Source organism: Variovorax sp. TLI9-5A (genome assembly GCF_056867935.1).
The window spans coordinates 1,668,077-1,722,527 of the sequence record NZ_CP200310.1; the positions used below are offsets into that span (position 1 = coordinate 1,668,077).

Sequence of the window (54,451 nt, forward strand, 5' to 3'; positions counted from 1 at the left end):
GTTGAGCAGGTGGTTCCAGTCGATGCCGATCTTGCCCAGCGCGTAGGCGACCACGCCCAGCGAGGGGGAGAACATGAAGACCCACAGCACGGCGGCCACGGCGGGCGCCACGGCGTACGGCAGGATCAGCATGGTCTTGTAGAACATACCGCCGCGCACGATGCGGTCGGCGAACACGGCCAGCGTCAGCGACAGGGTGAGGCCGATGCTGGCGACCAGCACCGAGAAAACGGCGGTGGTCTTGAACGACTCGGCGTAGGCCGGGTCTTCGAAGAGTTCCCTGAAGTTCTGCAGCCCGACGAAATCGACGGAGGTGCCGAAGGCGTCCTGCTGCTGCAGCGACTGCAGCAGGGCCTGCGCCGCCGGCCAGAAGAAAAACACGAAGATCACCGCCATCTGCGGCGCCAGCAGCAGCCAGGGCAGCCAGCCCGAGCGAAAGAAGACGCGTTTTTCCATGAACCCTCTAAGTAAAAAATCCCGCCGCGCCCGCTCTTGCGCAAGAGCGGACGGGGGCGGGCGATATTAGCCGGACACGAAAGCTGCCCGGCGGCCGGGCGTCAGCTCTTGTTGGCCTTCTGGAAGCGTTCCAGCTGCTCGTTGCCACGGGTCACGATGGCGTCGAGGGCTTCCTTGGCGGTTTTCTTGCCGTTCCAGACCTGTTCGAGCTCTTCGTCCTCGATGGCGCGGATCTGCACGTAGTTGCCCAGGCGGATGCCGCGGCTCTTGTCGGTGACCTTGCGGATCATCTGCGTGACGGCCACGTCGGTGCCGGGGTTCTGCTTGTAGAAGCCGGAGTCCTCGGTGAGCTTGTACGAGGCCATGGTCACCGGCAGGTAGCCGGTGCGCTTGTGGCTGGCGGACTGCACTTCAGGCGTCGAGATGAAGCTGAAGAACTTGGCCACGCCCTTGTACTCGGCCGGCTTCTTGCCCGACATGACCCACAGGCTGGCGCCGCCGATCACGGTGTTCTGCGGCGCGCCGGGCACGTCCGGGTAGTAGGGCAGGGGGGCCAGGCCGTAGGCGAACTTGGCGTTCTTGGCCACGTTGCCGTAGAAGCCCGAGGAGGTGTTGATCATGGCGCACTCGCCCGACACGAACGAGGCCTCGGGCACGTTGCCGCGGCCCTTGTAGATGAAGAGGCCCTGCTTGGCCATGCTGGCCAGGTTCTCGATGTGGCGCTGGTGCAGCGGCGAATTGACCTTCAGGCGGGCGTCCAGGCCCTGCAGGCCGTTGGCCTTGGTCGCGAACTCGACGTTGTGCCAGGCCGAGAAGCTCTCCACCTGCGTCCAGTTCTGCCAGGCCGTGGTGAACGGGCACTTGTGGCCGCTGGCCTTGAGCTTGGCGGCGGCGGCGACCACCTCCGGCCAGGTCGACGGGGCCTTGTCGGTGGGCAGGCCGGCGGCCTTGAAGGCGTCCTTGTTGAAATAGAAGATGGTGGTCGAGCTGTTGAAGGGGAAGCTCAGCATCTGGCCGTTGGGCGCCGTGTAGTAGCCGGCCACGGCGGGGATGTAGGCGGCCGGGTCGAACTTCTCGCCCGCGTCCTTCATGACCTGGCCCACCGGCACGATCGCGCCCTTGCTGGCCATCATGGTGGCGGTGCCCACTTCGAACACCTGCAGGATGTGCGGCGCGTTGCCGGCGCGGAAGGCCGCGATGGAGGCCGTCATCGATTCGTCGTAGGTGCCCTTGAAGGTCGGGACGACCTTGTATTCCTTCTGGCTCTCGTTGAACTGCTTGGCCAGGTCGTTGACCCACTCGTTGTTGACGGCGGTCATGGAATGCCACCACTGGATCTCGGTCTGGGCCTGCGCCACGTTGAACAGCGTGGTGGCGGCCAACGCCGATGCCAGCGCGAGCGTCTTGAATCGCATGAAGACTCCTGAAGGGAAAAATGGAAAGCGCGGATGCTAGGGCATGTGGATGACACAGCCGCGTCACATTGGCGCACGGAGCACGGGTTTCCTCCAATCGGGGAAACCCCTTTGGACCCTTCGGGCTTGCCTTGCTTTTCCGGTCCGATTTGGCCCTGTTCGCAGCAGGCCCGGCGCGGGGCGCGGCCCCTCATGCTGCGCCGCACCATGCTAGCATCGCCCTCCCTTTTTTTGGCCTAGCCTGTCGCCATGGCCGGGGCTTCCAAGAGACCTCCATGAGCAGCAAAACCTCCCTCGACAAAAGCAGGATCAAGTTCCTCTTGCTCGAAGGCATCCACCCCTCGGCCGTGGAGGTGCTGCGCGCCGCCGGCTACACCAACATCGAGTCGCTGCCGGGCGCTCTGCCCGATGCCGAACTGAAGGAAAAGATCGCCGACGTGCACTTCCTGGGCATCCGCTCGCGCACCCAGCTCACGGCCGACGTGTTCGCCGCGGCGCACAAGCTGGTGGCGGCGGGCTGCTTCTGCATCGGCACCAACCAGGTCGACCTGGAAGCTGCCCGCGAGCATGGCGTGGCGGTGTTCAACGCACCGTACTCCAACACCCGCTCGGTGGCCGAGCTGGTGCTGGCCGAAGCCATCCTGCTGCTGCGCGGCGTGCCCGAGAAGAGCGCGGTGGCGCACCGCGGCGGCTGGCTCAAGTCGGCCGAGAACGCGTTCGAAATCCGCGGCAAGACGCTGGGCATCGTGGGCTACGGCTCGATCGGCGCGCAGCTGTCGGTGCTGGCCGAGGCGCTGGGCATGCACGTGGCTTTCTTCGACGTGGTCACCAAGCTGCCGCTGGGCAATGCGCGCCAGGTGCGCGAGCTGCACCAGCTGCTGGCCCAGAGCGACATCGTGACGCTGCACGTGCCCGAGACGCAGGCCACCCAGTGGATGATCGGCGCGGCCGAGATCGCGGCGATGAAGCCCGGCTCCATTCTCATCAACGCCTCGCGCGGCACGGTGGTCGAGATCGATCCGCTGGCCGAGGCCCTGAAGGCCCGCAAGCTGCTGGGCGCCGCCATCGACGTGTTCCCCGTGGAGCCGCGCAGCAACAAGGACGAGTTCCTGTCGCCTCTGCGCGGCCTCGACAACGTGATCCTCACGCCCCACATCGGGGGCTCGACCATGGAGGCGCAGGCCAACATCGGGCTGGAAGTGGCGGAAAAGCTGGTCAAGTACAGCGACAACGGCACCTCGACCTCGTCGGTCAACTTCCCCGAAGTGGCGCTGCCGGCGCACCCGGGCAAGCACCGGCTGCTGCACGTGCACCGCAACGTGCCGGGCGTGCTGTCGGAGATCAACAAGATCTTCTCGGACAACCACATCAACATCTCCTCGCAGTTCCTGCAGACCAACGAGAAGATCGGCTACGTGGTGATGGACATCGACGCGGCCTCTTCCGACCTGGCGCTGGAGAAGCTGGCGAAGGTGGGCGGGACGATCCGCAGCCGCGTGCTGTTCTGATCCGGCCTCCCGGGGGGAGGGGATTCCCCCGGAAGCAGTGCTTGCCGCAAGGCCGCAACCACGGTCACGAGGCAAGACCCCAGGCACTGCAATAAAATCCCCAGCCCGGCTATGGGCGCGCAGCGCCCGGCCGAGGCGCCCCACCCGATGAATGCTCCGACCGCGTTGAACACGCTGTTGGCACAGGCCGCAGAGCCTGTCCGACTGCGCGAGATCCCGTACAACTACACCAGCTTCTCCGATCGCGAGATCGTGATTCGCCTGCTGGGCGAACGCGGCTGGGAACTGCTGCAGACCCTGCGCGCCGAGCGCCGCACCGGCCGATCGGCGCGCATGCTCTACGAGGTGCTCGGCGACATCTGGGTGGTCCAGCGCAACCCGTACCTCGTCGACGACCTGCTCGACAACCCGCGCCGCCGCGGCCAGCTGGTCGATGCCCTCAGGCACCGCCTGGCCGAGGTGCAGAAGCGCCGCACCCCCGACAGCGACCTGCCGCGCGACCAGCTCGTGGGCGAGCTCACCGGCCTCGTCGGCGATGCGGTGGCTGCCTTCGACACCAAGTTCCGCGACGTCGCCGCCCTGCGCCGCAAGGCCACGCGCGTGCTGGGCCGGCTCACCGCCAAGGACAACATCAAGTTCGACGGCCTTTCGCGCGTCGCCCACGTCACCGACGCCACCGACTGGCGCGTGGAGTACCCCTTCGTCGTGCTGTGCCCCGACACCGAGGCCGAGATGGCGCTGCTGGTGAAGGGCTGCATCGAACTGGGCCTGACCATCATTCCGCGCGGAGGCGGCACCGGCTACACCGGCGGAGCCATTCCGCTGACCTGGAACAGCGTCGTCATCAACACCGAGAAGCTCGAGGCGATGACCGAGGTCGAGCACGTCGCGCTGCCCGGCCTGGCCGACCCGGTGCCCACCATCTGGACCGAGGCCGGCGTGGTCACCCAGCGCGTGGCCGACGCGGCCGAGCGCGCGGGCTTCGTCTTCGCGGTCGACCCGACCTCCGCCGAGGCCTCGTGCGTGGGCGGCAACGTCGCCATGAACGCCGGCGGCAAGAAGGCCGTGCTGTGGGGCACGGCGCTCGACAACCTGGCTTCGTGGCGCATGGTCACGCCCCAGGCCGAGTGGCTCGAAGTCACGCGCATCGGCCACAACCTCGGCAAGATCCACGACGCCGAGAGCGCCGTGTTCGAGCTGCAGTACTACGCGGCTGATGGCAAGACCAAGGTGCGCAGCGAGCGCCTGGAGATCCCGGGCCGCACCTTCCGCAAGGAAGGCCTGGGCAAGGACGTGACCGACAAGTTCCTCTCGGGCCTGCCGGGCATCCAGAAGGAAGGCTGCGACGGCCTCATCACCAGCTGCCGCTGGGTGGTGCACCGCATGCCGGCGCACACCCGCACCGTCTGCCTCGAATTCTTCGGCAACGCGAAGGACGCGGTGCCCAGCATCGTCGAGATCAAGGACTTCATGTTCGCCGAGCAGAAGCGCTCGGGCGTGCTGCTGGCCGGCCTGGAGCACCTGGACGACCGCTACCTCAAGGCGGTGGGTTACGCCACCAAGTCGAAGAAGCACGGCGGCCTGCCGAAGATGGTGCTGTTCGGCGACATCGCGGGCGACGACGCCGACGCGGTGGCGCGCGTCACCTCCGAGGTGGTGCGCATCGCCAACTCGCGCAGCGGCGAAGGCTTCATCGCCATCAGCCCCGAGGCGCGCAAGAAGTTCTGGCTGGACCGCAAGCGCACGGCCGCCATCAGCCGCCACACCAACGCCTTCAAGATCAACGAAGACGTGGTGATCCCGCTGCCGCGCATGGCCGAGTACAGCGACGGCATCGAGCGCATCAACATCGAGCTGTCGCTGCAGAACAAGCTCGCGCTCACCGACGAGCTCGAAGCCTTCCTCACGCGCGGTAACCTGCCGCTGGGCAAGACCGACGACGCGCACGAGATTCCCGCTGCCGAGCTGCTGGAAGACCGCGTTGCGCAGGCCGTGGCGCTGGTGCAGGAAACGCGCGCGCTGTGGGCCGGCTGGCTGCAGAACGTCGACACGCTGTTCCCGCAGCTGCAGGACCACTCCCTGCGCGCGAGCTGGAAGACCCAGCTGCGCCAGCCGCTGCAGGCCATCTTCACGGGCGCCGAGTTCGCGCCGATCCTGGCGGAGTGCACTGCCATCCACAAGCGCGTGCTCAAGGGCCGCGTGTGGGTCGCGCTGCACATGCACGCGGGCGATGGCAACGTGCACACCAACATTCCCGTCAACAGCGACAACTACGACATGCTGCAGACCGCGCATGCTGCGGTGGTGCGCATCATGGCGCTGGCGCGCAGCCTCGACGGCGTGATCTCCGGCGAGCACGGCATCGGCATCACCAAGCTCGAATTCCTGAGCGACGAGGAACTGCGCCCCTTCACCGAATACAAGGCCAAGGTCGACCCCGAGGGCCGCTTCAACAAGGGCAAGCTGCTGCGCGCGCCCGCCGGCAAGCCCGAGACGCTGCATGCCGACCTGACCAACGCCTACACGCCGAGCTTCGGCCTCATGGGGCACGAGTCGCTGATCATGCAGCAGAGCGACATCGGCGACATCGCCAACAGCGTGAAGGACTGCCTGCGCTGCGGCAAGTGCAAGCCGGTGTGCGCCACGCACGTGCCGCGCGCGAACCTGCTGTACAGCCCGCGCAACAAGATCCTCGCGACCTCGCTGCTGGTGGAGGCCTTCCTCTACGAGGAGCAGACCCGGCGCGGCGTGAGCATCAAGCACTGGGAGGAGTTCGAGGACGTGGCCGACCACTGCACCGTGTGCCACAAGTGCCTCACGCCCTGCCCGGTGAAGATCGACTTCGGCGACGTGTCGATGAACATGCGCAACCTGCTGCGCAAGATGGGCCAGAAGAGCTTCCGTCCCGGCAACGCGGCCGCGATGTTCTTCCTGAACGCGACCAATCCGCAGACCATCAAGGCGGTGCGCGCGGGCATGGTGGGCATCGGCTTCAAGGCGCAGCGCATGGCCAACGACCTGCTGCGCGGCCTTGCGAAGAAGCAGACCTCCGCGCCGCCGGCCTCGCTGGGGCCGGCTCCGGTGAAGGAGCAGGTGATCCACTTCATCAACAAGAAGATGCCGGGCAACCTGCCGAAGAAGACGGCGCGCGCGCTGCTCGACATCGAGGACGCGGACTACGTGCCGATCATCCGCAACCCGAAGGCGACCACCTCCGAGACCGAGGCGGTCTTCTACTTCCCGGGCTGCGGCTCGGAGCGGCTGTTCTCGCAGGTGGGGCTGGCCACGCAGGCGATGCTCTGGCATGCGGGCGTGCAGACCGTTCTGCCGCCGGGCTACCTGTGCTGCGGCTACCCGCAGCGCGGCAGCGGCCAGTTCGACAAGGCCGAGAAGATGATCACCGACAACCGCGTGCTCTTCCACCGCGTGGCCAACACGCTCAACTACCTCGACATCAAGACGGTTGTGGTGAGCTGCGGCACCTGCTACGACCAGCTGCAGGGCTACCAGTTCGACAAGATCTTCCCGGGCTGCCGGATCATCGACATCCACGAGTACCTGCTCGAAAAGGGCATCACGCTCGCCGGTGCGGCAGGCGGCGGCTACCTGTACCACGACCCCTGCCACTCGCCGATGAAGCAGCAGGACCCGATGAAGACCGTGAAGGCGCTGGTCGGCGACAACGTGCTCAAGAACGACCGCTGCTGCGGCGAGTCGGGCACGCTGGGCGTGTCGCGGCCCGACATCTCGACGCAGATCCGCTTCCGCAAGGAAGAGGAGCTGAAGAAGGGCGAAGCCGCGCTGCGCGATGCCGGCAAGGTCGGCGAGAAGGACAACGTGAAGATCCTCACCAGCTGCCCGAGCTGCCTGCAGGGCCTTTCGCGCTACGGCAACGACCTCAACAACGGCCTGCTCGAAGCCGACTACATCGTGGTCGAAATGGCCAACAAGATCCTCGGCGAAGACTGGATGCCGAACTACGTGGAAGCCGCCAACCAGGGCGGCATCGAACGGGTGCTGGTGTGACGAAGAGCGTGCAAGGCTGCGTGCTGTGCGAGGGCCCTGGCGGGCGCCTCGTGTTCGAGGGCGCGAAGCTGCGCGTGATCCATGTCGAGGAGGCCGGCTTCCCGGCCTTCTATCGCGTGGTGTGGCGCGAGCACGTGGCCGAGTTCTCCGATCTCGACGCGGCAGACCGCGCGCTGTGCATGGAGGCCGTGACGGTGGTCGAGCAGTGCCTGCGCGAGCACCTGAAGCCGGCGAAGATCAATCTCGCCGCGCTCGGCAACATGGTGGCGCACCTGCACTGGCATGTGATCGCGCGCTTCTCGAACGACAGCCATTTCCCGGGTTCGGTGTGGGCGCCGGTGCAGCGCGAGCGCAATGCCGCGCTCGAAGCGGACATCTCCGCGCGCCTGCCCGCGATCGAGGCTGCGATGATCAAACGCTTGGGCAACAGGAGCTTCTGATGGCAGGCTTGAAACCGGGCGCACCGACGCCGCAATCGATCACCGTGCACGGCCAGTCGCGCGTGCTCGAAGTGGGCTTCTCGGATGGCGCGACCTTCCGCATTCCCTTCGAGCTGATGCGCATCTATTCGCCATCGGCCGAGGTGCAGGGCCACGGACCGGGTCAGGAAGTGCTGCAGACGGGCAAGCGCGAGGTCGAACTCGTCGAGCTCGAACCCGTGGGCAACTACGCGGTGCAGCCGACCTTCAGCGATGGGCACAACACGGGCATCTACTCGTGGGACCTGCTCTACGAACTGGGCGAGAAGCAGGCCGACCTGTGGGCCGCCTACGAGCGCCGGCTGGCCGAGGCCGGTGTCGATCGCGACGCACCGATGATCGAGAAGGGCGGCCACGCCTGCGGCAGTCACTGAGCCTTGCGCGGAATCGCCCGAAAATCCGCGCGGTGCTATTGAAAAGATAGCCCTATGCCCAGAAAGGGCGGGGCTGAAAAAGCAACAAATGTCCGCCGTGCGCGCGGGGTCGTCGGCTTGATGTGAAGGCTTCCGGCCTAACATCGGTCGCATGAGTACCACACACTTCGGCTTCGAGACAGTCGACGAAAGCGAGAAGGCCCGCCGCGTTCGCGGTGTCTTCGATTCGGTCGCATCGCGCTACGACATCATGAACGACCTGATGTCGGCCGGCCTGCACCGCGCCTGGAAGGCGTACACCGTCATGGTCGCGAACGTGGGCGAAGGCTCGCGCGTTCTCGACATCGCAGGCGGCACCGGCGACCTCGCACTGGCCTTCGCCAAGAAGGTCGGCGCCAGCGGCCAGGTGGTCCACACCGACATCAACGAGGCCATGCTGCGCACCGGCCGCGACCGCCTGATCGACGCCGGCGTGTCGCTGCCCACCATGGTCTGCGACGCGGAGAAACTGCCTTTCCCCGACAACCACTTCGACGTGGTCACGGTGGCCTTCGGCCTGCGCAACATGACGCACAAGGACGCCGCGCTCAAGGAGATGAACCGCGTGCTCAAGCCGCGCGGCAAGCTGCTGGTGCTCGAGTTCTCCAAGGTCGCGAAGCCGCTCGCAAAGGCCTACGACTGGTACTCCTTCAACGTGCTGCCCCGCCTGGGCAAGCTCGTGGCCGGCGACGACGCGAGCTATCGCTACCTCGCCGAATCGATCCGGATGCATCCCTCGCAAGAGGAACTCAAGACCCTCATGAAAGAGGGCGGTTTCGGACATGTGGACTATCACAACATGACTGGGGGAATCGCTGCCCTCCATGTTGGAATCAAGTGTTGATGAAGCGATCTTTCGCTCGAGAGGAGACGACGATATGAAGAGTTTGAGTTCTTTGTTCCTGGCAGCCGCACTGGTCCTGGTCAGCGTCCAGGCAGAGGCTGCACGCATGGGCGGCGGCAAGTCGGTGGGGCGCCAGTCGTCCAACGTGACGCAGCGCGAGGCTGCATCGCCATCGCCATCGGCACCTGCGCAGAACGCGACCAACGCGGCCGCGGCCAAGCCCGCAACGCCAGCGCCTGCCGCAGCCGCAGCACCAAAGCGTCCGTGGGGGGCGATGCTCGGCGGCCTCGCCGCCGGCCTGGGCCTCGCATGGCTCGCAAGTTCGCTCGGCCTCGGCGCCGGCTTCGCCAACATCCTGCTGATCGGTCTGCTGGTGCTGGCCGGCGTGGTGGTGTGGCGCATGATCAAGTCGCGCTCGCAGCCTGCAGGCAACCGCCAGGGCGGCTTCGCCTTCCAGGGCGCGGGTGCAAGCCCGAGCAACGCGAGTTCTCCCGCGCAGTACAGCCCGGCCAACGTTGGCAACGACGCATCGGCGCGCCCCTGGGAGCGCAGCAACGCGGCCTTCGATTCCACGCCGCACGGCAGCAGCCTTTCGGCAGCTGGTGCAGCGGCCGGCGGCAGCATGATCGGCTCGGCGCTCGGCGGTTCGCAGTCGTGGGGCATTCCCTCCGGCTTCGACGTCGATGGTTTCCTCGGTGCGGCAAAGCGCAACTTCGTGACGCTGCAGGACGCATGGGACCGCGCCGACGTGTCGACGCTGCGTTCGATGATGACCGACGGCATGGTCGATGAAATCCGCGCACAGCTGGCCGACCGCGCCAGCCACACCGGCGGTGCCTCGAACAAGACCGAAGTCGTGATGCTCGATGCCAAGCTGCTCGGCATCGAGGAACTGCCCGATGCCTACATGGCCAGCGTGGAGTTCTCCGGCATGATCCGCGAAGACGCCTCGGCCGGCCCGGGCCCGTTCCGCGAAGTCTGGAACATGACCAAGCCCGTCAGCGGCAACAGCGGCTGGCTGGTGGCCGGCGTGCAAGCACTGCAGTAAGCAAAGGCTCGTCCCCAGGCTTCGCGCACTTCGTGTCGCTTCTCCTGTCCCCTGCCTGGGGCAACACCAGCAGCCCGGCAAAGCCGGTTCTGCGGTGTTTCTGGAAAAGGGCTTGAGGTTCATGAGTCGCGGGGCGCTACAGTGACGGGATAATGGGGACATGGCCACACCATCGTCCCCATTTTCTTTTCTAGGCGACCTCTTCAACACCATTGGCGAGCGCCTGCAGCCCCCGGACTGGGCGGTCCACGAGATCCAGAACCGCGCGGTCCTGTTCCTCAACCACGTGCTCCAGCAGGAGCCCGAGGCCCAGCAGCGGCTGCTGCGCCAGCAGGGGCGGGTGGTGCGCTTCCAGTGGCGCTTCGTGACCATGGAGCTGGTGGCCACGCCGGCCGGCCTGCTCGACCTGGCCCCGGCCGGCTCGGTGCCCGAGCTGACGCTCACCGTCACCGACGGCTCCCCCTTCGACATCGCCCGCGCAGCGCTGCGTGGCGACAAGCCCGCCGTGCAGATCATCGGCGACGTGCAACTGGCGGCCGAGGTCAACTGGCTGGTCGACCATGTGCGCTGGGACATCGAGGACGATCTCGCCCGCGTGATCGGCGACGTGCCCGCGCACACGCTGGGCAATGCCGTGCGGCGCGTGGTCGCTGCGCTGCGCCAGTTCGTCGGCGGCGGCAAGGCCGGCGGCTCGGCTGCCGGTCCGGCGGGCAACGCCGAATGAGGCGCTTCTACCGCGGCCTTTTCATCGTCTGGGTCGCGCTGCGCTACGGCCTCGACGAGCTGGTGCTCTCGAGCTTCCAGAAGCCCTGGGTGCGCGGTGTCACGCGCGTTCTCTCCTTCGGGCGCAATCTCGACGCGCCGCGCGGCCAGCGGCTGCGCGAGGCGCTCGAGCGCCTCGGTCCCATCTTCGTGAAGTTCGGCCAGGTGCTGTCGACCCGGCGCGACCTGCTGCCGCCCGACATCGCCGACGAGCTGGCCTTCCTGCAGGACCGGGTGCCGCCCTTTCCCTCGTCCGTGGCCATCGCCACCATCGAGCGCGCGTTCCGCCGGCCGGTGAGCGACGTGTTCGTGCAGTTCGACGAGACGCCCATCGCCAGCGCGTCGATCGCGCAGGTGCACTTCGCGACCATCCGCACCAACGAGGGCGAAGAGCGCGAGGTGGCGGTGAAGGTGCTGCGCCCCAGCATGCGCGGCGTGATCGAGAAAGACCTGGCGCTGATGGCCATGATGGCCGGCTGGCTCGAGAACCTCTCGGCCGACGGCAAGCGCCTGAAGCCGCGCGAGGTGGTGGCCGAGTTCGACAAGTACCTGCACGACGAGCTCGACCTGGTGCGCGAGGCCGCCAACGCGGCCCAGTTGCGCCGCAACATGGCCGAGCTCGACCTGGTGCTGATTCCCGAGATGTTCTGGGACTTCTGCCACCCCGAGGTCATCGTGATGGAGCGCATGAAGGGCGTGCCCATCGCGCAGATGGAACGCCTGCGCGCCGCCGGCGTCGACATTCCCAAGCTGGCGCGCGACGGCGTGACCATCTTCTTCACGCAGGTGTTCCGCGACGGCTTCTTCCATGCCGACATGCACCCCGGCAACATCCAGGTGAGCCTGGAGCCCGAGACCTTCGGGCGCTACATCTCGCTGGACTTCGGGATCATCGGCACGCTGACCGAGTCGGACAAGGAATACCTCGCGCAGAACTTCGTGGCCTTCTTCCGGCGCGACTACAAGCGCGTGGCTGAACTGCACCTGGAAAGCGGCTGGGTGCCGGTGGGCACCCGCATCGACGAGCTGGAGGCGGCCATCCGTACGGTGTGCGAGCCGTACTTCGACCGGCCGCTGAAGGAGATCTCGCTGGGCATGGTGCTGATGCGGCTGTTCCAGACCTCGCGGCGCTTCCACGTCGAGATCCAGCCGCAGCTGGTGCTGCTGCAGAAGACGCTGCTCAACATCGAGGGCCTGGGGCGCAACATCGACCCCGAACTCGACCTCTGGGCCACGGCCAAGCCTTTCCTCGAGAAGTGGATGGTCGACCAGATCGGCCCCAAGAAGCTGCTGCAGCAGCTCAAGGCCGAGGCGCCGCGGTACGCCAAATTGCTACCTCAACTACCTCGATTACTGCACGATTTCCTGGAGAATCGCCCGGCCGACAACCGCCGCGAGCTGCTCGAACTGCTGGCCGAACAGAAGCGAACCAACCGGTTGCTGCAGACCGTCGTCTACGGTGGCATAGGTTTTGTATTGGGGTTGCTCGCCATGCAATTGCTGGTGCGCGTGCGTCTGTTCTAGAGGAGTCTCCACCGTGTTGTTGACGCTGGTCATCGTCTATCTGCTGGTCACCATCGCGATCGGCCTCTATGCCGCCAAGCGGGTGAAGAACACCACCGACTTCGCCATCGCCGGGCGGCACCTGCCGCTCTACATGATCGTCACGACCACCTTCGCGACCTGGTTCGGCTCCGAAACGGTGCTCGGCATCCCGGCCAAGTTCATCGAGGGCGGGCTCAACGGCGTGGTGGAAGACCCGTTCGGCGCCGGCACCTGCCTGATCCTGGTGGGCCTGTTCTTCGCGGGCAAGCTCTACCGCATGACGCTCCTGACCATCAGCGACTATTACCGCGAGCGCTACGGCCGCGGCGTCGAGGTGGCCTGCTCGCTCATCATCATGCTGAGCTACCTGGGCTGGGTCTCGGCGCAGGTCACGGCGCTGGGGCTGGTGTTCAACCTCCTGTCGGGCGGCGTGGTCAGCATTCCAGTGGGCATGGTGATCGGGGTGGTCTCGATCCTGGCCTACACGCTCTTCGGCGGCATGTGGTCGGTGGCCATCACCGACTTCATCCAGATGATCATCCTGGTGGTCGGCCTGGCCGTGATCGCGATGTTCGCGGGCAACATGGCCGGCGGCGCCGACAAGGTGGTGGCCTTCGCGGTCAGCAAGGATCTCTTCAAGTTCTGGCCCGAGCCGAGCTGGCACGACATGGTGTTCTTCTTCGCTGCCGCCATCACCATGATGCTGGGCTCCATTCCGCAGCAGGACGTGTTCCAGCGCGTGATGTCGGCCAACAGCGTCAAGGCGGCCCGCCGCGGCCCGGTGATCGGCGGCCTGGCGTACATCCTGTTCGCCTTCGTGCCGATGTTCCTGGTGGCCAGCGCGCTGCTCATCATGCCGGAGCAGACCGGCACGCTGCTGAAGGAAGATCCGCAGAAGGTGCTGCCCACGCTGGTGCTCGAGAAGATGCCCTTCGTGATGCAGGTGCTGTTCTTCGGTGCGCTGCTGTCGGCCATCAAGTCGACCGCCTCGGCCACGCTGCTGGCGCCCAGCGTCACCTTCACCGAGAACATCTGGCGCCAGTTCCGCCCGGCCGGCACCGACCGCCAGAACCTCATGACGATGCGCATCACGGTGCTGCTGTTCAGCGCCGCCGTGCTGGCCTACGCGATCCGCATGCAGGGCACTTCGATCTACGAACAGGTGTCCAGCGCCTACCAGGTGCCGCTGGTGGGCGCCTTCGTGCCGCTGGTGTGCGGCCTGTACTGGCGCCGGGCCACCACGCAGGGTGCCGTCGCCTCGATCGTCCTGGGCATCGGCGTGTGGCTGCTGTTCCTGCAGGTGCCGTCCTGGGGAGCCGTGTTCCCCGCCCAGCTGGCGGGCGTGCTGTGCTCGTTCGCGGGCATGGTGGCCGGCTCGCTGCTGCCGCAATGGTTGGCGAACACTCACACGCCGCACCGCCCGCTGGCCACGGAGCCGGCCTGAAGCCGGGGGGCGCCGGCCGGGCCGGGCGTCCTTTCACGGGGGCGCCCCTATAATCGAGGGCTTTGCGAGCGGCCGCTGCGCCGCTTTTTTGACCTCATTTCCCATGCCCATCTACGCCTACAAGTGCAGCGCCTGCGGCTTCGCCAAGGACGCTTTGCAGAAGATGTCCGACGCACCCCTCACGGTGTGTCCGGCGTGCGGCGCGAGTGCGTTCGAAAAACAGGTCACGGCCGCCGGCTTCCAGCTCAAGGGCTCGGGCTGGTACGTGACCGATTTCCGCGACGGCGGCGGCAAGAAGTCCGAGCCGGCCACGGCGCCCGCCTCCAGCGAGTCTTCTGCCTCCTCCGCCCCTTCTCCCACCACGACCGCTGCGCCGAGCCCTGCTCCGGCGCCTGCCGCACCGGCTCCCGCGCCGACCGCGGCGAGCGGCGACTGAAACACTCCTGACCGCCATGCTCGCCCTGCGCAAATGGTTGCTGTCCGGCCTGCTGGTCATCGTGCCGCTGGTCATCACGCTCGGCGTGTTGAACTGGATCATCGGCACGCTCGACCAGACGCTGTGGCTGCTGCCCGAGCAGTGGCAGGTCTGGCTGAGCGACCACAAGGTGCGCGGCCTGGGCGTGCTGCTCACGCTGGCCATCCTGCTGGCGGTGGGTGCCACGGCCAGCAACTTCGTCGGCAAGCGCCTGCTCGGCTGGGGCGACGCCGTGGTGCGGCGCATCCCGGTGGTGCGTTCGATCTACTCCAGCGTCAAGCAGGTGTCGGACACGCTGTTCTCCGAGAACGGCAATGCCTTCCGCACCGCGGTGCTGGTGCAATGGCCGCGCGAAGGCGTGTGGACCATCGCCTTCGTGACCGGCGCGCCCGGCAACGAGGTCGCCGCGCATCTCGGCGAGGGCGAGTTCCTCAGCGTCTACGTGCCGACCACGCCCAATCCCACGGGCGGCTACTTCGTGATGCTCAAGCGCAGCGACTGCATCGAACTGAAGATGAGCGTGGACGAAGCGCTCAAGTACATCGTCTCGATGGGGGTGGTCGTTCCAGGCGGCCCCACCACGGTGGCGGTGAAGTCTTCCAACTCATAAAAGAACGAACGCGCCCCCGAGGCGCCGGAATGGATTCCTATGGCCATGCGTACTCACTATTGCGGTCTCGTGACCGAAGCCCTGCTGGGCCAGACCGTAACCCTTTGCGGCTGGGTCAACCGTCGCCGCGACCACGGCGGCGTGATCTTCATCGACGTGCGTGACCGCGAAGGCTACGTGCAGGTGGTGTGCGATCCCGATCGTGCCTCGACCTTCGCCGTGGCCGAGAACCTGCGCAACGAATACTGCGTGCAGATCACCGGCCTGGTGCGCGCGCGTCCCGAGGGCACGACCAACGACCAGCTCAAGAGCGGCAAGATCGAAGTGCTGTGCCACGAGCTGAAGGTGCTGAACCCCTCGGTCACGCCCCCGTTCCTGCTGGACGACGACAACCTGTCGGAAACCACCCGCCTCACGCACCGCGTGCTCGACCTGCGCCGCCCGGCCATGCAGCGCAACATGATGCTGCGCTACAAGGTGACGATGGAAACGCGCAAGTTCCTCGACGCCAACGGCTTCATCGACATCGAGACGCCGATGCTCGGCAAGTCCACGCCCGAAGGCGCGCGCGACTACCTCGTGCCCAGCCGCGTGCATGACGGCAGCTTCTTCGCGCTGCCGCAGTCGCCCCAGCTCTTCAAGCAGCTGCTGATGGTTGCCGGCTACGACCGCTACTACCAGATCGTGAAGTGCTTCCGCGACGAAGACCTGCGCGCCGACCGCCAGCCCGAATTCACGCAGATCGACATCGAGACCTCGTTCCTCGCCGAAGAGGAAATCCGCGAGATGTTCGAAGGCATGATCCGCAACGTGTTCCGCAACGCCGCGGGCATCGACCTGCCGGTGTTCCCGACCATGACGTATGCGGACGCGATGTTCAAGTACGGTTCGGACAAGCCCGACCTGCGCGTGAAGCTCGAATTCACCGAACTCACCGAGCTGATGAAGCGCGTCGAGTTCAAGGTGTTCTCCAACGCCGCCACCATGGCCGGCGGCCGCGTCGTGGCGCTGCGCGTGCCCGGCGGCGGTGCCGAAGGCGGCCTGTCGCGCGGCGAGATCGATGCCTACCAGGAGTTCGTCAAGATCTACGGCGCCAAGGGCCTGGCCTACATCAAGGTCAACGACGCGCAAGCCGGCCGCGAAGGCCTGCAGAGCCCGATCGTGAAGAACCTCGACGACAACGCGTTGGCCGAGATCATTGCCCGCACGGGTGCGCGCAACGGCGACATCCTGTTCTTCGGCGCCGACAAGGAAAAGGTCGTCAACGACGCCATCGGCGCGCTGCGCATCAAGATCGGCCACAGCGCCTTCGGCAAGAAGGCGGGTCTCTTCGACGACCGCTGGGCGCCGCTGTGGGTGGTGGACTTCCCGATGTTCGAGTTCGACGAGGAAGGCCAGCGCTGGAGCGCCGTGCACCACCCGTTCACCGCGCCGAAGGACGGCCATGAGGACCTCATGGACACCGCGCCCGAGAAGTGCATCGCCAAGGCCTACGACATGGTGCTCAACGGCATCGAGATGGGCGGCGGCTCGGTGCGTATCCACCGCGAGGAAGTGCAGAGCAAGGTGTTCCGCGCGCTGAAGATCGGCGCGGAAGATGCGCAGCTCAAGTTCGGCTTCCTGTTGGACGCGCTGCAGTACGGCGCGCCGCCGCACGGCGGCATTGCCATCGGCCTGGACCGCCTGGTCATGCTCATGACCGGCGCCGAGTCGATCCGCGACGTGATCGCCTTCCCCAAGACCCAGCGCGCGCAGGACCTGCTGACGCAGGCGCCGAGCCCGGTCGACGAGAAGCAGCTGCGCGAACTGCACATCAAGCTGCGCAACAATCCCCAAGCAGCGGCATGATGCTCGCCCCCAGGCTGCGCGCACTTCGTGTCGCTTCGCCAACCCCCTACCGGGGGCAACACCAGAGGCCCGGCAAAGCCGGTTCCTCGGTGTTTCGCGAAGAAGCCTGAGCACCCCCCGATGACGACCGACTCCCGGCCCTGGAAGATCCCGGAGTCGGTGCTGGTCGTGATCCACACGCCGGCGCTCGATGTGCTGCTGATCCGGCGTGCGGATGCCGAGACCGATTTCTGGCAGTCGGTCACCGGCAGCAAGGACGCGGCCGACGAGCCGCTCGCGCTCACCGCGGCGCGCGAGGTGGCCGAGGAAACCGGAATCCTGTGCGGCGAAGGCACGCCGCTGGCCTCGCAACTGGTCGACTGGCAGCTGCGCAACGTCTACGAGATCTACCCCCGCTGGCGCGCCCGCTACGCGCCCGGTATCACCCACAACACCGAGCACCTGTTCGGCCTGTGCGTGTCCGAACGTATTACGCCCACGCTCGATCCGCGCGAGCACACCGACTGGCGCTGGCTGCCGTACCACGAGGCGGCGGATGCCTGCTTTTCCCCATCGAATGCCGAAGCCATTCTGTTGCTGCCAGAATTTGCGCGATGAACCAGCCGGCAGCAGCAGTCGCAGCAGCAACGCAGAACCTCCGGGTCGCGACCTACAACATCCACAAGGGTGTTCAAGGCATCGGACCCGCACGGCGGCTCGAAATCCACAACCTCGGCCACGCCATCGAGCAGCTCGACGCCGACATCGTCTGCCTGCAGGAAGTGCGCAAGATGAACCGGCAGGCTGCCGCGCGCTTCGCGCGCTGGCCCGAGCTGCCGCAGGCCGACTTCCTCGCGCCCGAGGGCTACACCGCCGTCTACGAGACCAATGCCGTCACGCGCCACGGCGAGCACGGCAATGCGCTGCTCACGCGCTGGCCGGTGCTGGGCACCACCCACCAGGATATTTCCGACCACCGCTTCGAGCAGCGCGGGCTGCTGCATGTGGTGATCGACGTGGAAGGCCGGCGGGTGCACGCCATCGTGGTGCATTTGGGGCTCATCAAGGGCAGCCGGGTGCGGCAGATCGCGCGGCTGCGCGAGTTCATAGACCGCGAGGTGCCGCCCGGCGAGGCAGTGGTGGTGGCGGGTGATTTCAACGACTGGGGCGCGCGCATGCGCTATGCCATGAACGCCATGGGCCTGCGCGACACCAGCGACCTGCGCGGCCCGCGCACGCTCACCTACCCCTCGCGCCTGCCGGTGGCCCAGCTCGACTTCGTCTACGGACGCGGGCTGGAGCCGCTGGCCTGCAACGTGCCGCGCGGTCCGATCTGGGCCCGCATGTCCGACCATCTTCCGCTGGTGGCCGATTTTACGCTCCTTAATTGATAGCATTGCTCCAAGAAGGGACGGGCGTTGCGGCCCCGAATGTCTGGAGCCATTCACTGGTACGATCCCCGCCATGCTGAGGAAAACCGACGTCGACCCGCGCCCCGATCGAAACGACGATGACGAGGGCACGCCCGTCTCCGTGAAGATCCGCGAGCGCATCACCGCCGCGCGCAAGCGCTTCAACGCCAACGACAACATCTCCGAGTTCATCCAGCCCGGCGAGCTGGAAGCCCTGCTCGACGAGGTCGAGGTCAAGATGAAGGGCGTGCTGAACAGCCTGGTGATCGACATCGAGAACGACCACAACACCGACAACACCGCGCGCCGCGTCGCCAAGATGTACCTCAACGAGGTGTTCAAGGGCCGCTACGTGGCGGCGCCTTCTCTCACCGAGTTTCCCAACGCCGAGCACCTGAACGAGCTGATGATCGTCGGCCCGATCACCGTGCGCAGCGCCTGCTCGCACCACTTCTGCCCGATCATCGGCAAGCTCTGGATCGGCGTGATGCCCAACGAGCACACCAACGTGATCGGCCTGTCGAAGTACGCGCGTCTGGCCGAATGGGTCATGGGCCGTCCGCAGATCCAGGAAGAAGCCGTGGTGCAGCTGGCAGACCTGATCCAGGAAAAGACGCAGCCCGACGGCCTCGCGCTCGTCATGGAGGCCGAGCATTTCTGCATGGCCTGGCGCGGCGTGAAGGAAATGGACAGCAAGATGATCAACTCCGTGATGCGCGGCGTGTTCCTCAAAGACCCGAGCCTGCGCCGCGAATTCCTTTCTCTCCTTCCCAGAAAGAGCTGAGCCATGCTGGTCCGACTCCTCTATGCCAGCCGCGCCGTCGATACCAGCCCCGAGGCCATCGAGTCGATCCTGACGCAATCGCGCAGCCACAACACCGCCTGCGGCATCACCGGCATCCTCTGCTATGGCGCGGGCACCTTCCTGCAAGCCATCGAGGGCGGCCGCATGGCCATCTCCGAGCTCTACGGCCACATCCAGCGCGATCCGCGCCACAAGGACGTGGTGCTGCTGCACTACGAAGAGATTTCCGAGCGCCGCTTCGGCGGCTGGACGATGGGGCAGGTCAATCTGTCGAAGCTCAACGCATCGACGCTGCTGAAGTATTCCGAGAAGCCCGAGCTCAACCCGTACGCGGTCTCGGGCAAGGTTTCGTTGGCGCTGCTCGAAGAGCTGATGGCCACGGCTGCCATCGTCGGCCGCCACTGACCCCGGGGTGCCACTCTCCGCGTTCGCCCTGATCCTGCTAGCCGGGATCATCCACGCCAGCTGGAACATCGCTGCCAAGAAGGCGAATGGCGACGCGCGCTTCAGCTTCCAGACCAGCGTGTTCAACATGTTCATCTGGGCGCCCCTGGGCATCGTGCTCGGTTGGAACGTGGTGCCGGGCTGGGGCCGGGCCGAGTGGAGCTTCGTCGTGCTCAGCGGCGTGCTGCACGTCTTCTATTTCATCGTGCTGCTGCGCGGCTACCGCAAGTCGGACCTGACGGTGGTCTATCCGCTGGCGCGCGGCTCGGGGCCGCTGCTGTCCTCGCTGGTGGCGGTGCTCTTCCTCGGCGAGAAGATCAGTCCCGTCGGCGTGGCCGGCATCCTCGGCGTCGTGGCCGGCGTGTTCCTCATCGCGGGCGGCCCGCGCCTGTGGAAGAAGGCGCACGATCCGGCGCAGCGTGCGCGGGTGCACAAGGGCATGCGCTACGGCGTGCTGACCGGCGCCTTCATCGCGGCCTACACGGTGGCCGACAGCTACGCGGTCAAGTTCCTCGCGATGTCGCCGATCCTGCTCGACTACATGGGCAACCTCGTGCGCATCGTGCTTCTGCTGCCCGCCGCGCTGCAGGACCGCGCGACCACGGTGCGCATGTGGCGCGACCAGTGGAAATACGCGCTGCTGGTGGCGGCGATCAGCCCCGTGTCGTACGTGCTCGTGCTCTACGCGGTGCAGCAGGCGCCCATCTCTCACGTGGCGCCGGCGCGCGAGGTGTCGATGCTCTTCGCCGCGCTCATCGGCGGCCATCTGCTGCGCGAGGGCGACCGGCTGCTGAGGCTGCTGGGCGCGATGTTCATCGCCGCCGGCGTGGTGGCGCTCGCCCTGGGCTGAGCCCGTGCTGCTGTTCGGCTGCGACTTCTCGAGCGCGCCGGCGGCATGCAAGCCCATCGTCGTCGCGACGGGCGAGCCGAGTGGTACCGACCGGGTCGTGCTGCACGGCCTGCAGCGTTTTTCGACGCTCGACGCATGGGGCGATTGGCTGCGCACCACGCCGGCCTGGACCGGCGGCTTCGACTTTCCATTCAGCCTGCCGCGCGAACTCGTCGAGCATCTGCGATGGCCGCTGCAGTGGGAGCCTCTGATGGCCCACTACGCCAGCCTGAGCCGTGCCGAGATCCGCGAGACCTTCGCCGTTTTCTGCGCGGCGCGCCCGGTGGGCGGCAAGTTCGCGCACCGCAAGGCCGACGGGCCCGCGGGCTCCAGCCCCTCGATGAAATGGGTCAACCCGCCGGTGGCCTACATGCTCCATGCGGGCGTGCCGCGCCTGCTGGCGGCCGGGGCGCGCATTCCGGGCCTGCATGCGGGGCTGGGTGCCGATCGCATCGCGCTGGAGGCCTACCCCGGCCTGCTGGCACGCGAACTGATCGGCCGCCGCAGCTACAAGAGCGACGATCTGTCGAAGCAGACGCCCGAGCGCCGCGCCGCGCGCGCCGACCTGCTGGCGGCGCTCGAGGCCGGCTCGCCCCGCCTCGGGCTGAAGCTCGTCCTCGAGAGGCCGCAGCGCGCGGAACTGCTGGCGGATGCGCGAGGCGACGACATCGACGCCGTGCTGTGCCTGCTGCAGGCCGCCTGGGGCCTGCAGCGCGCCGCAAGCCCCGGCCCGGGCCACGGCCTGCCGGAAGACATCGATCCGCTTGAAGGATGGATCGTCAGCGCCTGAGCCTCGTTGTCCTACACCGCTTCGGGCTTCCGTCGGCGTTCGCCTCCAACGGCGGGAGCCTAGATTGAAACCAGTGGGTCACTCCGGCCCACGGATTTCATCCATTACCCGATCAGGAAGGAAGCGACATGAACAAGGATCAAGTGGCAGGCCGCGTCGAAGAGGCCAAGGGCAAGCTGAAGGAAGCCGCCGGCAAGGTCGTCGGCAACGAGAAGCTCGAAGGCGAGGGCATTGCCGACCAGGCCGCCGGCAAGGTGCAGAAGACCTACGGCGACGTGAAGGAAAAGGCCAAGGACGCGATCAAGTCGGGCGCCGACAAGCTGTGACCGGGCGGGGGCGGCGTGCCTGCCGTGCCGCCGCTTTCCTGCCGTCTTTCCATCTCCAAGAAGTGACAGGAGGATTCCAATGAACAACATATCGAACAACCAACGCATCGGCGGCATGCCGTATGCGCATGTCTGGCTCGCGGTGCTGCTGACCGGTGCCGCGCTGGCGCTGGCCGGCTGCGACAAGGGCGACAACCGCACGGCGGGCGAGAAGCTCGACAGCGCCGTCGCGAAGACCGAGCAGGCTGCCGACACGGCGGCCGCCAAGACGGGCGAGGCCCTGAAGGACGCCAAGGCCAAGGTCGAGTCGTCCAGCACCACCGCCGAGGTGAAGGAAGGCGCCGCCAATGCCAAGGAGGCGGTCAAGGATGCCGGCGCCGCGGTGAGCGCGACGGTGAACGACGCGGCCATCACGGCTTCCGTGTCGGCCGGCCTTGCCAAGGACCCGGACCTGAGCGCCATCAAGATCGATGTCGACACCAAGGCCGGCGCGGTGAGCCTCAAGGGCCCGGCGCCCACTGCCGCTGCCAAGGCGCGCGCCGAAGAGATCGCCAAGGGCGTGCAGGGCGTGACTTCGGTGAACAACCAGCTCGAAGTGAAGAGCTGAGCGCCAGGTTCCCCACCAACGTCCCCACCAACGAGAAAGCCCGGCAGTGCCGGGCTTTCTTCATGGGCCGAGCGGTTGCTCGCTCGTCAATGCTCGTCAATGCCCGAGCCAGTCCTTCAGCTCGTCGGCATGCTCTTCCTCGTCGGCCAGGATGCCTTCGAGCATGCGGCGCGTGGTCGGGTCCTTGTCGCCGATCAACGCGATCATCTGGCGGTACGACTCCACCGCGATGCGTTCCGCGATCAGGTTGGCGCGCACCATCGACTGAAGGTCGGTCGATTCGTCGTACGAGGCGTGGCTGCGGTCCAGCAGGTGCGTGGGCGCGAAGTCGGGTTCGCCGCCGAGCTGCACGATGCGCTCGGCGATCAGGTCGGCATGGGCCGATTCCTCGTTGGCGTGCACCAGGAACTCGTCGGCGATGGCGGGCGACTCGACGCCGTTGGCCGTGAAGTAGTGGCGCTTGTAGCGCAGGACGCAGACCAGCTCGGTGGCCAGCGCATCGTTCAGCAGCTTCACGACGTCGTCGCGCCAGGGGCCGTAGCTCGGCGTGACGGCGCCGTCGTCCAGGCTCTTGCGGGCGGCGTCGAGGCCGCTCTGGTCGAGCGCCAGGTGCTTGCGGCCGGCGGCCTTGGAGGTCGATGCGGGAGAAACGTCGGTTTTCATGGAGAGTCCTTTCGTGGGGGGCGAGGTGAACTTGGGGTCTTGCTCATCAGGGTGTTGATGAGGTCGGCCACGTCGGATGTCTTCAGTACCGCCGCCAGCACCGCCGTTGCCGACAGCAGGCGCCAGGGCCTGACCAGCACCAGCATCGCGCCGGTGGCGGCAGCGGCTGCCATCAGCTTGGCCGGTTCCTTGCGGGCATAGTGTTCGAGCATCGGGCGCGCCAGCTGGCCGACCGCATGCGCGGGATGCCTGCGCCACCAGCGTTCGAGCACGCTGCGGCCCACGGCGAGCCACACGTTCCCGTTTCTTCTTCTTCCTCCGCCTTCTCCCTGTTCTCCCGGGTTTCCCTCTCCTCTGTCTTGCGGGTGGGCTCGGCGCCGGCCGGCGGCCTGCGCTTCGTGGTGTGCGTACTCCAGGTCGTCCGGATCCTCCAGACGGGACCTGGCGTCGTTGCGGTCGTAGCTTTCGTCGTCGACACCGCCGTTCAGCTGCCGCACCAGCGCACGGCGCGAGAGGGCCAGGCGCTGCTGCGGGGTCAGTTGCTGCGGGTGGCGGCGATCAGAAGCGGTCATGGCTTGCTCCGGCTTTGCGCAGGGCCTGCAAGTCGGCGTCGAGCTGCGAGCGCAGGTCTTCGAAGGCGTAGTTCGGTGCGGGCCTCGTCGCGTACCAGGTGCAGATGGCCGCGATCACCACGGCCACGCCCGGAACGGCCACCAGCACCCAGTGGAAGCTGCCGTGCATCACGCCGAGCAGGACGGCTACGCCGATCAGCCCGAGGGCCAGCGTGACGGTGGCCACCGCCAGCACGGCGGCGACGATTCGTGCGGCGATGCCGCGCCCCGCCTGCGCGGATTCCTGCCGGACGAGGGCGGCGTAGTTTGCGAGGTGTTCAGCGACGAGTTCCGGATGCCCGAGCACCGTGGAAAAAATCGGATGGAGCATGGTGCCGGGATCGATCGACGACAGAAGCCTCTTGCTGGATCAGTAGTCGTCCCGGCTGCGGCGGCTGGCCAGCACGATGAGCGCCGTGATGGCTGCGCCGGCGGCGGCCGCCAGAAGCACCGAGCGCACGGGCTGGTCGGAGATGTAGCGGCCGGTCACGTCGGCAGCCTGCTCGAGGCGGCGCTGCGCGCGTGCGCTGGTGGTGGACGCGGCATCCAGGCCGCGCTGAACGGCTTGCTGCACGCGGGCGGCGAGCTGCTCGACGGCCGGCTCGGAATCGCGCTGCAGGTCGCGGACCTTTTCGCCCGCCGCATTCACCGCGTTCTGTGCGTAGGCGCGGGTGGTTTCGACCGCGTCACGCGCGGTCTGGCGCGCTTCGTCGGCGAGTTGCGAGGGAGTCTTGGTCGTCGTGTTCATTTGAAAGTCCTTTCCGGATAAGTGAAATGCGCAAGCCCGTTGATCGTAACGACGCTACTTGCGTCGTAGCAAGCCGGCAAGGAAGCTCGCGATCGCGAGGATCGCGAAGATCACGAAAAGGATCTTGGCGATACCCACCGCGCTGGCGGCGATGCCGCCGAACCCGAAGAGGGCGGCGATCAGGGCAATGACCAGAAACACCACGGCGTAATGCAGCATGTGGAACTCCTTCGAGGCTTGGCTCGTTGTCTTGAAAACGGCGCACCGGCCGATCCCCGAGGGAAAGCACCGGATGGCACAGGTCTAACCTTAAGTGGGGGCCCGGCCCTGACCTGTCAGCGGCCGGGGTTGGGGTGCGTAGGAGATGGCCGAGTGGCCCTGGCCCTGGTATGTGCAGGAGTGCCGCCCCTGTGCTGCTGCTCGATGGCAGGTCAGCCGGTCAGGCGGCCGGCTTGACGACCGGCAGCATGGCGCTCAGCCGCGTGCCCTTGCCCGGCGCCGACGAGATCGTGAGCCTGCCGCGCGCGGCCTCGACGCGGTGCCGCATGCCGGCGAGACCGTGGGTGGAGGGCCGCATGCGCTGGGTGTCGAAGCCCTTGCCGTTGTCCGCCACTTCCACCACCACGTGGTTGTCGTAGTTCTTCATGACGATGGTGGCTTCCGTGGCCTCGGCGTACTTGCCGATGTTGGTGAGGCTCTCCTGCACCATCCGGTAGATGGTGAGCTGGCGCGACTCGTCCATGCTCACCGGCTCCAGCACCATCTCGACCTGCAGGCCCGAGCGCTCGCCGAACTCGCGCCCCAGGATCTCCAGCGACGCGACCAGCCCGAGGTTGGACAGTGACGACGGCCGCAGGTCCTCGATGATGCGGCGCTTGAGCGCGATGCCGCTGTTGAGCAGTTCGGTCAGATGCTGCAGCCGCTGGATCGCGTCGGGCGAATCCGCCAGCCGCGACTTCAGCCGCGCCACGTCGAGCTTGGCGGCGGTGAGCAGCGAGCCCAGCTCGTCGTGCAGCTCGCGCGCCAGAAAGCCGCGCTCGGTCTCGCGCACGTCCTGCAGGTGGGTGGCCAGCTCGGCCAGCGAGGCGGTGCGCTCGCGCACCTCGTCTTCCAGGGCATTGCGCTCGCGTTGCAGCGCCTCCTGCTGGCGCTCGCCAATGGAGCGCAGCGCATGGGTCTGGCGCAGGTACAGGAAGAAGGCGAGCAGCGCCGCCACCGCCACGATGGAGGTGCCGATGCGTGCGAGCTGCAGCGAGCGCAGCACCTGCGCCTGGCTCTGGTGCAGGGTGTTGTTGCTGATCTTCACCAGCTCGCCGGCCGTGGTGCGGATGGCTTCCATCTCCTCCTTGCCCACATCGGTGGTGATGACGAACTTCCAGGCGTCTTCCTTGCCGTCCTGGCGCAGGCGCACGCTCATGTCCATCTCGGCGATCTTGCGCAGCACGTGCTTCGACAGCTCGGTCAGCTGCGTGAGCTCGGCCGGACGGCCGGCGTAGAGCCGGCGCAGCGTGGCGAGATGGCCGTCGACCTGCTTGACCGCGTCGTCGTAGGGTTTACGGTAGCTCGGCTCGCCGGTCAGCAGGTAGCCTCTCTGGCCGGTTTCGGCATCCAGCATGTTCTGCAGGATCTGGTTGAGCGTGCCGCGCACCTGCTGCGCCTCGTCGATGTCGGCGAGGGCGCGGCTGGACTGCCGGTAGCCGGCCTCGTTGATGCCGACGAGGGCCAGCGCGGCCAGCGCCGCGAGCAACAGGCTCACGGCCATTCTTGGAGGGGCTAACCAGTGCATGAAACTTTCAAGGCTGCTTGCGGCGCAAGTTCGTGAATAATTGACAACAATCAGGGACTTGGCATGTTGCGACCCTTGGGTGCGCAACACAACGACGAAAGTAACAAATGATCAAAATCGGAATTGTGGACGACCACGCCATCGTGCGATCGGGCCTCCGGCAGTTCTTCTCCGAGCACGTGGACCTGCGTGTGGCGGGCGAGGCAGCCAGCGGCCGCGAAGCCATCGAATTGGTGCGCACCACGGAGCTGGATGTGCTGGTCATGGACCTTTCGATGCCCGGGCAAAGCGGTATCGATGCCCTCGCCATGATCCGCGCCAAGGCGCCGGATGTGGGCATCCTCATCCTGAGCGGCTACCCCGAGGAGCACTACGCGATGAACCTGATCCGTCAGGGCGCGAGCGGCTACCTCAACAAGGAGTGCGATCCCATCGAGATCGTCAACGCCATCCGCACCATCGCGCTGGGCCGCCGCTACATCACGCCCGCCGTGGCCGAACTGCTGGCCCGCCAGCTCGACCGCAAGGACGACGCCGCGCCGCACGAGCAGCTCTCGGAGCGCGAGTTCCAGGTGTTCCTCAAGCTCGCCAAGGGCGAGACCGCCGGCGACATCGCCAAGACGCTGTCGCTGTCGGTGAAGACCGTGAGCACCTACCGTACGCGCCTGATGGAGAAGATGAATCTCTCCTCCAACAGCGACCTCACGTACTACGCGCTGAAGAACAAGCTGATCGACTGAGATCGGCTGGTGGGCGGGGAAGGGGGCCAAGGCGGCTTCTTCTCGCTTCTTCTTATTGCTCAGCCGGCAGCGCCGGGTGAAGAGCGCGAAGCCCGGTCGCGGGCCTGCACGAGGCAGAACTCGACCAGCGCGTCGATCTCGTTCGACTTGTCGAACACCGCGTCGACGCCGAACTCCGCACAGCGCCGCCGGATGTCTGGCGTCGCATAGTTGCTGAGCACCACCACCTTCTGCACCGGCCTGCGGGCCTGGCAGGCCTGCAGCACGCCGAGGCCGCTTCCCTGCTTGAGGAAGAGATCGACGATGACGAGGTCCCAGTCGTCGTCGTGCCCGAGCAGCCATGCGCGCGCGCCGCTCTCGGTCTCGGCGAAGCCGACGACAGTGGCGCAGGTAAGTTCTTCCAGCGTGCCAATGAGGTTTTCACGGATCGTGAGGTTGTCTTCGACGACATAAGTCTGCAATCTGGAATCCATGCCGAACCACTCTTCCTCTGAGGTTGGCAGGCGCATTCAGCGCGCCTCCGTTGGCAGGAACTGCCTACTCACGGACTTTGCTGCTTCCCCTGGGCGCATCATGCAAGCTTCGGCGGCTGGCGGCTGTAGGCGGGTTCCGACGCAGGCGCTTGCTGTGCGTTCAGTAGGCAATGCCTCACGATTTCTGCGGCTCACGGCCGACCATGGCGAGGCCATCGCCTGAGTTACAAGGAGCCCATGGCAACGACGAATGCACCGACGAAGGCCGGCCTCCCGCGCCGCCGGCCGCTCTGGCTGAAGCTGCTGGCGGGCCTCGTGCTGCTGGTCGCGCTGGTGGCCGTCGGGCTTGCCTTCTTCCCCTGGGACGTGCTGCGCGAGCCGGTCAACCGCTACGTCAGCGAGAAGACCGGGCGCAAGTTCGAGATCACCCGCCGGCTCGACGTGGGGCTCGGGTGGCGGCAGGCCACCGTGAGGCTCGACGGCATCGAGTTCGCCAACCCTTCGTGGGCGCGCGACCCCTATCTGGTGAAGGCGGAGCGCGCCGACTTCGACATCCGCCTCTGGCCGCTGATCTCGAGCAGCATCGTCATTCCCAGGCTGGCGCTTTCCTCGCCCACGGTGGGGCTGCAGATGGAAGCCGACGGCCGCCGCACCTGGGCGCTGGGCAAGGAAGGCAAGGACAGCGCCGAAGGCGGCACCGTGCCCACCATCGGCCAGGTGCAGGTCGACAGCGGTGCGGTCGACTTCCTCGCCAAGCACCTGGGCGTCGACCTGCACGCCGACCTGAGCTACGACAGCAGCCGCGGCGAGATGCCGCTGGACTACCGCATCAAGGGCCGCTACAAGGGGCAGCCGCTGACCGCCAGCGGGCGCACCGGCAACGTGCTGCAGATCGAGGCCACGAACGCGCCGCCTTTTCCGATCGAGATCCGCGCCGCCGCAGGCCAGACGCAGCTGAAGGCGGCCGGCACGGTCGCCCGCCTGTCGGACCTGGACGGCATCGACGCCAGGTTCGACATCAAGGGCCAGACGCTGGGCGCGCTGTTCCCGCTGCTGGGCATCGCGCTGCCGCAGACCTCGCCCTATACCCTGAGCGGCAAGCTCGACAAGCGCGGCAAGCTGTGGGAGGCCTCCGGCCTCAAGGGCCGGCTGGGCCTGTCCGACATCGCGGGCGACATGCGCTTCGACCAGGCCGGCAAGCTGCCGCACCTGGCGGGCGACCTGCGCTCGAACGTGATGGACATGGACGACCTCGGCCCGCTGATCGGCCTGCCGCCCACCGCGCGCACCGCCGCCACGGTGGAAGGCGTGGCGCCGCCGCCTACCGTCACCCAGGTCAGGCGCCCGGGCGGCAAGGTGTTGCCCACGGCGCCGCTGGACTTCGAGCGCCTGCGCGCGATGAATGCCGACGTGAAGTACACCGCCGAGCGCATCCGCAACGTGCGCGACGTGCCGTTGGAACGCGGCAGCGTGCAGGTGAAGCTGGCCGAGGGCGTGCTCACGCTCGACCCGCTCGACCTGGGCGTGGCCGGCGGCCGGCTGAGCGGTGCGATCCGCATCGACGGCTCGAAGAACCCGGCAGACATCCGCGCCTCGCTCGATGCCCGCGCCATGCAGCTCGCGCGCCTGTTCCCGAAGTTGGAGACCACCGGCAACAGCGTGGGGCGGCTGGACGGGCGCATCAATCTCTCCGGCTCGGGCAGCACCGTGGCGAACTGGCTCGGGGGCGTGTCGGGCGACGTGGCGGTCATCTCGGGGCGCGGCCAGTTCGGCAATCTGCTGCCGGTGTTCGCGACCCTGGTGGGCGGCGACATCATCAAGTTCATCCTGCGCGGCGACCGCAACGTGGAGCTGCGTTGCGCGGCACTGGCCTTCGACGTCAACAAGGGCCTGATGACCGGCCGCACGCTGGTGGTGGACACAACCAACGCCGTCTTCATCGCCACCGGCCAGGCCAACCTGGCGACCGAGGGCCTGGACTTCGTGATCCGTCCGGAGCCCAAGAGCAAGAACATCCTGTCGATCCGCACCCCGCTGGTGGTGAGCGGCACCTTCGGCGATCCCAAGGGCGGCCTGGAAGTCGGGCCGTTGGCCGGGCGCGGGCTGGCCGCGCTGGCGCTGGGCGCGGTCAATCCGCTGCTGGCGCTGGCCGCGACCATCGAGACGGGACCGGGCGAAGATTCCGACTGCAAGGGCGTGGTGGCGCAGGCGAACAAGCCCACGGCAGGGGCGGCGGCCAAGGGCGCTTCCCGGGCCAAGGGCGCCCGGCAGCCTTAGGCAGCCCTAGTCAGAGGGGGCCGGCGCAGGGCGCTGTGCGCAAACGCTGCAGTGCGGATCGCGCGCCACGCGCAGCGTATCGAACGAGGTGCTGCGCCCGTCGAACATCAGCAGCTTGCCTGCCAGCGACGGGCCGATGCCGGCCAGCAGCTTCAGCGCCTCGCTGGCCTGCAGCGTGCCGATGGTGCCCACCACGGGGCCGAACACGCCGAGCACCGCGCAGCGCGTTTCCTCGAAGCTTGCGTCGGGCGGGAACAGGCATGCATAGCAGGGTGAGCCGGCGTCGCGGGTGTCGTAGACGCTCAACTGGCCGTCGAAACGGATCGCCGCGCCCGCCACCAGCGGCTTCGCATGCGCCACGCAGGCACGGTTGACCGCCTGCCGGGTGGCGAAGTTGTCGCAGCAGTCGACCACCACATCGGCCTCGGCGATCAGGCGCGACAGCAGCGCCTCGTCGGCGCGCAGCGCATGGGTTTCGATGGCGATATCGGGGTTGATGTCGCGCATGGCCTGCGCGGCGGATTCGACCTTTGGAAGGCCGACGCGCGCGTGGGTGTGGGCCACCTGGCGCTGGAGGTTGGTGAGATCGACCTCGTCGTCGTCGACCAGAACGATGCGGCCGACGCCCGCTGCCGCGAGGTAGAGGGCCACCGGCGAACCCAGCCCGCCGGCGCCTATGACGAGAACCCGTCCGGCACTGACGCGGGCCTGCCCGTCGATGCCGAATTCTTCTAGAAGGATGTGGCGCGAATAGCGCAGCAGCTGGTGATCATTCATGCTCGCCCCCAGGCTTGCCCACTTCGTGTGGCCGCCCACCCCCTACCGGGGGCAATACCGGCGGCCCGGCAAAGCCGGTTCCGCGGTATTCCTGAAAAGAACCGACTTGTCCGGCTCAGTTCTCTTTCTTCTCTTCCTTGTTGTCGACGATGACCTGCGTCTTGCTCACGAGCACCGGCTGGCCCTTCAGGCGGTTGAGCGCCTGCACGAGCGGGAAGTCCTTGTCGGTGCCGAACTCGGGCACCTTGCGGTCCTGCGGCGGCTTCTTGGCTTCTTCCTCGAGGCGCTTGCGGGCTTCGTCGCGGGCCTTTTCGCGTTCCGGGTCCTTCACTTCGGGGCCCTGGCCGCTGGCCAGGTGCTTCTCGAGGTCGGCCTCGCGCATGCGCAGGGCGGCGAAGGGGCTGCCCTCGGCGCTTTCGTCGACCAGCACGTTGGGCACGATGCCCTTGGCCTGGATCGAGGTGCCGCTGGGCGTGTAGTAGCGCGCGGTGGTGATCTTCAGGCCGGTGTCGGGGCCGAGCGGGCGAACCGTCTGCACTGAGCCCTTGCCGAAGGTCTGGCTGCCCATGATGGTGGCGCGCTTGTGGTCCTGCAGCGCGCCGGCCACGATTTCGCTGGCGGAGGCAGAGCCTTCGTTCACCAGCACCACCAGCGGCACGGTCTTGAGCGCGGCCGGCAGGCTGCGCAGCGGGTCGCTGCCCGAACGGCGCTGGTAGAACTCCGGCGCCGCCTTGTAGACCGACTTGCTCTCGGCCAGCTGGCCGTCGGTGGTGACCACCGTGACGTTCTCCGGCAGGAAGGCCGACGACACCGCCACGGCCGCGTCGAGCAGGCCGCCCGGGTCGTTGCGCAGGTCGAGCACCAGGCCCTTGAGGTTCGGGTCTTCCTTGTACAGCTCGTCGATCTTCTTGACGAAGTCGTCGACGGTGCGTTCCTGGAATTGCGACAGGCGGATCCAGCCGTAGCCGGGCTCCATCATCTTGCCGCGGACGGACTGCGTGCGGATTTCCTCGCGCGTGATCGTCACGGGGAAGGTGCGGCTCTCGTCCTTGCGGAAGATGGTCAGCAGCACCTTGGTGTTGGCTTCGCCGCGCATGCGCTTGACCGCCTCGTTCAGCGACAGGCCGCGCACTGCCGTGTCGTCGATCTTGGTGATCAGGTCATTGGGCTTGAGGCCCGCGCGGAAGGCGGGGGAGCCCTCGATGGGCGAGACGACCTTGATGAGGCCGTCTTCCTGGGAAATCTCGATGCCCACGCCGACGAAGCGCCCGGTGGTGCCTTCCCTGAATTCCTTGAAGGACTTCTTGTCGAAGTACTGGGAGTGGGGGTCGAGCCCGGCGACCATGCCGGAGATGGCGTCGGAGATCAGCTTCTTCTCGTCGACCGGCTCCACGTAGTCGCTCTTGACCATTCCGAAGACGGCGGCGAGCTGCTGCAATTCCTCGAGAGGCAGGGGCGCAAGCGAACCGCGTGCGACTGTCTGCAGCGAGACGGTGGTCAGGACGCCTGCAACGGCGCCGGCGGCGACCCAGCCGGTGATCTTGAGTTTCTGGCCCATCATGAGTGGTTGTCCTTGTCGGCGGCTGTCAGTCCAATATACACAGCTTGGAAGCAAATTGTTTGCCGGGGTTCCACGGGTGGAGTGCCGGACGGGGGCTTTACAGAGCCGTCTTTCCGGGGCCTGTTTCAGCCCTTGCCCTGCGACGCCACGGCGGCGGCGGCCTTTTCGGCGGCCGCGGCGTCGCCCAGGTAGTAGTGGCGCAGGGGCTTGAGGTCGTCGTCGAGTTCGTAGACCAGCGGAATGCCGTTCGGGATGTTCAGCCCGACGATGGCGTCGTCGGAGATGCCGTCCAGGTATTTCACCAGCGCGCGGATCGAGTTGCCGTGGGCCGCCACCACCAGCCGGCGGCCGGTGCGGATGGCCGGCGCCATCGATTCGTTCCAGAAGGGCAGCACGCGCGCCACCGTGTCCTTCAGGCACTCGGTCAGCGGGATCTGCTCGGGCGAGAGCTTGGCGTAGCGCACGTCGCCGCGCTCGCTGCGCGGGTCGTCGGCTTCCAGCGGCGGGGGCGGGGTGCCGTAGCTGCGGCGCCAGACCAGCACCTGCTCGTCGCCGTACTTCTTGGCGGTTTCGGCCTTGTTCAGGCCCTGCAGGCCGCCGTAGTGGCGCTCGTTCAGGCGCCAGGAATGCACCACGGGCAGCCAGGTGCGGTCGAGTTCGTCGAGCGTGTGCCACAGGGTGCGGGTGGCGCGCTTGAGCACGCTCGTGTAGGCGACGTCGAAGTCGTAGCCCTCGGCCTTGAGCAGCCGGCCGGCTTGCTTGGCCTGTTCGACGCCGGTTTCGGTCAGGTCGACGTCGGTCCATCCGGTGAAGCGGTTTTCGAGATTCCAGGTCGATTCACCGTGACGGATCAATACCAGTTTGTGCATGTGGGAGGCCTTTGGCTGCGCTTGCGAAACCTCGCATTCTAAAATCCCCGGTTTGCCATTCAAGGAACCCCCGTGAAATTGATCGAATTCGTCACCGCGAACTGGATGCTGATCCTGATCGCGCTCAGCTCGGGCGCCATGCTGGCCTGGCCGCTGGTGCGGGGGGCGGGCGGCGGAACACTCACGGCCCAGGGCGCCGTGCAGCTCATCAACCGCGAGCGCGCGGTGCTGGTCGACGTGCGCGAACCCGAAGAATTCGCCACCGGCCACATGATCGGTGCCAAGAACGTTCCCCTGAACCAGCTCGAGGAAAAGCTCACCGGCGCGGTCAAGAACAAGACCGTGCCGCTGCTGCTGGTGTGCGCCACCGGCGCCCGCGCCCAGCGCGCCGTGGCCGTGGCCAAGAAGCTGGGCTACGAGCAGGCCCAAGCGGTGTCCGGTGGGCTGAAGGCGTGGAAAGACGCTAACCTGCCGGTTGAAAAAGCCTGAGGCCTCCCAAGGTAGAGCGTATGCAAGCAGTCAAGATGTACACCACCGCCGTTTGCCCTTACTGCATACGCGCGAAGCAGATCCTGAAGTCCAAGGGCGTCGAGCAGATCGAGGAGATCCGCATCGACACCGACCCCCAGGCCCGCAACACCATGATGGAGATCACCCAGCGCCGCACGGTGCCGCAGATCTTCATCGGCGACACCCACGTGGGCGGCTGCGACGACCTGATGGCGCTCGACAGCCGCGGCGGCCTGGTTCCGCTGCTGCAGGGCGCCTGAAACCGGTCCTGCCCCGGAGCCGTCTTTCGGCGGGGCCATAATCGCCAGTTCACTCATCTGCAGCCCGCTGCGGGACCCCCCTCCCCAGCGGGCATTGTTTTGATCCTCGAAAGTTCAGCCATGGCCGACCAGCAAGCCCAAGATCCCGTGTTCCAGATCCAGCGCGTCTACCTCAAGGACCTGTCGCTCGAGCAGCCCAATTCGCCCGCGATCCTGCTGGAGCAGGAACAGCCCACCGTCGACATCCAGCTCGGCGTGGACGCCCAGCCCGTGGCTGAAGGCATCTTCGAGATCACCGTGGCCGCCACCGTGCAGACCAAGATCGGCGACAAGACCGTGTTCCTGGTCGAGGCCAAGCAGGCCGGCATCTTCGAGATCCGCCACCTGCCGGAAGAGCAGATGGGCGCCATCCTGGGCATCGCCTGCCCGCAGATCGTCTACCCCTACCTGCGCGGCAACGTGGCCGACGTGATTCAGCGCGGCGGCTTCCCGCCCGTGCACCTGGCCGAAATCAACTTCCAGGCCATGTACGAGCAGCAGCAGGCCCAGGCCGCCGGACAGGCTGCGCCCTCGCTGGCGCAGTAATCGCGGCTTGAAGCCGTACAGCCGCAGCAGCCACCGACGCCGATGAAGATCTGCGTTCATGGCGCCGGCGCCTGGGGCACGGCGGTCGCCGTCAACGCGGCGGCCCGTCACGAAGTCACGCTCTGGGCGCGCGACGCCGCCCAGGCCGACGCCATGTCGGCCGCGCGAGAAAATTCCCGCTACCTGCCCGGGCTGGCCCTGCCGGCCTCGCTGACCGTGCGCGCCGGCGACATCGCCCAGGCGCAGGCCGGCGCCGACCTCGTCATCGTGGCCACCCCCATGGCCGCCCTGCGCGAACAGCTCGTCGCGCTGCGCGGCACCAGCGCCGCGGTGGCCTGGCTGTGCAAGGGCGTCGAACCCGCGCTCGATGCCTCTTCTCCCGCATCCTTCGGCCTGCTGGCCCATGAAATCTGGGCTCAGGTTGCTCCTGAATTGAGAGCGGGCGTGCTCAGCGGCCCCAGCTTCGCGCAGGAAGTCGCCGAAGGGCGGCCGACCGCGCTGGTGGCCGCCAGCCCGCACGCCGCCGTGCGCGACATGCTGGTCGACGCCTTCCACGGCCCGGCGCTGCGCGTCTACGCCAACGAGGACATCGTGGGCGTGGAGGTGGGCGGCGCGGTCAAGAACGTGCTGGCCATCGCCACCGGCCTGTGCGACGGCCTCGCGCTCGGGCTCAACGCCCGTGCCGCGCTCATCACCCGCGGCCTCGCCGAAATGACGCGCTTCGGCCTTGCGCTGGGCGCTCGCGCCGAGACCTTCATGGGCCTTTCGGGCCTGGGCGACCTGGTGCTCACGTCCACCGGCGACCTGTCGCGCAACCGCAAGGTCGGCTTGCTGCTCGCGCAAGGCCGCACGCTGGCGCAGGCCGTCGATTCGCTGGGCCACGTGGCCGAGGGCGTGTACTGCGCCCGCACGGTGGTGCAGCGCGCGCGCGGCCTGGGCATCGAGATGCCCATCGCCGAAGGCGTGGTCGCGCTGCTCGACGGCCGCATGAGCCCGCAAGACGCCGTGGCGGCCCTCGTCGGCCGCGAGCCGGTGCCGGAATCGGTGCAGCAGCCCCAGTCGGGGGCCGCCGCTTCCCCTCGTCAATCCCCCTGAGAAAAACGCAGAGACAAAGAGAGCCATGAGCCTTCGCTTTGATTTTTCAGCGTCGGCCGTGGCCGCGCTGGCCCTGTCAGATGCCACCCGTGCATTGCAGGAAGACGTCGCCGACGGCGACCTCACCGCATCGCTGGTCGACCCCGCCCGCAGCGCCCGCGCCCGCGTGCTGGCGCGCGAGGAGGCGGTGGTCTGCGGCGCGCCCTGGGTCGAAGCCACGCTGCGGCAGCTCGATCCGCAAGTGCGCATCCATTGGCTGTGTGCCGAAGGCGAACGCTGCGCGGCCGACCAGACCGTGCTCGAAATCGAAGGCGCCGCCCGCGCGCTGCTGACGGCCGAGCGCACCTCGCTCAACTTCCTGCAGTTGCTGAGCGCGGTCGCCACCAAGACCGCCCTCTACGCCGACGCCGTGCGCGGCACGCGCGCCCGCATCGTCGACACCCGCAAGACCATTCCGGGCCTGCGCCTCGCGCAGAAGTACGCGGTGCGCACCGGCGGTGGCCTGAACCACCGCATCGGCCTGTACGACGCGGTGCTCATCAAGGAAAACCATATCGCCGCAGCCGGTGGCGTGGCCGCGGCCCTGCGCGCGGTGGCGCCGGTTGCCTCGCAAGCCGCCTTCGTCGAAGTCGAGGTCGAAACGCTGACGCAGCTGCGCGAAGCGCTGGAAGCAGGCGCGCGCATGGTGCTGCTCGACAACATGGACCTGCCCACGCTGCGCGAGGCCGTGCGCATCAACGACGAAGCCGGCGAAGACCGCAAGGCCGTGCTGGAGATATCCGGCGGCGTCACACTGGACGGTCTGCGCGCACTGGCCGAAACCGGTGTAGACCGTATTTCGGTCGGCGCATTGACCAAGGATGTCAAAGCCATCGACTACTCGATGCGTTTCCAGGAAGGCTGATCCGCCCATGTCGTCTCCGGTCATCGACGTCGACTACGAGCAGCCCGCCGCAAAGGCCGGCGCCGTCTGCGACACGCGCCATGCCTGGGCCCGAGTGCCGGCCGAGCCTTCGCCCGACGAGCGCATCGCGTTGAAGGAGCGCATCCGCCGCCTGCTGCGCGAGCGCAATGCGGTGATGGTGTCGCACTTCTACGTGCACCCCGACCTGCAGGACCTTGCCGAGGAAACCGGCGGCATCGTGAGCGACTCGCTCGAAATGGCGCGCTTCGGCCGCGACCACGCCGCGCAGACGCTGGTGGTGTCGGGCGTGCGCTTCATGGGCGAGACCTCCAAGATCCTGTCGCCCGAGAAGCGCGTGCTGATGCCCGACCTCGACGCGAACTGCTCGCTCGACCTGGGCTGCCCGGTCGAGCAGTTCAGCGCCTTCTGCGACCAGCATCCCGACCGCACCGTGGTCGTCTACGCCAACACCAGTGCCGCCGTGAAGGCGCGCGCCGACTGGCTGGTCACGTCCAGCTGCGCGCTCGACGTGGTGAACGCGCTGAACGCGGCGGGGCAAAAAATTCTCTGGGGCCCCGACCGCCACCTGGGCGACTACATCCAGCGCCAGACCGGCGCCGACATGGTCAGCTGGAACGGCGCCTGCATCGTGCACGATGAGTTCAAGGCACTGGAACTCGAACTGCTCATGAAGGAGCACCCGAAGGCCAAGGTGCTGGTGCACCCCGAATCTCCGTCTGACGTGATCGCGCTGGCGGACGCGGTGGGTTCCACCTCGGCCATCCTGAACGCGGCGCAGCGCATGGACGCCAACGAGTTCATCGTCGCCACCGACACCGGCATGCTGCACAAGCTGCGCACGCTGAACCCCGGCAAGGTCTTCATCGAGGCGCCCACGGCCGGCAACGGCGGCACCTGCAAGAGCTGCGCGCATTGCCCCTGGATGGCGATGAACGGGCTGGTGGAGCTGGCGAACGCGCTGGAGACGGGCGCGGGCGAGATCCATGTCGATCCGGCGCTGGGGCGCCGGGCGCGGGTGCCTATCGACCGGATGCTGGCGTTCACGGCCGGGCTGAAGAACGGGCAGGCGCCTGGCAGCCTGGTAGCAGGCATCGGCGCCGCCTGAGGTGTTGTCCCCTCTCCCGCTTGCGGGAGAGGGCTAGGGTGAGGGGGAGGGCCTTACAACATCGCGCGGCCGTTGATGCCGCTCACCCTCACCCCAACCCTCTCCCCGAGGGGAGAGGGAGCAAGACCCTAGAACTCCACCGTGCAGGAATCGCCTAGCGCCTCGCGCCACACCCGCACACGCGCCAGCGACGGCCGCAGGTCCGGCAGCGCATCCGCGATGAACACGCACAGGTTCTCCAGCGTCGGCGGATGCAGCCCCGGCACGTCGTCCAGCAGGTGGTGGTCGAGCTGCTCGCGCACTTCCTCGAGCCGGCGGCGCAGCAAGCCCAGGTCGATCACCATGCCGGTCACAGGATCGCGCTCGCCCGAAAGCCACACCTCCGCGTGATAGGTGTGGCCATGGATACGGCGGCTGCCTTCGGCCTCGATCTCGCGCTTGAGCGTATGGGCGGCATCGAAGAAGAAGCGTTGGCTGATGGTGAATCGCATCGTCAAAACAAGAACTCAGGGGGAAAAGTGGCGGGGGCGGTCGGGGCGGCCGCCTCAGCGGATGCCGGTCATCTTGTGGGTCTGCACGCTGAGGCGCCACACGGGCTGCTTCATGCACTCGGCAATGCACAGCTCGGTGTTCGCGAGCTGGTCGGGCCCGTCCATGGGCTGCAGGAAGCGGTGGTTGAACTCGCCGGTGCGCGCCATGGCGTCGAGGTCGAACCCGGCCTGGGGCCACACCAGCTTCAGCTCCTGCCCGCGCCGTTGAATCCACGGCGCGCCGGCCTTGGGGCTGATGCACAGCCAGTCGATGCCCTCGGGCGCCTCGACCGTGCCGTTGCTCTCCACCGCGATGCGGAAGCGTCGCGCGTGCAGCGCGTCGACCAGCGCGGCATCGACCTGCAGCAGCGGTTCGCCGCCGGTCAGCACCACCAGCCGGTGGTCGGCATCGGCGGCGGGCCATTGCGCGGCGATGGTGTCGGCCAGCAGATCGGCGGTCTTGAACTTGCCGCCCAGCGTGCCGTCGGTGCCTACGAAATCGGTGTCGCAGAAACGGCAGATGGCCGAGGCGCGGTCTTCTTCGCGGCCCGTCCAGAGGTTGCAGCCCGCGAAGCGGCAGAACACGGCCGGCATGCCGGCCTGGCCGCCTTCGCCCTGCAGCGTGTAGAAGATTTCCTTGACGCTGTAGGTCATGGGGCCGGCATGTCGATTTCGAGGTTGTCGATCAGCCGCGTGGTACCCAGCCGCGCGGCGGCCAGCGCCACCAGCGGGTCGCCGGCCGTGGGCGCCTGCAGGTCCGCGCGGCGGCGCAGCACCAGGTAGTCGGGCTGCCAGCCACGTTCGGCCAGCGTTTGCATGGCACGCGTCTCAATGGCCGCCAGGTCGCGTTCGCCCGAGCGCACTGCTTCGGCCATCGCCCTCAGCGCCTTCGACAGCTGCACCGCCTCGGCGCGCTCGCTTTCGCTGAGGTAGCCGTTGCGCGACGAGAGCGCGAGGCCATCGGCGGCGCGGAAGGTCTCGCCGCCAACGATCTCGATCGGCAGCGCGAACTGCCGGACCATGTGGCGGATCATCATCAGCTGCTGGTAGTCCTTCTTGCCGAACACCGCCACGCGCGGCTGCACGCACTGGAAGAGCTTCATCACCACCGTGCACACGCCGACGAAGAAGCCGGGGCGGAAGTGGCCTTCGAGGATGTCGGCCAGCACCGGGTCGGGGTGCACCTTGCAGGTCTGTGGCTCTGGGTAGAGCGCCTTCTCGTCGGGCGCGAACAGCACGTCGCAGCCGGCCGAGCGCAGCTTGTCGCAGTCGCTGTCCCAGGTGCGCGGGTAGGTGTCGAAATCTTCGTGGGGCAGGAACTGCAGGCGGTTCACGAAGATGCTGGCCACGGTCACGTCGCCCAGCGGCTTGGCCTGCTTCACCAGGGCCAGGTGGCCGTCGTGCAGGTTGCCCATGGTGGGGACGAAGGCGGGGCGCTCGTAGGCGGCCAGACGGCTGCGCAGGTCGTCGATGGTGTGTGCGATGTGCATGAGGGTTTCCTTCCTTACCAGGCGTGGAGTCGGTCGTCGGGGAAGCTGCCGTCCTTGACGGCCTGAACGTAGGCCTTGAGCGCGGGCAGCACGCCCGGCGCGTCGGCCATGAAGTTGCGCACGAACTTCGGCATCTTCCCGAGGTTGATGCCCAGCATGTCGTGCAGCACCAGCACCTGTCCGGCGGTGGCCTTGCCGGCGCCGATGCCGATGGTGGCGCAGTGCTTCAGCTCGCCGGTGAGCCCGGCGGCCAGCGCGGCGGGCACCATCTCCAGCACCAGCATCGCGGCGCCCGCGTCCTGCAGTTCGTGGGCCTGCTGCTTCAGCAGCGCGCCGGCGGTGTCGCCCTTGCCCTGCACGCGATAGCCGCCGAGCGCATGCACCGTCTGCGGCGTGAGGCCAAGGTGGGCGCACACCGGAATGCCGCGCTCGACCAGGAAGCGCACCGTGTCGGTGGTCCAGCCGCCGCCTTCGAGCTTGACCATGTGTGCGCCGGCCTGCATCAGCACGGTGGCGCTGCGCAGCGCCTGCTCGCGCGATTCCTGGTAGCTGCCGAAGGGCAGGTCGGCGATCAGCCAGGCCGTGCCTTGCACGCGGCGCAGGCCGCGCGAGACGCTGTCGGTGTGATAGCGCATGGTGTCCAGGCTCACGCCCACCGTGCTGTTCAGGCCCTGGCAGACCATGCCGAGCGAGTCGCCGACCAGCAGGCAGTCGACCCCGGCCGCGTCGGCCATGGCGGCGAAGGTGGCGTCGTAGGCGGTGAGCATCGCGATCTTTTCTCCGCGCGCGTGCATGTCGGCCAGGCGCGGCAGGCTCACGGGCTTGCGCGAGGCAGGCGGGGAGGCCGGCGGCAGCGTGCCGTAGGGCGAAGCGGGCGGCGTGTCGGTGATCGGGGGCGTGGTGTTCGACATGGTTGGGTTTCTCCCTGCGGGCGTCGGTGGCCGGGCATCCTTGAGTGAAGAAAACGAAGCGGGTAGGGCTATCGGCCGTCCGGCGGCACCAGCACCGTGGGTGCGGTGGGCTCGGCGAGCGAAGGATAGTCGCGGCTGAAATGCAGGCCACGGCTCTCGTGGCGGGCCTGCGCGGAACGAACGATCAGCTCGGCCACCTGCACCAGGTTGCGCAGTTCGAGCAGGTCGCGCGTGACGTGGAAGTTCGCATAGAACTCCTGGATCTCGGCCTGCAGCAGCGCGATGCGGTGGCTCGCGCGCTCCAGGCGCTTGTTGGTGCGCACGATGCCGACGTAGTCCCACATGAAGCGGCGCAGCTCGTCCCAGTTGTGGGAGATGACCACGGTCTCGTCGGCGTCGATGACGCGGCTGTCGTCCCAGGCGGGCAGTTCGGCGCGCTCGCGCACCGGTGCCGAGGCGATGGCGCCAGCCGCCGCGCGCGCGAACACCATGCACTCGACCAGCGAGTTGCTGGCCAGCCGGTTGGCGCCGTGCAGGCCGGTGCAGGCGGTCTCGCCGATGGCGTAGAGGCCCGGGATGTCGGTGCGGCCGCTCAGGTCGCTGAGCACGCCGCCGCAGGTGTAGTGCGCGGCCGGCACCACCGGGATGGGCTCGCGCGTGATGTCGATGCCCAGCTCCAGGCAGCGCGCCAGGATGTTGGGGAAGTGTTCCTTGAGGAACGAGGCCGGCTGGTGCGAGATGTCGAGGTACACGCAGTCCAGGCCATGCTTCTTCATCTCGAAGTCGATGGCGCGGGCCACCACGTCGCGCGGAGCGAGTTCGGCGCGCGCGTCGTGCTTCGGCATGAATCGCGTGCCTCCTGCCGATTCAGGCAGCTTCAGCAGCCCGCCTTCGCCGCGCACCGCCTCGCTGATCAGGAACGACTTCGCGTGCGGGTGGTACAGGCAGGTCGGGTGGAACTGGATGAACTCCATGTTCGACACCCGGGCGCCCGCGCGCCACGCGGCGGCGATGCCGTCGCCGGTGGCCGTGTCGGGGTTGGTGGTGTACAGGTACACCTTGCCCGCGCCGCCGGTGGCCAGGATGGTGTGCGGCGCGCGGAAGGCCAGCACCTCGTCGGTTTCACCGTCGAGCGCGTACAGGCCCAGGCAGGCGGGGTCGTCGAGCCCGATCTTCGGACCGGTGATGAGGTCGACCAGCGTGTGGTTCTCGAACAGCGCGATGTTCGGCGTGCGGCGCACGCGTTCGATCAGCACCTGCTGCACCGCCGCGCCGGTGGCGTCGGTCACGTGCACGATGCGGCGCTGGCTGTGGCCGCCTTCGCGCGTCAGGTGCAGGCCGCCGCCGGCTTCCTCGGACTCTTCCGAGAAGGGCACGCCCAGCTCGCGCAGCCAGCCGATGGCCTCGGGCGCATGCTCGACCACGAAGCGCGTCGCCTCGGGGTCGCACAGGCCGGCGCCGGCCACCAGGGTGTCTTCGACGTGCGCATCGAAGCTGTCGCCCGCCGCCAGCACGGCCGCGATGCCGCCCTGCGCCCAGGCGCTGGAGCCGTCGTTCAGCGCGCGCTTGGTCAGCACGGCCACGCGGTGCGTGGGCGCCAGGTGCAGCGCGGCCGAGAGGCCGGCCAGGCCGCTGCCGACGATGAGGACGTCGAAGTCGCGCACGACGGAAGTCACTGGGTATGGGGACCGGTTGGGTCAGGCTGGCGAATAAGCCAATCTGACGTAGATGGGGGCGAAGGCTTCGGCCTGCGTGATCTCGATCAGCGTCTCCTTCGCAAGCTCCAGCATTGCGATGAAGGTGACGATCAGCACCGGCACGCCGCGCGACACGTCGAAGAGCTTCTCGAATTCGACGAAGCGCTGGCCCTGCAGGTGGCGCAGCACGATGCTCATGTGCTCGCGCACGTTGAGTTCCTCGCGCGAGATCTTGTGGTGCTGCACGAGCTTGGCGCGCTTCATGATGTCGGCCCATGCATCGCGCAGTTCGATCACGTCCACGTCGGGAAAGCGCGGCTTCAGCGACTGCTCGATGTAGACCTGCGCCTTCCAGAAGTCGCGGCCGTACTGCGGCATGGCGCTGATGGCGGCGGCCTGCAGCTTGGTCTGCTCGTACTCGAGCAGGCGGCGCACGAGCTCGGCGCGCGGGTCTTCGGCCTCTTCGCCGTCGGCCACCTTCTTGGGCGGCAGCAGCATGCGCGACTTGATCTCGATCAGCATCGCTGCCATCAGCAGATATTCGGCTGCGAGCTCGAGGTTCGTCTGGCGGATCTCGTCGACGTAGCTCAGGTACTGCCGCGTGAGCCCCGCCATCGGGATGTCGAGGATGTTGAAGTTCTGCTTGCGGATCAGGTAGAGCAGCAGGTCCAGCGGGCCTTCGAAGGCTTCCAGGAACACCTGCAGCGCCTCGGGCGGGATGTACAGGTCCTTCGGCATCGCGAAGAGCGGCTCTCCATAGAGCCTCGCGAGCGCGACCTGATCGACCACCTCGGGCATGTCGACCACCAGCGTGCCGTTGTCCTCGTCGCTCTTCATCGGGCTGTTGCTATCGTTTCAATAGCTGCCAGCGCAATGCGGACGGGCGTGTGCTGCCAGATCGGCATCACTGAATTACTTGGCCTGGGTCTGGTAGACGTAGGGCTGCATCGGCACGCGGGCTTCGCTGTACTCCTCGAGCAGGCTGCGGTCGAGGTGCTTGTCCCAGAGGAGGGCGCGGCCAGCGCGCTGCTCGGCTTCCAGCGTGGGCTTCTTTTCCTTCATTTCCTCGATGAAGTTCGTGATCTCGGAGGTGTAGTGGGGGCGGCGGAAGATGGACATAGACTGGACCTTTGTTGGCGCGAATTTTACCGGGGACGGCATGAAGCAACTTCAAGGGTGGCGGATCGGCATGGCAATCGGGTGTCTGGCGGCGGCGATCGGGCTCGCCGCATGCGACTCGAAGAACATCAGCGAGCTGGAGGAAGGCGTGTCCACCGAGGCCGACGTGCGGGCCCGCTTCGGCCAGCCGGAGAACATCTGGGACGCCCCCGGGGGCGCCCGCGTGTTCGAATACAACCGCCAGCCCGCGGGCCAGAAGAACTACATGATCACCATCGGCACCGACGGCAAGATGAGCGCCCTGCGCCAGGTGCTCACGCCCGAGAACTTCGCCAAGGTGCAGCCCGGGATGATGATGGAAGACCTGCGCAAGATGCTGGGCAAGCCCGCCAAGGTCACGCCCTATGCCCTCAAGCGCGAGACCGAGTGGGAATGGCGCTGGGTGCAGCCGCCGAATTCGTCCATGGTCTTCACCGCCACCCTCAACGACGACCAGCGCGTGGTGCGCAGCGGCTCCTCGCCCGACCGGGGCACCGAGGCGCCGTAGTCTCCATGGCGGCTATGCGCCGTGCGACGCGCCGGGCTGGCCCGTCGTCAATTCCTCGGCAAAGCCCGAACGCACCAGCACCTCGAGCGGTTGCGGCTGCAGCGATTCGATGCGCAACAATCCGTCGCGCGCCAGCACCGCCCGGTGCAGCTGCCGCAGCGCATCGACACCGGTGGCGTCGATGTAGATCAGGTGCGTGGCGTCCAGCACCACCGTCATGCCGCGCGGCGCGCGCTCGGCGGCATTCACCGCCTCGTCGAGCTTGGCCGCCGCGCCGAAGAACAGCGCGCCGTAGAGGCTGTAGGTGAGCACTGGCGGCTGCAGCGTGACCAGTTCGACGCTGAACAGTCCGTTCATGCGCCGGATGAAGAGCGCGCAGGCCAGCACGATGCCCACCTGCACCGCCACCGTCAGGTCGAACACCACCGTGAGGAAGAAGGTGCCCAGCATCAGCAGCCGGTAGTGGCGGCTGAAGTGCCGCAGCTGCGCGGGCGTGAACTCGCGCCATTCCCCCATGTTCAGGCCCACGAACACCAGGATGCCCGCCAGCACCGCGAGCGGCACGTGGCGCGCCAGCGGCGCGGCCAGCAGCACCACCAGCAGCAGCGTGAGCGCATGCACCACGCCCGCGACCGGCGAGCTCGCGCCCGAGCGGATGTTGGTGACCGTGCGCGCGATGGTGCCGGTGGCCGGCATGCCGCCGAAGAAGGGCGTGACCACGTTCGCGATGCCCTGCGCCATCAGCTCCTGGTTGGGGTCGTGGCGCGGCTGGCCGCTGATCTGGTCGGAAACGCGCGCGCACAGCAGCGACTCGATGGCGCCCAGCAGCGCGATGGTCAGCGTCGGCGTCACGAGCTGCTTCACCGTCTCCCACGAGAAATCGGGCAGGGCGAAGGCCGGTACGCCCTCGGGAACGCCGCCGAAGCGCGTGCCGATGGTTTCCACCGGCAGCCCGAAGCCCCACGACACCAGCGTGAGCGTGACCAGCGCCACGATCGGCCCCGGCATGCGCGCGCCCACCTGCACGACGCGCATGCGCGCCACCGGGCCCGCCAGGCGCAGCACGGCGTTGCCGATCCTCGAGTCGCCGCGCAGCAGCAGCGGCCACAGCAGCAGCCCGCCCACGCAGGCGATGCCCAGCGCGAAGGCGTGCGGGTTGAAGGTGCCGATCCGCAGCGCCATCGCGTGCAGTTGCGAGAACACGTCGGCCGGCATCTTCTCCACCGTGAGCCCGAGCAGGTCCTTGAGCTGCGACAGCAGGATCAGTACCGCGATGCCGTTGGTGAAGCCCACCACGATCGACAGCGGCACGAAGCGCACCAGCCGCCCCAGCCCGAACAGCCCCGCCACGAACAGCAGCACGCCCGCGCAGGCGGTGGAAATCAGCAGATTGGCGACGCCGTAGCGCTCGACGATGCCGTAGACGATCACGATGAACGCGCCCGCCGGCCCGCCGATCTGCACCGCCGAGCCGCCCAGCAGCGAGATCAAAAAGCCCGCGATGATCGCCGTCCAGATGCCCGCTTCCGGCTTGAGCCCCGAGGCAATGGCGAAGGCCATGGCCAGCGGCAGCGCGACGATGCCCACCGTGGCGCCCGCGCCCAGGTCCTTGAAGAAGCGCTCGCGGTCGTAGCCCGTGAGTGCGTCCAGCAGGCGGGGGCGGAAGCGGGTGAGGTTCAGCGGGGATTGCATGGGCCGCTCATTGTGGCCCGGCCCGCCGTCGTTCGAATGCCGGTCCGGTCAGCGCGGTCCGGCTGCTGCTGCTGGCAGCAGCTGCTCGATCCAGCGCACCGGAATCGCGCCCGGCACGAAGGTGCCGTCGCCGAAGACCAGCGCGGGCGTGCCCCGGATGCCGAGCCTGCGCCCGAGCGCGGCATTGCGCTGCAGCGCCGATGCATCGCAACCGCCGGCGATTGCGGCGGGCTCGGTGCCTTTCTCGATCCAGGCTTCCCACGCTGCGGCCCTGTCCTTGCTGCTGCACCAGAGATTGCGGGCCTTGGCCGACGAGTCCTCGCCCAGCACCGGATAGAGAAACACGTGCACCGTGACGTTGCCGAGGGCCTTCAGGTCCTTGTCGACACGCTTGCAGTGGCCGCAGTTCGGGTCGGAGAACACCGCAATCTGCCGCTTGCCGTCGCCGTGCACGACCTTGATCGCGTCCTGGAAGGGCAGTTGCTCGAAGCGCATCCCGTCGAGCTTGCCGAAGCGCCCTTCGACGGAATCGGAACGGCGCTGGGCGAAGGCAGCCGGCAGTGCGGGCAGTGCGCTGAGTGCGCAAGCAGTGAGGAGAAAGTTGCGGCGGAGATTCACTGAAGCCTTCGAAAGTCAGACGGCCTGCGCATGCAGCGCTTCGGCGGACGATTCTCGCGGCCACAGCGCGAGCCCTCCGGCCAGGCTCCATGCCTGCGCATGGCCCAGCCGGCGCAGCGCCTTGGCGGCCTGCGCGCTGCGGTTGCCGCTGCGGCAGAAGAACACCACCGGCGTCTGTTCGGGCAGCGCCAGCCAGTCGGGCAGGGCGTTGGGCAGCCTCGACAGCGGCACGGCCTGCAGTCGGGTCGCCGCGTCGAGCACGGGCGCGTGGCCGACACGCTGCTCGTAGGGCTCGCGCACGTCGACCAGCACGAGGCCGGGGTGCGCCTGCTGCAGGGCTGCCAGCGCCTCGGGCTTGAGGTCGAAGGCCGGGCCGGCGGTGCAGGTGTCGACGCGGGCGCCGCAGGCCATGGTCCGGTACTCGGTGAGCGCGAGGCCGCGCTCCAGCGCTTCCTTGGCGCTCGCGAAGCCGGCCGCGTCGAGGGCGCCGGAAAGAACCTGCTTCAGCAGCGGCTGGGCGGCGCATTCGGTATCCAGCGTGGCCGCGAAGCGGTCGTCGTAGTCGTGGCCCGGCAGCATCAGGGTGCCGGGCTGCAGCGCTTGCTGCAACTTGAGCAGCGAGGGGCCGTAGGCCAGCGGCTCGCTCTGCGCGAAGTCGCTGCGGCCCAGCGCGCCGGGCATCACGGTGTCGCCGACGAAGGCCAGGCGCAGGCCGCCGGTGTCGTGCAGCAGGTAGGCGGTGGAGTCGGCGGTGTGGCCGGGCAGCGCCAGCCGCGTGAGCCGCTGCGTGCCGAGTTCGATCTGCTGCGCGCCTTGCGGCCATCCGAGCGCATCCACGGGGCCGGCTTCGCGCTGCGATTCGGGCACGGCGGCGAGCAGTTCGGGGCCCGAGGAGGCGTGGTCGCCGTGGCTGTGCGTGTCGAGCACGGCGGCCAGCGTGTAGCCGTGGCAGCCCAGCCATTGCGTGAGCTGGCCGGTCAGTTCGGGCAGCGGGTCGATGACCACGCAGCGGCGGCTGGCGGCGTCGGCCAGCAGGTAGCAGCAGGCGCCGTCCACCACGAAGCGGGTCAGCCGCTCGGGCGGCAGCGCATGGCTCTGTGGCGTGGTGCTCAGGCAGCTGTCGCGCAGCGATTCGCCGCACGAGGCGATGCGGGCACAGGCCTCGTCGATGAAGGCGTCGTCGGCGGCCGGTCCGAAGGACAGCCGTACCGCCGATGCGGTGCGCCACGCGGGCAGCCCCATCGCTTCCAGCACGTAGCTGGGCCGGGCCTTCGATGCGCCGCAGGCGGAGCCGCCGCTGACGCGCATGTCGGCGGCGTCGAACAGGTCCAGCAGCAGCTTGGAGCTCAGGCCGGGCACCGAGAAGTTCAGCGTGGTCGGCAGGGACAGCTCGGGCGGCGCGTTGAACACCAGGCCCGGGAAGGCATCGCGCAGCGCGGCGGCGAGGCGGTCGCGGTAGGCGGTGAGCGTGCCGTGGTCCTGGAAGGTGGTTCCTTCTTCCAGCGCCTCCAGCACGGCGCCCAGCGCCGCGATGCCCGACATGTTCTCGGTGCCGGAGCGCAGCGAGTCTTCCTGGCCGCCGCCGGCCATCAGCGGCGTGAAGGGCGCGCCCTGGCGCACGTACAGCATGCCGATGCCCTTGGGCGCATAGAGCTTGTGGCCGGAGAAGGGCGCGTAGTCGATGGGCCGCTCGCCCAGCCACAACGGCAGCTTGCCGAGGGCCTGCACGCTGTCGACCATCCACAGCGCCGGGCTGCTTGCGAGCGCGGCGGCGATGCCGTCGAGGTCGCTCACCACACCGGTCTCGTTGTTGGCCGCCATCGTGCAGACCATGCCGGCGCGCGGCGCATGGGCGCGCAGCCAGCCGAGGTCGTAGCGGCCGTCGCGGCCCACGGGAATGGCCTGCACCTCCAGGTTCAGGCCCAGCAGGGCGTTCCAGTGCCTGAGCGCCTCGGGCACGGCCTTGTGCTCGGTCGCGCCGTAGAGCAGCAGCTCGGCGGCGGTATCGCCGGCCTGGCGCCGGGCGCGCAGCGCGCTCAGGGCCGAGAGCACGGCGGTCTGGATGCCTTCGGTCGCGCCGCTGAGGAACAGCAGCTGCCCCGAGGGCGCGCCGATCACCCGGCGGCCGCGGGCGCGCACGGCGTCCATCAGCGCCCGGGCCTTCAGGCCGGTGGTGTGGATGCTGCTGGGGTTCCCGAAATCGCCGGCCATGGCGGCGAGTGCCGCGGCGCGGGCCTGCGCAAGAACGGGGGTGGTGGCGTTGGCGTCCAGATAGATTTCCATGGACAGGATTCTGCAAAGCCGCGCCAGGAAAAGGCTTGCGTTCCAGGCTCCATTTCTTCAGTATTTGAGAATACAGTTCTAAAAAATATGAAGAAGATAAAAATTGATTCCATGGATCGCAAGATCCTCGAACTGCTGCAGCAGAACGCCGAGTTGCAGGTCGCCGAACTGGCCGCGAAGGTCGGCCTGTCGCAAACGCCCTGCTGGCGGCGCATCCAGCGCCTGAAGGAGGCCGGCGTCATCACCCGCAGCGTGACGCTGGTCGATCCGCAGAAGGTGAACGTGGGCGTCACCGTGTTCGTCGCCGTGCGCACCCGCACGCACTCGCAGGCCTGGTTCGAGCACTTCAAGGCGGTGGTCGACGTGATTCCCGAGGTCGTCGAGTTCTACCGGATGAGCGGCGACATCGACTACCTGCTGCGGGTGGTCGTGCCCGACATCGCTGCCTACGACAAGGTCTACAAGCGCCTGACTGCCGACACCGACCTGTCGGACGTGAGCTCCAGCTTCGCGATGGAGGAAATCAAGTTCACCACCGCGCTGCCGCTTTCCTACGTCGAATGAGAACAGCGGCGAGGCCGCCATGCGAACTTTCAGTCAACTTATCCGGAGCGAGGGTTGCAGATACATTTTTGACATTCATTGACATTTGGTTGCTGACATTACCGGGGCCGTCCGATGCACATCCTGCTTGTCGCGAGCGCGTTCAACAGCCTGACGCAACGGGTTCTCGCCGAACTCCAGGACCGTGGCCACACCGTCGGCGTGGCGCTGGCCCTCGGCAATGACGATGCACTGCGCGAGGCGGTGCGGGTGCATGCGCCGCAGCTCGTCGTGGCGCCGATGCTGACCACCGCGATTCCCGAGGACATCTGGAGCGCCCACACCTGCCTGATCGTGCATCCTGGCCCGCCCGGCGACCGCGGCCCCTCGTCGCTCGACTGGACGCTGCAGGGTGCCGCCGAGAGCTGGGGCGTCACCGTGCTCGAGGCCGTGGCCGAAATGGACGCGGGCGATGTCTGGGCCTGGTCGCCGCTGAAGCTGCCGCCGCTGGCCGGCAAGAGCGATCTGTACCGCGGCGAGGTGGCCGACGCGGCGCTCGACGCGGTGCTGCTCGCCGTCGAGCGTTTCGCCTCCGGCAGGCACAAGCCGCAGAAGCAGGAGCCCGAGGCGCTCGCCGCCGGCTGGCGGCCCTTCATGAAGCAGGAGGAGCGGCGCATCGACTGGACTCGTGACCCGACCGAAGCAGTGCTGCGCAAGCTACGCGCGGCCGATTCGCAGCCCGGCGTGCTCGACGAGCTGCTGGGCGCGCGCTGGTACCTGCACGGCGGCCACCCCGAGGACGAGCTGCGCGGCAGCCGCCCCGGCGAGCTGATCGCCACCCGCGCCGGCGCCATCTGCCGCGCCACCGTCGACGGCGCGGTGTGGATTGCGCAACTGCGCCCCTGGCGCGAGCCCGGCTCGCGCCTGCCCAGCTACAAGCTGCCGGCCGTCGAGGCGCTGGGCGATCTGCTGCCCTTCGAAGTGCCCGAGGTGCCGGCGCCACTGCAACTGCCGGCCGGGCGCTGCACCTTCTCGGACATCCGATACAGCGAGCAGGGCGATGTCGGCGTGCTGAACTTCAGCTTTCCGGGCGGCGCGATGAGCACCGCGCAGTGCCGCCGGCTGCTGGAGGCCTACCGCTTCGCCTGCACCCGGCCGACCTCGGTGCTGATGCTGGGCGGCGTGCGCGATTTCTTCTCCAACGGGATCCATCTCAACGTGATCGAGGCGGCCGAAGATCCGGCCGAAGAGTCGTGGGCCAACATCCACGCGATGAACGACCTCGTCGAGGCGGTGCTGGGCACGACCGACCGGCTCACCGTGTCGGCGCTCGGCGGCAACGCGGCGGCCGGCGGCGTGATGCTTGCGCTGGCGGCCGACGAGGTGTGGTGCCGCGACGGCGCCGTGCTCAACCCGCACTACAAGCTGATGGGGCTGCACGGCTCGGAATACTGGACCTACATCCTTCCGCGCCGCGTGGGCGAGAGCGAGGCGCTGCGGCTCACGCAGTCGGCCCTGCCGGTGAGCGCGAAGCGCGCCGTCGAACTCGGCATGGCGGAACGCGTGTTGCAGGCCGCGCCCGAGGAACTGGGGGCCGAAGTGGCCCGGCTGGCAGCGGAACTCGCCGCATCGCCGGAGCTGGCCGATCGCATCGCGCGGAAGAAGGCGATGCGCGAGCAGGACGAATCGGTGAAGCCGCTGCAGCGCTATCGCGACGAGGAACTGACCCACATGCGCCGCAACTTCTTCGACGCGCGCGAGCCGCATGCGGGGCTCAGGTCGGCGTTCGTGCGGAAAGAGAAGGCGCTGCACACGCCGCCGCATGTGGCCCGGCTGGGGCTGGCGGACTGAGCCTTCGAGGCCCGTTTACTGGCTGTCGGGAATCACCGCATCCGCCGCAGCGCCCACGGCCTTGCCCGTGATGCGCGCGGTGCCGATGGCCGCGTCGGCCGCCAGTCCGACCGCGCTGGCGCCCACGCTCACCGCCGTGCCCGCCACCGTCACCACGGCGCAGCCGCCCAGCACTGCCGAAAGCGACGCAAGCAGAAGGAGGCGGCGCAGCAGTGCGGTCATGGCGGTTCCCTTTCTTCGATGAAGCCGGTCAGCGGACCCGCATGCCCGGCGTCGCGCCCGGCCAGGGTTCGAGCACGTGGATGCCGGGGTGGGCCTTCTCGTCGCCATGGCTGGCGGCCAGCACCATGCCCTCGCTCACGCCGAACTTCATCTTGCGCGGCGCGAGGTTGGCGACCAGCACGGTGAGCTTGCCCACCAGCTGCTCGGGCTGGTAGGCCGAGGCGATGCCGCTGAACACGTTGCGGGTCTTGCCTTCGCCCGTGTCGAGCGTCAGGCGAAGAAGTTTGCTGGAGCCCTCGACCTTCTCGCAGGCCACGATCTTCGCGATGCGCAGGTCGATCTTCGCGAAGTCGTCGATGGTGATGGTGGGCGCGATGGCCTCGCCGCCCGGCAGCTCCGTCGTCTCCTGTGCCGCGGCGGGGGCTGCAGCAGCGGCGGGTTCGGGCGCGTCGAAGAGCTTGTCGACCAGCTTGGGGTCGGCGCGCTGCATCAGGTGCTTGTACTCGCCGATGGCGTGGCCCACGGGCAGCGGCTGCGCAGCGTCGGCCCAGGCCAGCGGCTGGATCTTCAGGAAGGCCTCGACGTTCAGCGCCAGCGCCGGCAGCACCGGCTTCAGGTACAGCGTGAGCAGGCGGAATGCCTCGATGCACACGGTGCACACGTCATGCAGGCGTGCCTCGGCGCCTTCCTTCTTGGCCAGCTCCCAGGGCTTGTTCTGGTCGACGTACTCGTTGACCTTGTCGGCCAGCGCCATCACCTCGCGCAGCGCGCGGGCGTAGTCGCGGCCGTCGTAGAGCGAATGCAGCTGCGCCGCCGCGTCGCGCAGCGTGAACAGCAGCGCGTCGCCATCGGCCGACACCTCGCCCAGCTTGCCGCCGAAGCGCTTGCCGATGAAGCCTGCCGCGCGGCTGGCGATGTTGATGTACTTGCCCACGAGGTCGCTGTTGACGCGCGCGACGAAGTCCTCGGGGTTGAAGTCGATGTCCTCGTTGCGGCCGTTGAGTTTGGCGGCGATGTAGTAGCGCAGCCACTCGGGGTCGAGCCCGATCGACAGATACTTGAGCGGGTCGATGCCGGTGCCGCGGCTCTTGCTCATCTTCTCGCCGCTCACCGTGAGGTGGCCGTGCACGTACACGGCGTCGGGCGCCTTGCGGCCGCTGAAGTGCAGCATCGCGGGCCAGAACAGCGTGTGGAAGGTGATGATGTCCTTGCCGATGAAGTGCACCTGCTCCAGCTCGGGGTCGGCCATGTACTCGGTGTACGAGATGCCGTCGCCGCCGAGTTCGATGCAGCGCTTGTCCAGCAGGTTCTTCAGCGAGGCCAGGTAGCCCACGGGCGCGTCGAGCCACACGTAGAAGTACTTGCCCGGCGCATCGGGGATCTCGATGCCGAAGTAGGGTGCGTCGCGGCTGATGTCCCAGTCGCCGAGGCCGCCCTTGCCCTCATCGTCCTTGTAGAGCCATTCGCGGATCTTGTTCTGCACCTCGGGCTGCACGTGGCCGGCGGCTGCCGTCCATTCCTTCAGGTAGGCCTCGCAGCGCGGGTCGGAGAGCTTGAAGAAGAAATGCTCGGAGCTGCGCAGCTCGGGCTTGGCGCCCGAGAGGGCCGAGTAGGGGTTGATCAGCTCGGTGGGGGCATACACCGCGCCGCACACCTCGCAGTTGTCGCCGTACTGGTCCTTCGAGTGGCAGTTGGGGCACTCGCCCTTGATGAAGCGGTCGGCCAGGAACATGCCCTTTTCGGGGTCGTAGAACTGCTCGACGCTCTTGGTGCTGATCAGGCCGTTGGCGCGCAGGTCGCGGTAGATGTCCTGCGCGAGCTGGTGGTTTTCTGGTGCGTCGGTCGAGTGCCAGTTGTCGAAGGAGATGTAGTAGCCGTCGAGATACGGCTTGCGGCCCGCGGCGATCTCGGCCACGAAGGCCTGCGGCGTCACGCCGGCCTTGTCGGCCGCGATGGTGATGGCCGCGCCGTGGGCGTCGTCGGCGCACACGAAGTTGACCTCGGCGCCGTTCATTCGCTGGTTCCGCACCCAGATGTCGGCCTGGATGTACTCCATCATGTGGCCGATGTGGAACTTGCCGTTGGCATACGGCAGGGCGGTGGTGACGAAGAGCTTGCGCGGGGCGGACATCGGGGAGGGCGCTTTCGGGAGTGGCTGACGGGGAACCGGGCATTTTAGGTGGCGCGGCTGCCGGGCGCCTCACGATGAGTCGACAAACCGGTCAAACGTGCATGGCATCATCCCCGCTCCAAAAAACTGGGAGGGATTCAATGCACAGCAACAAGTCATTCGCTTTCAAGGCGATTCTGGGCGCGGCCGTCGCAGCCGCGGCAAGCGGCAGCGCGATTGCCGCCACACCCTCTTTCGCCGATTGTTTCAAGCTCAAGCCCGGCGTGGCCTATACGCTGAGCGACCGGTCGAAGGTCCAGATCGTCAAGTCCCAGTTCGCGGGCAAGGCTGCGATCGGCGTGGTGAGCATCGACGAAGGCGCCAAGAGCGTGAAGTACTTCGACGAAACCGGCCGTCAGCGGCTGGGTTCCGAGCAGTACGGCATCGCGGCGCTGGGCGGCAACGCCGGCAAGGTCGTCATCAAGGAGGTTTTCGCGGCGCCGTTTCCCGAGGTCCCGGCCGATGCCAAGCCGGGTGGCACCTTCAAACTGGCGGGCAAGGGAACCAGGACGACGAAGGACGGCAGCGAGTCCTTCGACTTCGGCAAGAGATACCAGGCCGAGCATGTTTTCGTCGGCTTCGAGAACCTGGAACTGAAGCCGAACTACAACTCGCGCACTTTCGAGAACGTCTGCCACCTGAGCTCGCGCGGCGAGGACAACTCGGTCGACTCCTGGTACGCGCCGCAATACGGCGTCATCAAGATGCAAGTGAAGACCTCCAAGGGCGAGGCGCTCTTCAGCTACGAACTCGACGGCCTGGAAGAGCGTTGAGCCGTCGGCGGGATGCCGGCTGGGAATAAGGCTTTGGTTTCGCCGAGGCGCCCTGGCGTGGGATGATTCCCGCCGGAGATCGCCCGCCGGTGTGTCGCATCCGGTGGCAAGCGATGCGCACGACGCCGGGCGGCCGGTCTCCTCAAGTTTTTTCGCCAATCGACCTGAGCGCCCCACCATGACCACTCCCATTCCCGCAACCCTGATCCCCGGCGACGGCATCGGTCCCGAAATCGTCGACGCCACGCTGGCCGCGCTCGACGCGCTGAAGGCGCCCTTCACCTGGGACACGCAGATCGCCGGCCTGGGCGGCGTCAAGGCTTCGGGCGACCCGCTGCCGCAAGCCACGCTCGACAGCATCCGCAAGACCCGCCTCGCCCTGAAGGGCCCGCTGGAGACCCCTTCGGGCGGCGGCTACCGCTCGTCGAACGTGCGGCTGCGCGAGGAATTCCAGCTCTACGCCAACCTGCGCCCCGCGCGCACCATCATTCCCGGCGGGCGCTTCGACAAGATCGACCTGGTGGTCGTGCGCGAGAACCTCGAGGGCCTCTACATCGGCCACGAGCACTACGTGCCCATCGACGGCGACCCGCACGCCGTGGCCATGGCCACCGGCATCAACACCCGCCAGGGCAGCCGCCGCCTGCTCGAATACGCCTTCGACACGGCCGTGGCCACCGGCCGCAAGAAGGTCACGCTGGTGCACAAGGCCAACATCATGAAGGCGCTCACGGGCATCTTCCTGGAGACCGGCCTGGACCTCTACGAGAAGAAGTACAAGGGCAAGTTCGAGCTCGACACGGTCATCATCGACGCCTGCGCGATGAAGCTGGTGCTCAACCCCTGGCAGTTCGACATGCTGGTCACGACCAACCTTTTCGGCGACATCCTTTCC

The 54,451-nt window shown here is 67.6% G+C and carries 57 protein-coding genes (2 of these 57 cut by a window edge); 33 read left to right on the forward strand and 24 right to left on the reverse strand.

The window, feature by feature from the left end; genetic code table 11:
- Both ugpA and ugpB read right to left on the reverse strand, forming a co-directional pair.
- Positions 1-456, reverse strand: partial view of a sn-glycerol-3-phosphate ABC transporter permease UgpA gene (gene ugpA, locus AC1VNX_RS08150; RefSeq protein ID WP_483156244.1) — the 5' portion only. It extends 426 nt beyond the left edge of the window; the window shows 456 of its 882 coding nt (coding positions 1-456); it begins with the start codon at positions 454-456; the stop codon falls past the left edge of the window.
- Between the two features lie 101 nt (positions 457-557).
- Positions 558-1,871, reverse strand: a complete 1,314-nt coding sequence (gene ugpB / locus AC1VNX_RS08155) for a sn-glycerol-3-phosphate ABC transporter substrate-binding protein UgpB (protein ID WP_483156245.1) — start codon at positions 1,869-1,871, stop codon at positions 558-560.
- A 275-nt stretch (positions 1,872-2,146) separates the two neighbouring features.
- Between ugpB and serA the strand changes: the two genes are divergently transcribed.
- The 20 genes from serA to AC1VNX_RS08255 all read left to right on the forward strand — a co-directional run bounded on the left by serA (position 2,147) and on the right by AC1VNX_RS08255 (position 22,125).
- A complete protein-coding gene (gene serA / locus AC1VNX_RS08160; RefSeq protein ID WP_483156246.1) occupies positions 2,147-3,379 on the forward strand; it encodes a phosphoglycerate dehydrogenase in 1,233 nt (410 codons plus the stop codon).
- Positions 3,380-3,526: 147 nt separating this feature from the next.
- Positions 3,527-7,405: a DUF3683 domain-containing protein gene (locus tag AC1VNX_RS08165; RefSeq protein ID WP_483156247.1), complete on the forward strand. Its 3,879-nt coding sequence runs from the start codon at positions 3,527-3,529 to the stop codon at positions 7,403-7,405.
- Positions 7,402-7,845 (forward strand): HIT family protein, encoded by a 444-nt coding sequence (locus AC1VNX_RS08170; RefSeq protein ID WP_483156248.1) that lies wholly within the window; start codon positions 7,402-7,404, stop codon positions 7,843-7,845. The genes AC1VNX_RS08165 and AC1VNX_RS08170 overlap by 4 nt, the downstream gene beginning before the upstream one ends.
- Positions 7,845-8,258: a gamma-butyrobetaine hydroxylase family protein gene (locus tag AC1VNX_RS08175; RefSeq protein ID WP_483156249.1), complete on the forward strand. Its 414-nt coding sequence runs from the start codon at positions 7,845-7,847 to the stop codon at positions 8,256-8,258. The genes AC1VNX_RS08170 and AC1VNX_RS08175 overlap by 1 nt, the downstream gene beginning before the upstream one ends.
- A gap of 151 nt (positions 8,259-8,409) precedes the next feature.
- Positions 8,410-9,141, forward strand: a complete 732-nt coding sequence (gene ubiE / locus AC1VNX_RS08180) for a bifunctional demethylmenaquinone methyltransferase/2-methoxy-6-polyprenyl-1,4-benzoquinol methylase UbiE (RefSeq protein WP_301505985.1) — start codon at positions 8,410-8,412, stop codon at positions 9,139-9,141.
- Between the two features lie 34 nt (positions 9,142-9,175).
- Positions 9,176-10,189, forward strand: a complete 1,014-nt coding sequence (locus tag AC1VNX_RS08185; protein WP_483156250.1) for a Tim44 domain-containing protein — start codon at positions 9,176-9,178, stop codon at positions 10,187-10,189.
- Positions 10,190-10,349: 160 nt separating this feature from the next.
- Positions 10,350-10,913, forward strand: coding sequence for a ubiquinone biosynthesis accessory factor UbiJ (locus AC1VNX_RS08190; protein WP_483156251.1), 564 nt, complete (start codon positions 10,350-10,352; stop codon positions 10,911-10,913).
- A complete protein-coding gene (gene ubiB, locus AC1VNX_RS08195; protein WP_483156252.1) occupies positions 10,910-12,475 on the forward strand; it encodes a ubiquinone biosynthesis regulatory protein kinase UbiB in 1,566 nt (521 codons plus the stop codon). Before AC1VNX_RS08190 ends, ubiB begins: the two co-directional genes overlap by 4 nt.
- A 13-nt stretch (positions 12,476-12,488) precedes the next feature.
- Positions 12,489-13,940 (forward strand): high affinity choline transporter 1, encoded by a 1,452-nt coding sequence (locus AC1VNX_RS08200; RefSeq protein WP_483156253.1) that lies wholly within the window; start codon positions 12,489-12,491, stop codon positions 13,938-13,940.
- A gap of 103 nt (positions 13,941-14,043) precedes the next feature.
- Complete coding sequence (locus AC1VNX_RS08205) at positions 14,044-14,376, forward strand: FmdB family zinc ribbon protein (protein WP_483156254.1); 333 nt, start codon at positions 14,044-14,046, stop codon at positions 14,374-14,376.
- 16 nt (positions 14,377-14,392) lie between these two features.
- Positions 14,393-15,025, forward strand: coding sequence for a DUF502 domain-containing protein (locus tag AC1VNX_RS08210; RefSeq protein ID WP_483156255.1), 633 nt, complete (start codon positions 14,393-14,395; stop codon positions 15,023-15,025).
- A gap of 39 nt (positions 15,026-15,064) precedes the next feature.
- Positions 15,065-16,873: an aspartate--tRNA ligase gene (gene aspS / locus AC1VNX_RS08215; RefSeq protein WP_483156256.1), complete on the forward strand. Its 1,809-nt coding sequence runs from the start codon at positions 15,065-15,067 to the stop codon at positions 16,871-16,873.
- 120 nt (positions 16,874-16,993) lie between these two features.
- A complete protein-coding gene (gene nudB / locus AC1VNX_RS08220; RefSeq protein ID WP_483156257.1) occupies positions 16,994-17,470 on the forward strand; it encodes a dihydroneopterin triphosphate diphosphatase in 477 nt (158 codons plus the stop codon).
- Positions 17,467-18,243 carry an endonuclease/exonuclease/phosphatase family protein gene (locus AC1VNX_RS08225; RefSeq protein WP_483156258.1) on the forward strand — a complete coding sequence of 259 codons (777 nt, stop codon included), beginning with the start codon at positions 17,467-17,469 and terminating at the stop codon, positions 18,241-18,243. Before nudB ends, AC1VNX_RS08225 begins: the two co-directional genes overlap by 4 nt.
- A gap of 73 nt (positions 18,244-18,316) precedes the next feature.
- The gene (folE, locus tag AC1VNX_RS08230; RefSeq protein ID WP_483156259.1) at positions 18,317-19,048 is read left to right on the forward strand and encodes a GTP cyclohydrolase I; all 732 of its coding nucleotides are present in this window, start codon (positions 18,317-18,319) and stop codon (positions 19,046-19,048) included.
- A gap of 3 nt (positions 19,049-19,051) precedes the next feature.
- Entirely contained in the window at positions 19,052-19,474 is a 423-nt protein-coding gene (locus AC1VNX_RS08235; protein WP_019656584.1) for a BLUF domain-containing protein, read from the forward strand.
- Positions 19,475-19,481: 7 nt separating this feature from the next.
- Positions 19,482-20,363: a DMT family transporter gene (locus AC1VNX_RS08240; RefSeq protein ID WP_483156260.1), complete on the forward strand. Its 882-nt coding sequence runs from the start codon at positions 19,482-19,484 to the stop codon at positions 20,361-20,363.
- A 4-nt stretch (positions 20,364-20,367) separates the two neighbouring features.
- Positions 20,368-21,192 carry a DUF429 domain-containing protein gene (locus AC1VNX_RS08245; protein WP_483156261.1) on the forward strand — a complete coding sequence of 275 codons (825 nt, stop codon included), beginning with the start codon at positions 20,368-20,370 and terminating at the stop codon, positions 21,190-21,192.
- 128 nt (positions 21,193-21,320) lie between these two features.
- Positions 21,321-21,518 (forward strand): CsbD family protein, encoded by a 198-nt coding sequence (locus tag AC1VNX_RS08250; RefSeq protein ID WP_258353256.1) that lies wholly within the window; start codon positions 21,321-21,323, stop codon positions 21,516-21,518.
- A 79-nt stretch (positions 21,519-21,597) separates the two neighbouring features.
- A complete protein-coding gene (locus AC1VNX_RS08255; protein WP_483156262.1) occupies positions 21,598-22,125 on the forward strand; it encodes a BON domain-containing protein in 528 nt (175 codons plus the stop codon).
- 96 nt (positions 22,126-22,221) lie between these two features.
- Here the strand turns inward: AC1VNX_RS08255 and AC1VNX_RS08260 are convergent, their stop codons facing one another.
- The 6 genes from AC1VNX_RS08260 to AC1VNX_RS08285 form a co-directional block, all read right to left on the reverse strand.
- Positions 22,222-22,788: a ferritin-like domain-containing protein gene (locus AC1VNX_RS08260; protein ID WP_301510345.1), complete on the reverse strand. Its 567-nt coding sequence runs from the start codon at positions 22,786-22,788 to the stop codon at positions 22,222-22,224.
- A complete protein-coding gene (locus AC1VNX_RS08265; RefSeq protein WP_483156263.1) occupies positions 22,785-23,360 on the reverse strand; it encodes a hypothetical protein in 576 nt (191 codons plus the stop codon). Before AC1VNX_RS08265 ends, AC1VNX_RS08260 begins: the two co-directional genes overlap by 4 nt.
- On the reverse strand, positions 23,347-23,730 hold the full coding sequence (locus tag AC1VNX_RS08270) for a hypothetical protein (protein WP_483156264.1): 384 nt from the start codon (positions 23,728-23,730) through the stop codon (positions 23,347-23,349). The genes AC1VNX_RS08265 and AC1VNX_RS08270 overlap by 14 nt, the downstream gene beginning before the upstream one ends.
- A 39-nt stretch (positions 23,731-23,769) precedes the next feature.
- Entirely contained in the window at positions 23,770-24,147 is a 378-nt protein-coding gene (locus AC1VNX_RS08275; RefSeq protein WP_176663088.1) for a hypothetical protein, read from the reverse strand.
- Positions 24,148-24,201: 54 nt separating this feature from the next.
- Positions 24,202-24,366 carry a DUF1328 domain-containing protein gene (locus AC1VNX_RS08280; RefSeq protein WP_007837165.1) on the reverse strand — a complete coding sequence of 55 codons (165 nt, stop codon included), beginning with the start codon at positions 24,364-24,366 and terminating at the stop codon, positions 24,202-24,204.
- 220 nt (positions 24,367-24,586) lie between these two features.
- Positions 24,587-25,909 (reverse strand): CHASE3 domain-containing protein, encoded by a 1,323-nt coding sequence (locus AC1VNX_RS08285; RefSeq protein WP_483156265.1) that lies wholly within the window; start codon positions 25,907-25,909, stop codon positions 24,587-24,589.
- A gap of 131 nt (positions 25,910-26,040) precedes the next feature.
- On the opposite strand from AC1VNX_RS08285, the gene AC1VNX_RS08290 reads away from it, so the two are divergent.
- Positions 26,041-26,673 carry a response regulator gene (locus tag AC1VNX_RS08290; RefSeq protein WP_019656595.1) on the forward strand — a complete coding sequence of 211 codons (633 nt, stop codon included), beginning with the start codon at positions 26,041-26,043 and terminating at the stop codon, positions 26,671-26,673.
- Positions 26,674-26,732: 59 nt separating this feature from the next.
- On the opposite strand, the gene AC1VNX_RS08295 is transcribed toward AC1VNX_RS08290, so the two are convergent.
- Complete coding sequence (locus AC1VNX_RS08295) at positions 26,733-27,146, reverse strand: response regulator transcription factor (RefSeq protein ID WP_483156266.1); 414 nt, start codon at positions 27,144-27,146, stop codon at positions 26,733-26,735.
- Positions 27,147-27,383: 237 nt separating this feature from the next.
- On the opposite strand from AC1VNX_RS08295, the gene AC1VNX_RS08300 reads away from it, so the two are divergent.
- Complete coding sequence (locus AC1VNX_RS08300) at positions 27,384-29,423, forward strand: AsmA family protein (protein WP_483156267.1); 2,040 nt, start codon at positions 27,384-27,386, stop codon at positions 29,421-29,423.
- A 6-nt stretch (positions 29,424-29,429) separates the two neighbouring features.
- Here the strand turns inward: AC1VNX_RS08300 and AC1VNX_RS08305 are convergent, their stop codons facing one another.
- From AC1VNX_RS08305 to gpmA, 3 genes are all read right to left on the reverse strand, one after another.
- Positions 29,430-30,200: a HesA/MoeB/ThiF family protein gene (locus AC1VNX_RS08305; RefSeq protein ID WP_483156268.1), complete on the reverse strand. Its 771-nt coding sequence runs from the start codon at positions 30,198-30,200 to the stop codon at positions 29,430-29,432.
- A gap of 115 nt (positions 30,201-30,315) precedes the next feature.
- A complete protein-coding gene (locus AC1VNX_RS08310; RefSeq protein WP_125947399.1) occupies positions 30,316-31,758 on the reverse strand; it encodes a S41 family peptidase in 1,443 nt (480 codons plus the stop codon).
- A 128-nt stretch (positions 31,759-31,886) separates the two neighbouring features.
- Positions 31,887-32,630, reverse strand: coding sequence for a 2,3-diphosphoglycerate-dependent phosphoglycerate mutase (gene gpmA, locus AC1VNX_RS08315; RefSeq protein WP_301510335.1), 744 nt, complete (start codon positions 32,628-32,630; stop codon positions 31,887-31,889).
- A 105-nt stretch (positions 32,631-32,735) separates the two neighbouring features.
- Here gpmA and AC1VNX_RS08320 point away from each other — a divergent pair, with 105 nt between their 5' ends.
- From AC1VNX_RS08320 to nadA, 6 genes are all read left to right on the forward strand, one after another.
- On the forward strand, positions 32,736-33,119 hold the full coding sequence (locus AC1VNX_RS08320) for a rhodanese-like domain-containing protein (RefSeq protein ID WP_483161906.1): 384 nt from the start codon (positions 32,736-32,738) through the stop codon (positions 33,117-33,119).
- Between the two features lie 20 nt (positions 33,120-33,139).
- The gene (gene grxC / locus AC1VNX_RS08325; RefSeq protein WP_126024726.1) at positions 33,140-33,400 is read left to right on the forward strand and encodes a glutaredoxin 3; all 261 of its coding nucleotides are present in this window, start codon (positions 33,140-33,142) and stop codon (positions 33,398-33,400) included.
- 120 nt (positions 33,401-33,520) lie between these two features.
- A complete protein-coding gene (gene secB / locus AC1VNX_RS08330; RefSeq protein ID WP_093198195.1) occupies positions 33,521-33,985 on the forward strand; it encodes a protein-export chaperone SecB in 465 nt (154 codons plus the stop codon).
- A 42-nt stretch (positions 33,986-34,027) separates the two neighbouring features.
- Positions 34,028-35,080: an NAD(P)H-dependent glycerol-3-phosphate dehydrogenase gene (locus AC1VNX_RS08335; RefSeq protein ID WP_483156269.1), complete on the forward strand. Its 1,053-nt coding sequence runs from the start codon at positions 34,028-34,030 to the stop codon at positions 35,078-35,080.
- Between the two features lie 25 nt (positions 35,081-35,105).
- Positions 35,106-35,984, forward strand: coding sequence for a carboxylating nicotinate-nucleotide diphosphorylase (nadC, locus tag AC1VNX_RS08340; RefSeq protein ID WP_483156270.1), 879 nt, complete (start codon positions 35,106-35,108; stop codon positions 35,982-35,984).
- Between the two features lie 7 nt (positions 35,985-35,991).
- Positions 35,992-37,110: a quinolinate synthase NadA gene (gene nadA / locus AC1VNX_RS08345; RefSeq protein ID WP_483156271.1), complete on the forward strand. Its 1,119-nt coding sequence runs from the start codon at positions 35,992-35,994 to the stop codon at positions 37,108-37,110.
- A 128-nt stretch (positions 37,111-37,238) separates the two neighbouring features.
- Here nadA and AC1VNX_RS08350 read toward each other — a convergent pair whose 3' ends face one another.
- The 7 genes from AC1VNX_RS08350 to AC1VNX_RS08380 form a co-directional block, all read right to left on the reverse strand.
- A complete protein-coding gene (locus AC1VNX_RS08350) occupies positions 37,239-37,601 on the reverse strand; it encodes a 6-carboxytetrahydropterin synthase (protein ID WP_483156272.1) in 363 nt (120 codons plus the stop codon).
- Positions 37,602-37,655: 54 nt separating this feature from the next.
- Positions 37,656-38,294, reverse strand: coding sequence for a 7-carboxy-7-deazaguanine synthase (queE, locus tag AC1VNX_RS08355; protein WP_483156273.1), 639 nt, complete (start codon positions 38,292-38,294; stop codon positions 37,656-37,658).
- Entirely contained in the window at positions 38,291-39,130 is an 840-nt protein-coding gene (gene panC / locus AC1VNX_RS08360; protein WP_483156274.1) for a pantoate--beta-alanine ligase, read from the reverse strand. Before panC ends, queE begins: the two co-directional genes overlap by 4 nt.
- Positions 39,131-39,144: 14 nt before the next feature.
- Positions 39,145-40,041 carry a 3-methyl-2-oxobutanoate hydroxymethyltransferase gene (gene panB / locus AC1VNX_RS08365; RefSeq protein WP_483156275.1) on the reverse strand — a complete coding sequence of 299 codons (897 nt, stop codon included), beginning with the start codon at positions 40,039-40,041 and terminating at the stop codon, positions 39,145-39,147.
- Positions 40,042-40,109: 68 nt separating this feature from the next.
- Positions 40,110-41,705 carry an L-aspartate oxidase gene (nadB, locus tag AC1VNX_RS08370; RefSeq protein WP_483161907.1) on the reverse strand — a complete coding sequence of 532 codons (1,596 nt, stop codon included), beginning with the start codon at positions 41,703-41,705 and terminating at the stop codon, positions 40,110-40,112.
- A gap of 33 nt (positions 41,706-41,738) precedes the next feature.
- Entirely contained in the window at positions 41,739-42,575 is an 837-nt protein-coding gene (locus AC1VNX_RS08375; RefSeq protein ID WP_483156276.1) for a segregation and condensation protein A, read from the reverse strand.
- Between the two features lie 75 nt (positions 42,576-42,650).
- A complete protein-coding gene (locus AC1VNX_RS08380; protein ID WP_093058036.1) occupies positions 42,651-42,857 on the reverse strand; it encodes a DUF3460 family protein in 207 nt (68 codons plus the stop codon).
- A gap of 70 nt (positions 42,858-42,927) precedes the next feature.
- Between AC1VNX_RS08380 and AC1VNX_RS08385 the strand changes: the two genes are divergently transcribed.
- On the forward strand, positions 42,928-43,404 hold the full coding sequence (locus tag AC1VNX_RS08385) for an outer membrane protein assembly factor BamE (protein WP_432727250.1): 477 nt from the start codon (positions 42,928-42,930) through the stop codon (positions 43,402-43,404).
- 12 nt (positions 43,405-43,416) lie between these two features.
- On the opposite strand, the gene AC1VNX_RS08390 is transcribed toward AC1VNX_RS08385, so the two are convergent.
- From AC1VNX_RS08390 to AC1VNX_RS08400, 3 genes are read right to left on the reverse strand one after another with little or no spacing between them, the layout of a single operon-like run.
- On the reverse strand, positions 43,417-45,096 hold the full coding sequence (locus tag AC1VNX_RS08390) for a SulP family inorganic anion transporter (RefSeq protein ID WP_483156277.1): 1,680 nt from the start codon (positions 45,094-45,096) through the stop codon (positions 43,417-43,419).
- Between the two features lie 48 nt (positions 45,097-45,144).
- Positions 45,145-45,714, reverse strand: coding sequence for a DsbC family protein (locus AC1VNX_RS08395; protein WP_483156278.1), 570 nt, complete (start codon positions 45,712-45,714; stop codon positions 45,145-45,147).
- Positions 45,715-45,729: 15 nt separating this feature from the next.
- Positions 45,730-47,997 (reverse strand): aminotransferase class V-fold PLP-dependent enzyme, encoded by a 2,268-nt coding sequence (locus tag AC1VNX_RS08400; protein WP_483156279.1) that lies wholly within the window; start codon positions 47,995-47,997, stop codon positions 45,730-45,732.
- A gap of 102 nt (positions 47,998-48,099) precedes the next feature.
- Between AC1VNX_RS08400 and AC1VNX_RS08405 the strand changes: the two genes are divergently transcribed.
- Positions 48,100-48,561 carry an Lrp/AsnC family transcriptional regulator gene (locus AC1VNX_RS08405; protein WP_483161909.1) on the forward strand — a complete coding sequence of 154 codons (462 nt, stop codon included), beginning with the start codon at positions 48,100-48,102 and terminating at the stop codon, positions 48,559-48,561.
- Between the two features lie 114 nt (positions 48,562-48,675).
- On the forward strand, positions 48,676-50,391 hold the full coding sequence (locus AC1VNX_RS08410) for an enoyl-CoA hydratase-related protein (RefSeq protein ID WP_483156280.1): 1,716 nt from the start codon (positions 48,676-48,678) through the stop codon (positions 50,389-50,391).
- A gap of 15 nt (positions 50,392-50,406) precedes the next feature.
- Here AC1VNX_RS08410 and AC1VNX_RS08415 read toward each other — a convergent pair whose 3' ends face one another.
- The gene (locus AC1VNX_RS08415; RefSeq protein ID WP_483156281.1) at positions 50,407-50,613 is read right to left on the reverse strand and encodes a hypothetical protein; all 207 of its coding nucleotides are present in this window, start codon (positions 50,611-50,613) and stop codon (positions 50,407-50,409) included.
- Between the two features lie 28 nt (positions 50,614-50,641).
- Entirely contained in the window at positions 50,642-52,744 is a 2,103-nt protein-coding gene (gene metG, locus AC1VNX_RS08420) for a methionine--tRNA ligase (protein ID WP_483156282.1), read from the reverse strand.
- Positions 52,745-52,884: 140 nt separating this feature from the next.
- Between metG and AC1VNX_RS08425 the strand changes: the two genes are divergently transcribed.
- Together AC1VNX_RS08425 and AC1VNX_RS08430 are read left to right on the forward strand one after the other, a co-directional pair.
- Complete coding sequence (locus AC1VNX_RS08425; protein ID WP_483156283.1) at positions 52,885-53,556, forward strand: hypothetical protein; 672 nt, start codon at positions 52,885-52,887, stop codon at positions 53,554-53,556.
- 178 nt (positions 53,557-53,734) lie between these two features.
- Positions 53,735-54,451: the 5' portion of an isocitrate/isopropylmalate dehydrogenase family protein gene (locus AC1VNX_RS08430; protein WP_483156284.1), read on the forward strand. Its footprint extends 315 nt past the window's final position; 717 of the gene's 1,032 nt are visible here — the first part of the coding sequence; its start codon is at positions 53,735-53,737; its stop codon lies beyond the right edge, outside the window.

Excerpts from the sequence above, each read along its gene's own strand:
- folE (WP_483156259.1), top strand. The coding sequence starts at position 18,317 with ATGCTGAGGAAAACCGACGTCGACCCGCGCCCCGATCGAAACGACGAT.
- AC1VNX_RS08275 (WP_176663088.1), bottom strand. The coding sequence starts at position 24,147 with ATGAACACGACGACCAAGACTCCCTCGCAACTCGCCGACGAAGCGCGC.
- grxC (WP_126024726.1), top strand. The coding sequence starts at position 33,140 with ATGCAAGCAGTCAAGATGTACACCACCGCCGTTTGCCCTTACTGCATA.
- AC1VNX_RS08410 (WP_483156280.1), top strand. The coding sequence starts at position 48,676 with ATGCACATCCTGCTTGTCGCGAGCGCGTTCAACAGCCTGACGCAACGG.
- AC1VNX_RS08375 (WP_483156276.1), bottom strand. The coding sequence starts at position 42,575 with ATGAAGAGCGACGAGGACAACGGCACGCTGGTGGTCGACATGCCCGAG.
- AC1VNX_RS08425 (WP_483156283.1), top strand. The coding sequence starts at position 52,885 with ATGCACAGCAACAAGTCATTCGCTTTCAAGGCGATTCTGGGCGCGGCC.
- AC1VNX_RS08205 (WP_483156254.1), top strand. The coding sequence starts at position 14,044 with ATGCCCATCTACGCCTACAAGTGCAGCGCCTGCGGCTTCGCCAAGGAC.
- ubiE (WP_301505985.1), top strand. The coding sequence starts at position 8,410 with ATGAGTACCACACACTTCGGCTTCGAGACAGTCGACGAAAGCGAGAAG.
- aspS (WP_483156256.1), top strand. The coding sequence starts at position 15,065 with ATGGCCATGCGTACTCACTATTGCGGTCTCGTGACCGAAGCCCTGCTG.
- AC1VNX_RS08265 (WP_483156263.1), bottom strand. The coding sequence starts at position 23,360 with ATGACCGCTTCTGATCGCCGCCACCCGCAGCAACTGACCCCGCAGCAG.
- panC (WP_483156274.1), bottom strand. The coding sequence starts at position 39,130 with ATGCACATCGCACACACCATCGACGACCTGCGCAGCCGTCTGGCCGCC.
- AC1VNX_RS08400 (WP_483156279.1), bottom strand. The coding sequence starts at position 47,997 with ATGGAAATCTATCTGGACGCCAACGCCACCACCCCCGTTCTTGCGCAG.
- AC1VNX_RS08270 (WP_483156264.1), bottom strand. The coding sequence starts at position 23,730 with ATGCTCCATCCGATTTTTTCCACGGTGCTCGGGCATCCGGAACTCGTC.
- AC1VNX_RS08350 (WP_483156272.1), bottom strand. The coding sequence starts at position 37,601 with ATGCGATTCACCATCAGCCAACGCTTCTTCTTCGATGCCGCCCATACG.
- AC1VNX_RS08320 (WP_483161906.1), top strand. The coding sequence starts at position 32,736 with ATGCTGATCCTGATCGCGCTCAGCTCGGGCGCCATGCTGGCCTGGCCG.
- nudB (WP_483156257.1), top strand. The coding sequence starts at position 16,994 with ATGACGACCGACTCCCGGCCCTGGAAGATCCCGGAGTCGGTGCTGGTC.
- AC1VNX_RS08310 (WP_125947399.1), bottom strand. The coding sequence starts at position 31,758 with ATGGGCCAGAAACTCAAGATCACCGGCTGGGTCGCCGCCGGCGCCGTT.
- AC1VNX_RS08225 (WP_483156258.1), top strand. The coding sequence starts at position 17,467 with ATGAACCAGCCGGCAGCAGCAGTCGCAGCAGCAACGCAGAACCTCCGG.
- AC1VNX_RS08210 (WP_483156255.1), top strand. The coding sequence starts at position 14,393 with ATGCTCGCCCTGCGCAAATGGTTGCTGTCCGGCCTGCTGGTCATCGTG.
- ugpB (WP_483156245.1), bottom strand. The coding sequence starts at position 1,871 with ATGCGATTCAAGACGCTCGCGCTGGCATCGGCGTTGGCCGCCACCACG.
- queE (WP_483156273.1), bottom strand. The coding sequence starts at position 38,294 with ATGACCTACAGCGTCAAGGAAATCTTCTACACGCTGCAGGGCGAAGGC.
- AC1VNX_RS08250 (WP_258353256.1), top strand. The coding sequence starts at position 21,321 with ATGAACAAGGATCAAGTGGCAGGCCGCGTCGAAGAGGCCAAGGGCAAG.
- AC1VNX_RS08280 (WP_007837165.1), bottom strand. The coding sequence starts at position 24,366 with ATGCTGCATTACGCCGTGGTGTTTCTGGTCATTGCCCTGATCGCCGCC.
- AC1VNX_RS08300 (WP_483156267.1), top strand. The coding sequence starts at position 27,384 with ATGGCAACGACGAATGCACCGACGAAGGCCGGCCTCCCGCGCCGCCGG.
- ubiB (WP_483156252.1), top strand. The coding sequence starts at position 10,910 with ATGAGGCGCTTCTACCGCGGCCTTTTCATCGTCTGGGTCGCGCTGCGC.
- AC1VNX_RS08285 (WP_483156265.1), bottom strand. The coding sequence starts at position 25,909 with ATGGCCGTGAGCCTGTTGCTCGCGGCGCTGGCCGCGCTGGCCCTCGTC.
- secB (WP_093198195.1), top strand. The coding sequence starts at position 33,521 with ATGGCCGACCAGCAAGCCCAAGATCCCGTGTTCCAGATCCAGCGCGTC.
- AC1VNX_RS08335 (WP_483156269.1), top strand. The coding sequence starts at position 34,028 with ATGAAGATCTGCGTTCATGGCGCCGGCGCCTGGGGCACGGCGGTCGCC.
- AC1VNX_RS08190 (WP_483156251.1), top strand. The coding sequence starts at position 10,350 with ATGGCCACACCATCGTCCCCATTTTCTTTTCTAGGCGACCTCTTCAAC.
- gpmA (WP_301510335.1), bottom strand. The coding sequence starts at position 32,630 with ATGCACAAACTGGTATTGATCCGTCACGGTGAATCGACCTGGAATCTC.
- AC1VNX_RS08260 (WP_301510345.1), bottom strand. The coding sequence starts at position 22,788 with ATGAAAACCGACGTTTCTCCCGCATCGACCTCCAAGGCCGCCGGCCGC.
- AC1VNX_RS08385 (WP_432727250.1), top strand. The coding sequence starts at position 42,928 with ATGGCAATCGGGTGTCTGGCGGCGGCGATCGGGCTCGCCGCATGCGAC.
- AC1VNX_RS08390 (WP_483156277.1), bottom strand. The coding sequence starts at position 45,096 with ATGCAATCCCCGCTGAACCTCACCCGCTTCCGCCCCCGCCTGCTGGAC.
- AC1VNX_RS08415 (WP_483156281.1), bottom strand. The coding sequence starts at position 50,613 with ATGACCGCACTGCTGCGCCGCCTCCTTCTGCTTGCGTCGCTTTCGGCA.
- serA (WP_483156246.1), top strand. The coding sequence starts at position 2,147 with ATGAGCAGCAAAACCTCCCTCGACAAAAGCAGGATCAAGTTCCTCTTG.
- AC1VNX_RS08295 (WP_483156266.1), bottom strand. The coding sequence starts at position 27,146 with ATGGATTCCAGATTGCAGACTTATGTCGTCGAAGACAACCTCACGATC.
- panB (WP_483156275.1), bottom strand. The coding sequence starts at position 40,041 with ATGTCGAACACCACGCCCCCGATCACCGACACGCCGCCCGCTTCGCCC.
- nadA (WP_483156271.1), top strand. The coding sequence starts at position 35,992 with ATGTCGTCTCCGGTCATCGACGTCGACTACGAGCAGCCCGCCGCAAAG.
- AC1VNX_RS08185 (WP_483156250.1), top strand. The coding sequence starts at position 9,176 with ATGAAGAGTTTGAGTTCTTTGTTCCTGGCAGCCGCACTGGTCCTGGTC.
- AC1VNX_RS08305 (WP_483156268.1), bottom strand. The coding sequence starts at position 30,200 with ATGAATGATCACCAGCTGCTGCGCTATTCGCGCCACATCCTTCTAGAA.
- metG (WP_483156282.1), bottom strand. The coding sequence starts at position 52,744 with ATGTCCGCCCCGCGCAAGCTCTTCGTCACCACCGCCCTGCCGTATGCC.
- AC1VNX_RS08165 (WP_483156247.1), top strand. The coding sequence starts at position 3,527 with ATGAATGCTCCGACCGCGTTGAACACGCTGTTGGCACAGGCCGCAGAG.
- AC1VNX_RS08255 (WP_483156262.1), top strand. The coding sequence starts at position 21,598 with ATGAACAACATATCGAACAACCAACGCATCGGCGGCATGCCGTATGCG.
- AC1VNX_RS08290 (WP_019656595.1), top strand. The coding sequence starts at position 26,041 with ATGATCAAAATCGGAATTGTGGACGACCACGCCATCGTGCGATCGGGC.
- AC1VNX_RS08235 (WP_019656584.1), top strand. The coding sequence starts at position 19,052 with ATGCTGGTCCGACTCCTCTATGCCAGCCGCGCCGTCGATACCAGCCCC.
- AC1VNX_RS08175 (WP_483156249.1), top strand. The coding sequence starts at position 7,845 with ATGGCAGGCTTGAAACCGGGCGCACCGACGCCGCAATCGATCACCGTG.
- nadC (WP_483156270.1), top strand. The coding sequence starts at position 35,106 with ATGAGCCTTCGCTTTGATTTTTCAGCGTCGGCCGTGGCCGCGCTGGCC.
- AC1VNX_RS08380 (WP_093058036.1), bottom strand. The coding sequence starts at position 42,857 with ATGTCCATCTTCCGCCGCCCCCACTACACCTCCGAGATCACGAACTTC.